General features: G+C 68.9%; 45 protein-coding genes (1 of these 45 only partly in view). 22 read left to right on the top strand and 23 right to left on the bottom strand.

Annotation, left to right across the window (positions count from 1 at the left end; translation table 11 throughout):
* Window positions 1–233: 233 nt before the first annotated feature.
* Together AC3ANK_RS17355 and AC3ANK_RS17350 are read right to left on the bottom strand one after the other, a co-directional pair.
* A complete protein-coding gene (locus tag AC3ANK_RS17355) occupies window positions 234–2,015 on the bottom strand; it encodes an alpha/beta hydrolase-fold protein (RefSeq protein ID WP_484171569.1) in 1,782 nt (593 codons plus the stop codon).
* Between the two features lie 31 nt (window positions 2,016–2,046).
* Entirely contained in the window at window positions 2,047–3,684 is a 1,638-nt protein-coding gene (locus AC3ANK_RS17350) for an alpha-glucosidase family protein (RefSeq protein ID WP_206862370.1), read from the bottom strand.
* A 226-nt stretch (window positions 3,685–3,910) separates the two neighbouring features.
* Here AC3ANK_RS17350 and AC3ANK_RS17345 point away from each other — a divergent pair, with 226 nt between their 5' ends.
* From AC3ANK_RS17345 to AC3ANK_RS17335, 3 genes are all read left to right on the top strand, one after another.
* On the top strand, window positions 3,911–6,181 hold the full coding sequence (locus AC3ANK_RS17345; RefSeq protein ID WP_242525310.1) for a glucosidase family protein: 2,271 nt from the start codon (window positions 3,911–3,913) through the stop codon (window positions 6,179–6,181).
* The gene (locus AC3ANK_RS17340) at window positions 6,178–7,668 is read left to right on the top strand and encodes an MFS transporter (RefSeq protein ID WP_484171568.1); all 1,491 of its coding nucleotides are present in this window, start codon (window positions 6,178–6,180) and stop codon (window positions 7,666–7,668) included. Before AC3ANK_RS17345 ends, AC3ANK_RS17340 begins: the two co-directional genes overlap by 4 nt.
* Before the next feature lie 65 nt (window positions 7,669–7,733).
* Window positions 7,734–9,365: an alpha-amylase family glycosyl hydrolase gene (locus AC3ANK_RS17335; RefSeq protein ID WP_242525335.1), complete on the top strand. Its 1,632-nt coding sequence runs from the start codon at window positions 7,734–7,736 to the stop codon at window positions 9,363–9,365.
* 63 nt (window positions 9,366–9,428) lie between these two features.
* On the opposite strand, the gene AC3ANK_RS17330 is transcribed toward AC3ANK_RS17335, so the two are convergent.
* The gene (locus tag AC3ANK_RS17330; RefSeq protein WP_206862367.1) at window positions 9,429–10,481 is read right to left on the bottom strand and encodes a LacI family DNA-binding transcriptional regulator; all 1,053 of its coding nucleotides are present in this window, start codon (window positions 10,479–10,481) and stop codon (window positions 9,429–9,431) included.
* Between the two features lie 223 nt (window positions 10,482–10,704).
* Between AC3ANK_RS17330 and AC3ANK_RS17325 the strand changes: the two genes are divergently transcribed.
* Entirely contained in the window at window positions 10,705–12,069 is a 1,365-nt protein-coding gene (locus tag AC3ANK_RS17325) for a glutamate--cysteine ligase (protein ID WP_206862366.1), read from the top strand.
* Between the two features lie 143 nt (window positions 12,070–12,212).
* Here AC3ANK_RS17325 and AC3ANK_RS17320 read toward each other — a convergent pair whose 3' ends face one another.
* Window positions 12,213–13,871 (bottom strand): tetratricopeptide repeat protein, encoded by a 1,659-nt coding sequence (locus tag AC3ANK_RS17320; protein WP_206862365.1) that lies wholly within the window; start codon window positions 13,869–13,871, stop codon window positions 12,213–12,215.
* 145 nt (window positions 13,872–14,016) lie between these two features.
* On the opposite strand from AC3ANK_RS17320, the gene ppc reads away from it, so the two are divergent.
* The 5 genes from ppc to fghA all read left to right on the top strand — a co-directional run bounded on the left by ppc (window position 14,017) and on the right by fghA (window position 20,086).
* Window positions 14,017–16,758: a phosphoenolpyruvate carboxylase gene (gene ppc / locus AC3ANK_RS17315; protein ID WP_484171567.1), complete on the top strand. Its 2,742-nt coding sequence runs from the start codon at window positions 14,017–14,019 to the stop codon at window positions 16,756–16,758.
* Between the two features lie 252 nt (window positions 16,759–17,010).
* Window positions 17,011–17,577 (top strand): DUF4136 domain-containing protein, encoded by a 567-nt coding sequence (locus tag AC3ANK_RS17310; RefSeq protein WP_206862363.1) that lies wholly within the window; start codon window positions 17,011–17,013, stop codon window positions 17,575–17,577.
* 120 nt (window positions 17,578–17,697) lie between these two features.
* On the top strand, window positions 17,698–17,973 hold the full coding sequence (locus tag AC3ANK_RS17305; protein ID WP_206862362.1) for a metal-sensing transcriptional repressor: 276 nt from the start codon (window positions 17,698–17,700) through the stop codon (window positions 17,971–17,973).
* Between the two features lie 52 nt (window positions 17,974–18,025).
* Window positions 18,026–19,135, top strand: coding sequence for an S-(hydroxymethyl)glutathione dehydrogenase/class III alcohol dehydrogenase (locus AC3ANK_RS17300; protein ID WP_206862361.1), 1,110 nt, complete (start codon window positions 18,026–18,028; stop codon window positions 19,133–19,135).
* A gap of 120 nt (window positions 19,136–19,255) precedes the next feature.
* Window positions 19,256–20,086, top strand: coding sequence for an S-formylglutathione hydrolase (fghA, locus tag AC3ANK_RS17295; RefSeq protein WP_206862360.1), 831 nt, complete (start codon window positions 19,256–19,258; stop codon window positions 20,084–20,086).
* A 3-nt stretch (window positions 20,087–20,089) separates the two neighbouring features.
* Here fghA and AC3ANK_RS17290 read toward each other — a convergent pair whose 3' ends face one another.
* The 7 genes from AC3ANK_RS17290 to AC3ANK_RS17260 form a co-directional block, all read right to left on the bottom strand.
* Window positions 20,090–20,758, bottom strand: a complete 669-nt coding sequence (locus AC3ANK_RS17290) for an adenine nucleotide alpha hydrolase (RefSeq protein WP_206862359.1) — start codon at window positions 20,756–20,758, stop codon at window positions 20,090–20,092.
* Window positions 20,755–21,099, bottom strand: a complete 345-nt coding sequence (locus AC3ANK_RS17285) for a hypothetical protein (RefSeq protein ID WP_206862358.1) — start codon at window positions 21,097–21,099, stop codon at window positions 20,755–20,757. Before AC3ANK_RS17285 ends, AC3ANK_RS17290 begins: the two co-directional genes overlap by 4 nt.
* Window positions 21,100–21,242: 143 nt before the next feature.
* Window positions 21,243–22,190 carry a DegV family protein gene (locus AC3ANK_RS17280; RefSeq protein WP_206862357.1) on the bottom strand — a complete coding sequence of 316 codons (948 nt, stop codon included), beginning with the start codon at window positions 22,188–22,190 and terminating at the stop codon, window positions 21,243–21,245.
* A 99-nt stretch (window positions 22,191–22,289) separates the two neighbouring features.
* Window positions 22,290–22,934, bottom strand: coding sequence for a 2-hydroxychromene-2-carboxylate isomerase (locus AC3ANK_RS17275; protein WP_206862356.1), 645 nt, complete (start codon window positions 22,932–22,934; stop codon window positions 22,290–22,292).
* Between the two features lie 11 nt (window positions 22,935–22,945).
* A complete protein-coding gene (locus AC3ANK_RS17270) occupies window positions 22,946–23,353 on the bottom strand; it encodes a DUF1761 domain-containing protein (RefSeq protein WP_206862355.1) in 408 nt (135 codons plus the stop codon).
* 408 nt (window positions 23,354–23,761) lie between these two features.
* The gene (locus AC3ANK_RS17265) at window positions 23,762–25,042 is read right to left on the bottom strand and encodes an amidohydrolase family protein (protein WP_206862443.1); all 1,281 of its coding nucleotides are present in this window, start codon (window positions 25,040–25,042) and stop codon (window positions 23,762–23,764) included.
* A 116-nt stretch (window positions 25,043–25,158) separates the two neighbouring features.
* A complete protein-coding gene (locus AC3ANK_RS17260) occupies window positions 25,159–26,634 on the bottom strand; it encodes an amidohydrolase (RefSeq protein WP_206862354.1) in 1,476 nt (491 codons plus the stop codon).
* Window positions 26,635–26,797: 163 nt separating this feature from the next.
* Here AC3ANK_RS17260 and AC3ANK_RS17255 point away from each other — a divergent pair, with 163 nt between their 5' ends.
* On the top strand, window positions 26,798–27,574 hold the full coding sequence (locus AC3ANK_RS17255) for an AMP nucleosidase (RefSeq protein WP_206862353.1): 777 nt from the start codon (window positions 26,798–26,800) through the stop codon (window positions 27,572–27,574).
* 65 nt (window positions 27,575–27,639) lie between these two features.
* Here AC3ANK_RS17255 and AC3ANK_RS17250 read toward each other — a convergent pair whose 3' ends face one another.
* Window positions 27,640–27,939: a hypothetical protein gene (locus AC3ANK_RS17250; RefSeq protein ID WP_206862352.1), complete on the bottom strand. Its 300-nt coding sequence runs from the start codon at window positions 27,937–27,939 to the stop codon at window positions 27,640–27,642.
* Window positions 27,940–28,243: 304 nt separating this feature from the next.
* On the opposite strand from AC3ANK_RS17250, the gene AC3ANK_RS17245 reads away from it, so the two are divergent.
* Both AC3ANK_RS17245 and AC3ANK_RS17240 read left to right on the top strand, forming a co-directional pair.
* Window positions 28,244–28,810 (top strand): lysozyme inhibitor LprI family protein, encoded by a 567-nt coding sequence (locus tag AC3ANK_RS17245; protein WP_484171566.1) that lies wholly within the window; start codon window positions 28,244–28,246, stop codon window positions 28,808–28,810.
* A 300-nt stretch (window positions 28,811–29,110) separates the two neighbouring features.
* A complete protein-coding gene (locus AC3ANK_RS17240) occupies window positions 29,111–29,659 on the top strand; it encodes a DUF924 family protein (RefSeq protein WP_206862350.1) in 549 nt (182 codons plus the stop codon).
* A 217-nt stretch (window positions 29,660–29,876) separates the two neighbouring features.
* Here the strand turns inward: AC3ANK_RS17240 and grxD are convergent, their stop codons facing one another.
* A complete protein-coding gene (grxD, locus tag AC3ANK_RS17235) occupies window positions 29,877–30,803 on the bottom strand; it encodes a Grx4 family monothiol glutaredoxin (RefSeq protein WP_206862349.1) in 927 nt (308 codons plus the stop codon).
* Window positions 30,804–30,953: 150 nt separating this feature from the next.
* Here grxD and AC3ANK_RS17230 point away from each other — a divergent pair, with 150 nt between their 5' ends.
* Complete coding sequence (locus AC3ANK_RS17230; protein WP_206862348.1) at window positions 30,954–31,775, top strand: polysaccharide deacetylase family protein; 822 nt, start codon at window positions 30,954–30,956, stop codon at window positions 31,773–31,775.
* Window positions 31,776–31,835: 60 nt separating this feature from the next.
* Here the strand turns inward: AC3ANK_RS17230 and AC3ANK_RS17225 are convergent, their stop codons facing one another.
* Genes AC3ANK_RS17225 through AC3ANK_RS17215 form a run of 3 tightly spaced genes read right to left on the bottom strand, consistent with a single transcriptional unit; the run spans window position 31,836 to window position 34,420 of the window.
* Window positions 31,836–32,534 (bottom strand): methyltransferase domain-containing protein, encoded by a 699-nt coding sequence (locus tag AC3ANK_RS17225; RefSeq protein ID WP_206862347.1) that lies wholly within the window; start codon window positions 32,532–32,534, stop codon window positions 31,836–31,838.
* Between the two features lie 12 nt (window positions 32,535–32,546).
* Window positions 32,547–33,176, bottom strand: a complete 630-nt coding sequence (locus AC3ANK_RS17220) for an SGNH/GDSL hydrolase family protein (RefSeq protein WP_206862346.1) — start codon at window positions 33,174–33,176, stop codon at window positions 32,547–32,549.
* Window positions 33,176–34,420: an aminotransferase class I/II-fold pyridoxal phosphate-dependent enzyme gene (locus tag AC3ANK_RS17215; protein WP_206862345.1), complete on the bottom strand. Its 1,245-nt coding sequence runs from the start codon at window positions 34,418–34,420 to the stop codon at window positions 33,176–33,178. The genes AC3ANK_RS17220 and AC3ANK_RS17215 overlap by 1 nt, the downstream gene beginning before the upstream one ends.
* 204 nt (window positions 34,421–34,624) lie before the next feature.
* Here AC3ANK_RS17215 and rsgA point away from each other — a divergent pair, with 204 nt between their 5' ends.
* The 3 genes from rsgA (at window position 34,625) to AC3ANK_RS17200 (ending at window position 39,666) form a co-directional block, all read left to right on the top strand.
* Window positions 34,625–35,764, top strand: a complete 1,140-nt coding sequence (rsgA, locus tag AC3ANK_RS17210; RefSeq protein WP_206862344.1) for a ribosome small subunit-dependent GTPase A — start codon at window positions 34,625–34,627, stop codon at window positions 35,762–35,764.
* Between the two features lie 232 nt (window positions 35,765–35,996).
* Complete coding sequence (locus AC3ANK_RS17205) at window positions 35,997–37,259, top strand: flavohemoglobin expression-modulating QEGLA motif protein (protein ID WP_206862343.1); 1,263 nt, start codon at window positions 35,997–35,999, stop codon at window positions 37,257–37,259.
* Window positions 37,260–37,362: 103 nt separating this feature from the next.
* Window positions 37,363–39,666: an NADP-dependent malic enzyme gene (locus AC3ANK_RS17200; protein ID WP_206862342.1), complete on the top strand. Its 2,304-nt coding sequence runs from the start codon at window positions 37,363–37,365 to the stop codon at window positions 39,664–39,666.
* A 167-nt stretch (window positions 39,667–39,833) separates the two neighbouring features.
* Here AC3ANK_RS17200 and AC3ANK_RS17195 read toward each other — a convergent pair whose 3' ends face one another.
* From AC3ANK_RS17195 to AC3ANK_RS17185, 3 genes are all read right to left on the bottom strand, one after another.
* Window positions 39,834–40,121 carry a hypothetical protein gene (locus AC3ANK_RS17195; RefSeq protein ID WP_206862341.1) on the bottom strand — a complete coding sequence of 96 codons (288 nt, stop codon included), beginning with the start codon at window positions 40,119–40,121 and terminating at the stop codon, window positions 39,834–39,836.
* A gap of 144 nt (window positions 40,122–40,265) precedes the next feature.
* Window positions 40,266–42,092 (bottom strand): SLC13 family permease, encoded by a 1,827-nt coding sequence (locus AC3ANK_RS17190; protein ID WP_206862340.1) that lies wholly within the window; start codon window positions 42,090–42,092, stop codon window positions 40,266–40,268.
* A gap of 85 nt (window positions 42,093–42,177) precedes the next feature.
* Entirely contained in the window at window positions 42,178–44,301 is a 2,124-nt protein-coding gene (locus AC3ANK_RS17185) for a TonB-dependent receptor family protein (protein ID WP_484171565.1), read from the bottom strand.
* A gap of 49 nt (window positions 44,302–44,350) precedes the next feature.
* Between AC3ANK_RS17185 and AC3ANK_RS17180 the strand changes: the two genes are divergently transcribed.
* The gene (locus AC3ANK_RS17180) at window positions 44,351–44,695 is read left to right on the top strand and encodes an EF-hand domain-containing protein (protein WP_206862338.1); all 345 of its coding nucleotides are present in this window, start codon (window positions 44,351–44,353) and stop codon (window positions 44,693–44,695) included.
* Between the two features lie 528 nt (window positions 44,696–45,223).
* Window positions 45,224–47,923: a pyruvate dehydrogenase (acetyl-transferring), homodimeric type gene (aceE, locus tag AC3ANK_RS17175; protein ID WP_206862337.1), complete on the top strand. Its 2,700-nt coding sequence runs from the start codon at window positions 45,224–45,226 to the stop codon at window positions 47,921–47,923.
* Window positions 47,924–48,248: 325 nt separating this feature from the next.
* Here the strand turns inward: aceE and AC3ANK_RS17170 are convergent, their stop codons facing one another.
* A complete protein-coding gene (locus AC3ANK_RS17170; protein ID WP_206862336.1) occupies window positions 48,249–50,024 on the bottom strand; it encodes an EF-hand domain-containing protein in 1,776 nt (591 codons plus the stop codon).
* A gap of 355 nt (window positions 50,025–50,379) precedes the next feature.
* Between AC3ANK_RS17170 and AC3ANK_RS17165 the strand changes: the two genes are divergently transcribed.
* Window positions 50,380–51,402 carry a hypothetical protein gene (locus tag AC3ANK_RS17165; protein WP_206862335.1) on the top strand — a complete coding sequence of 341 codons (1,023 nt, stop codon included), beginning with the start codon at window positions 50,380–50,382 and terminating at the stop codon, window positions 51,400–51,402.
* Between the two features lie 108 nt (window positions 51,403–51,510).
* Here the strand turns inward: AC3ANK_RS17165 and AC3ANK_RS17160 are convergent, their stop codons facing one another.
* Both AC3ANK_RS17160 and AC3ANK_RS17155 read right to left on the bottom strand, forming a co-directional pair.
* Window positions 51,511–52,404 (bottom strand): DUF1570 domain-containing protein, encoded by an 894-nt coding sequence (locus tag AC3ANK_RS17160; protein ID WP_484171564.1) that lies wholly within the window; start codon window positions 52,402–52,404, stop codon window positions 51,511–51,513.
* A gap of 10 nt (window positions 52,405–52,414) precedes the next feature.
* Complete coding sequence (locus AC3ANK_RS17155) at window positions 52,415–53,965, bottom strand: hypothetical protein (protein ID WP_484171563.1); 1,551 nt, start codon at window positions 53,963–53,965, stop codon at window positions 52,415–52,417.
* 228 nt (window positions 53,966–54,193) lie between these two features.
* Between AC3ANK_RS17155 and AC3ANK_RS17150 the strand changes: the two genes are divergently transcribed.
* Window positions 54,194–55,582, top strand: coding sequence for a vanadium-dependent haloperoxidase (locus AC3ANK_RS17150; RefSeq protein WP_206862331.1), 1,389 nt, complete (start codon window positions 54,194–54,196; stop codon window positions 55,580–55,582).
* Between the two features lie 147 nt (window positions 55,583–55,729).
* Here AC3ANK_RS17150 and AC3ANK_RS17145 read toward each other — a convergent pair whose 3' ends face one another.
* On the bottom strand, window positions 55,730–56,125 hold the full coding sequence (locus tag AC3ANK_RS17145) for a DUF2784 domain-containing protein (RefSeq protein WP_206862330.1): 396 nt from the start codon (window positions 56,123–56,125) through the stop codon (window positions 55,730–55,732).
* A gap of 131 nt (window positions 56,126–56,256) precedes the next feature.
* Here AC3ANK_RS17145 and AC3ANK_RS17140 point away from each other — a divergent pair, with 131 nt between their 5' ends.
* On the top strand, window positions 56,257–56,883 hold the full coding sequence (locus AC3ANK_RS17140) for an HAD-IA family hydrolase (RefSeq protein ID WP_206862329.1): 627 nt from the start codon (window positions 56,257–56,259) through the stop codon (window positions 56,881–56,883).
* A 167-nt stretch (window positions 56,884–57,050) separates the two neighbouring features.
* Window positions 57,051–57,671, top strand: partial view of an MFS transporter gene (locus tag AC3ANK_RS17135; protein ID WP_206862328.1) — the 5' portion only. The gene runs 594 nt beyond the window's last position; the window shows 621 of its 1,215 coding nt (coding positions 1–621); the start codon lies at window positions 57,051–57,053; its stop codon lies off the right edge, out of view.

Here is a 57,671-nt window from a genome sequence, read left to right as displayed (position 1 = left end):
TGTCGGCCCGCGTACGTCGCGACCACGTCGCGCTCGCCGGAACCCGCGCCCGAATCGGCAAAAGAAAACCGCTCAGGACGTAGCGGCGATGGTAGTTCGGCGCATCGCCGCACAAATTCCTTTGCATACGTATTCATCGCCCGCGGCAGCGGCGAAAGGCGCGTGCAAGCGTTTTCCCGGCGCACGGGGCAACCGCCCGCGCATGCGCGGGAGCGGTGGTTCGCGCCGGTCCTTCAGCGCCCGAGGAGGAACTGCAGCGGTACGTCGAGGCGATCGCGCCAGGCGCGTTCGTTGTGTTCGGCGCCGGCGAATTCGCGGCTCATGAACTGGCGCCCCTCGCGCCAGCCGGCCTCGCGCAGCACGGCGTCCATGCGCTGCTGGTACGGCGCGTAGGTCGCGTCGAGCGTCGCCGTGCCGTGGTCGAAGTAGAAGCGATGCGTGCGCCGCGCGGGCAGGTGCGCGGCCAGGTAGTCGATGACCGAGCCGTCGTTCGCGGGCCAGTGGGTGGAGAGCCCGCCTGCCGCGCCGAACACGTCGGGATACTCGCTCATCGCGTACGCCGAGATCAGGCCGCCCATGCTCGAGCCCATCGTCAGCGTGTCCTCGCGTGCGGGCTTCGTGCGGTACGTCGCGTCGATCGCGGGTTTCAGTTCCTCGACGATGAAGCGCAGGTAGCCGTCCGAGAGCAGTTGCGCGCGCTGTTCAGGCGGCACGGCCTCCGCCGGCATGTACTCGCTGCCACGCAGCGGCGTGTTGGAAATGCCGACCACGATCGCCTCGCGCACGCGGCCGGCGGCGATCAGTTTCGCCATCGTGCCGTCGACGTCCCAGTCGATACCCGTATACGCCAGCGCCGGATCGAACAGGTTCTGGCCATCGTGCATGTACAGCACGGGGTACCGCCGCTGCGGATGCGATGCGTACGACGGCGGCAGCCACACGTCGACATTGCGCGCGGGCACGAAGGCGGACGGCACGTCCTGGTAGCTGTCGACGCGACCGGTCGCCTGCACGGCGGGCGCATTCACCGCGTACGCCCAGCGCAGGAACACCGGCAGCATCCGCGCCCATGCGGCCTGTTCATGCCGGCCGTCCTGCAGCAGGTAGAGCGATGCGTCGGCGCGCGTCGGCTTCGTGGCGTAGTCGGGATTGATGCTGTAGCCGAGCTGCTTCAGGCCCTTCGTGCCGCCGGCATCGGCGTTCCAGCCTTCGAGCATGTCGCGCGTGTCGTCCACGGCGTCGTCGATGCCGTCGCCGTCGCGATCGCTCGCTTCCTCCGCCGTGCCCACCGCGAAGAACCAGCGCGCGCCATTGCGCGGCTCGCTCACGTCGACCATGTGCTGGGCCATGCGCGTGCGCTGCATGCTGGCGTCGTCGGTCGTGTCCGACGCGGGCCAGAACGACGGCGAGAACGCACCCACGCGCCCGAAGATCTCCGGGTACTGCCAGCCCAGGTTGAACGCATTCAGCGCGCCCAGCGACCAGCCCAGGATCGCGCGCGCGTCGGGCGTGGTGCGCGTGCGGTAGCGCGCGTCGATCGCCGGCACCAGCGTGCGCACGAGCCATTCGGAATACGCGTGCGCGTTCGTGCCGATGCCGCCGTGGCGCGTCTTCGCGACGAGGTTCGCGCCGACCTTGCGATCGGACAACCCGTAGGCGCCCATCCGGTCGGGCGGCATGTCGATGGCGACGACGATCGGCGCACGGATCGCGCCGCTTCCAATCAGTTGCTGCAGCGTTTCGCGCAGGCGGACCGCTTCGCGATCCTGCCCGTCGTTGACGTACAGCACGGGATAGCGCCGCTTCCCGTCCGCGTAATCCGGCGGCAGATAGACCGTGGTCTTCATGCCATCGGGCGCGAAGGAGGCGGCGGCGGGCGCGAACGTTTCGACGACCAAATCGCCGCGCACCGGTTCGGGCGACAACGGCTCCACCGCCATGGCGGCCTGCGCGAACGACAGCGCGCACGCGACGCAGACGGCGAGGAGGCGATTGCGATTCCGGAGGCTGGTCATCCTGCGTTCTCCCGTCGCGTCGCGTTCGTGGTCAGCCCACTCGCGCGTAGAACACGCCGCGCGGCGGCAGGCGCAGCGTGCGCCCGTGCAGTTCGCCGGCGCGCAGGCCATGGTCGGCGAGCGGCGTCGCCGTTCCGAATGCCGTGGGTATGTCCCACTTCTGCGGAGTCGCCGAGAGGTTGAACACGACCAGCAGCGACTCGCCGCCGCTGCGTCGGGTGAACGCGAGCACCGGTTCGTCCGCGTCGAGGAAGGCGATGTCGCCCGTCACCAGCGCCGGATGCGCCTTGCGCCAGCGCAGCAGGTGGCGCACGCCGTTGAGCACCGAATCGGCGCGTGCATCCTGCGCGGCGACGCTGAGTTCGCCGTGTTCGGCCGGCACCGGCAGCCACGGGCGCGCGCCGCTGAAGCCGCCGTTCGCCTCGCCGTTCCACGGCATCGGCGTGCGGCATCCGTCGCGGCCCTTGAAGGTCGGCCAGAACGTGATGCCGTAGGGATCCTGCAGCGCTTCGAACGGCACGTCCGCTTCGGTCAGGCCGAGTTCCTCGCCCTGGTACAGGCACACCGAACCGCGCAGCGAGCACACCAGCGCGACGAGCTGCTGCGCGAGCGCGGCGTCGTACGCACCGCCGGCGTTCCAGCGCGTCACCGCGCGCTGCACGTCGTGGTTGGAGATCGCCCAGCACGGCCAGCCGTCGCGCATCTTCGCTTCGAGGTTCTCGACCGTGCCGCGGATGTAGGCCGCGCTGGAATCGTCGGTCAGCAGCTCGAAGCTGTAGCCCATGTGCAGGCGGCGTTCGTTGACGTACTCGGCCATCGTCGCCAGCGAGTCTTCCGAGGAAATCTCGCCGAGCGTGGTCGCGCCGGGATAACGATCGAGCAACGCGCGCAGTTCTTCCAGGAACGGGATGTTCTCCGGCTGCGTGTTGTTGTACCAGTGATACTGGAACGCGTACGGGTTGTCCGGGCTGAAGCCGCGACCGGTGCGCAGTTCCAGCGGTTTTGCCGGGTTGTCGCGCAGCTGCGTGTCGTGGAAGCAGAAGTTGATCGCGTCCAGGCGCAGGCCGTCCACGCCGCGGTCGAGCCAGAACTTCACGTTGTCCAGCGTCGCCTGCTGCACGGCGGGATTGTGGAAGTTCAGATCGGGCTGCGAGGCGAGGAAGTTGTGCAGGAAGTACTGTCCGCGCCGCGGTTCCCACTGCCACGCGACGCCGCCGAACAGCGACATCCAGTTGTTCGGCGGCGTGCCATCGGGCTTCGCGTCGGCCCACACGTACCAGTCGGCTTTCGGATTGTCGCGGCTCTCGCGGCTTTCCCTGAACCACGCGTGCTCGATCGAGGTGTGGCTGAGCACCTGGTCGATCATCACGCGGATGCCGAGCGAATGCGCCTTCGCGAGCAGACGGTCGAAGTCGTCGAGCGTGCCGAACAGCGGGTCGACGTCGCGGTAATCGGCGATGTCGTAGCCGAAATCGGCCATCGGCGACTTGAAGAAGGGCGAGATCCAGATCGCGTCCACGCCGAGGCTGGCGACGTAGTCCAGCCGCGCCTCGATGCCCGGCAGGTCGCCCACGCCGTCGCCGTTGGTGTCCAGGAAGCTGCGCGGGTAGATCTGGTAGATCACCGCGCCGCGCCACCATTCCGTTCGTGCGTTGCTGCCTTCCGCCATCTGCCTTTCCATCCCGACGCCGTCTGCGCGTGTGCCCGCCGTCTCGTCCATGTCGAACATGCATGCCGAGCCGGATGCGCGCCCGGGGCGCGCGGTGGCGTGCACTATTCCACGGTGCGTCCCCGCCGCGCATTGCCCTGGACCGCCGCCGGCCATGAATACGTATGCAGCGCGAGCCCCTGTCGCCCCCGCCGACTACCATGGGCCACCGAGTTGGGGATGCTGCATGAACCAGGCCCGCCCGGCGCCGTCGATGCGCCGCTCGCCACGCCTCGCGCTGGCCATCGCGCTCACCCTGGCCGCGGGTTCGCCGCAGGCCGGCGACACCCCGTGGCGCGATTCGATCCAATGGCAGGGCGCCACCGCGCGCATGCAGGCGGATGGCGATGGATGGTCGTTGCAGCCGAAGACAGGCGCCGCGACCCGCATCGCCGCGCAGCCGATGCGCAGCGACACCGCCAGCCCACTGTTCGACGGCCTGTTCGCGCTGGCGCAGCAGGAGCTGACGCGGGCGCAGGTCGAATCCATCTCCGACAGCGCGTACGACAACGGACGACCGATTCCCTGTTCGTGCTTCGAAACCGGCGAGAAGTGGCGTTACGTGTGGACGCGCGACCTGTCGTTCGCGGCGGACCTCGCGCTCGCGCAACTGCGCCCGGAGCGCACGCGCAACGCGCTGCGTTTCAAGCTGTCCGACCTGCGCGCTGGCACGCCGCGGGGAACGTACGTCGTGCAGGACACCGGTTCCGGCGGCAGCTGGCCGATCAGCAGCGACCGGGTGGTGTGGTTCCTCGCCGCGCGCGGCCTGCTCGATGCGCCGGCGGGCGACGTCGATGCCGCGCGCTTCAAGGAGGAAGTCTGGCAGGCGCTGACCGATACGCTCGCGCAGGATCGGCAGTTCGTCTTCGACGCGGACATGGGGTTGTATCGCGGCGAAACCTCGTTCCTGGACTGGCGCGAGCAGTCGTACCCGCGCTGGACCGCGAACGACGTCGCGTTCCTCGCGCAGTCCTTCGCGCTGTCGACCAACGTGCTGCATCACCAGGCGTTGCGGTTGGCCGAACGCATGGCGCGCGAGCGCGGCGACGCGCGCGCGGACGGGTACGCGCGCCAGGCGCAGGCGCTCGCGACGCAGATCGGGCACCGCTTCTGGCGCGAGGAGCGCGGCCTGTACATGAGCTACATCGGGACGGCAGCGCATCCGGTTCCGTTCGAGGCGTACGATCTGCTCGGTCTGTCGCTGCTGGTCGACAGCGGCATCGCGCCGGAATCGCGCGCACGCCGCGCGCTCGCGACCTATCCGATGCTCGACTCCGGCAGCCCGGTGATCTGGCCGCAGCAGCCGGACATCGCGATCTATCACAACCGCGCGATCTGGCCGTTCGTCTCCGCGTACTCGCTGCGTGCCGCGCGCAAGCTGGACGACGCCGGACGCATCGCGCACGAGATCCGCTCGCTGATGCGCGGCGCCGCGCTCGCGGGTTCGAACATGGAGAACTACGAACTCGTCACCCAGGCCGTGCACGTGGACGACGGCGCGCTGAGCGGGCCGGTGGTCAATTCGCCGCGGCAGCTGTGGTCCGTCGCGGGCCATCTGCAGATGGTGATGGAAGGCGTGTTCGGGCTGGGTGCGGACGGACGCGTCGAGCCGAAGATTCCGGCGGACGTCGTGCCGATGCTGTTCGGTCGGCGCGATCGCATTTCGCTGCGGATGCCGGGGCGGGAGATCGTGCTCGTGCGGCCCGCTGTCATCGAGGGCGACCTTCTCGTCGCCGGCGACATCGAGCGCGAAGGTGCGCGGGACACGGTTCGATTGGTATCGAAGCGCGGCGTCGTGCGGCAAAAGTCGACGCCCCTGGACGCGGCGGCCTTCGCGCCGGCGACGCCGGATGCGCCCGCATTGATACAACATGAGACAAGCTGGCGCATCGGGATTCCCGCGAACCAGCGCCTTTACGTCGACGGCACGTTGCGTTCGGATGCGTCTTCATCAATTCGCAGCATCGACCTGCCGATGCGCGACGCGCAGCAGTGCATGAGCCTCACGCGCGTGGAGCGCGGCATCGAATCGCTGCATTCGCCCACCCGCTGCGTCGGTGCCGACCTCGCGATCGACGGCGAATGGCCGCGCCAATGGCGCGCACCGACGGCGGGCCGCTACGCCTTCAGTGTCGACTTCACCAACACCCACGGTCCGATCAACACCGGCATCACCGCCGCGGTGAAGACGCTGGTCGCGCAATGCGAGGGCATGGATGAACAGCGCGGCACGCTGGTGATGCCGCACGGCGCGGCGCAGCAGCGCTCCAACGCGGTCGTGATCGGCGTGCCCGCCAACGCGTCCTGCCGATTCGCCTTGCGCGACGGCGTCAACATGTCGTACCTGAGCCACAACGCCCGTTACACCGGCGGCGCGGGCGGTGCCGAAGGCCCGCTCAACGAGGCCGCGATCGGCGCGCTGCATGCCGTTCCACTGAAGGAGTCGCCCGCACGATGAGCACGAAACCGCAGCTGTCGTTCTGGCAGATCTGGAACATGTGCTTCGGCTTCCTCGGCATCCAGTTCGGATTCGCCCTGCAGAACGCCAACGTCAGCCGCATTTTCCAGACGCTCGGCGCGAGCATGGACGACATTCCCGTGCTGTGGATCGCCGCGCCGCTGACGGGGCTGATCGTGCAGCCGATCGTCGGCTACATGTCCGACCGCACGTGGACGCGCCTGGGCCGTCGTCGTCCGTACTTCCTCGTCGGTGCCGTGCTCGCGACGCTGGCGCTGTTCTTCATGCCGAACTCGCCGACGCTGTGGATCGCCGCCGGCCTGCTGTGGGTGCTGGACGCGTCGATCAACATCTCGATGGAGCCGTTCCGCGCGTTCGTCGGCGACCAGCTGCCGACCTCGCAGCGCGCGAGCGGCTACGCGATGCAGAGCTTCTTCATCGGCGTGGGCTCGGTGATCGCCAGCCTGTTGCCGTGGATCCTCGCGAAGATGGGCGTGGGCAATACCGCGGGTCCGGGCGAAGTGCCGGACACCGTGCGTTACGCGTTCTATTTCGGCGGCGCGGTGCTGCTGGTCGCGGTCGGCTGGACCGTGTTGCGCACGCGCGAATATCCGCCGGACGTGCTGCGCGCGCAGGACACCGCACCGCGCGCCGCGCGCAGCGAACCCGACGGCGCACGCGCGCGACTCAACGGCGCCGCATGGCTGATCGCGGGTATCGTCGGTGCGCTCGGTGTGTGGCGATTCGCGCTGGACAAGCAGCTGTACATCCTCGCCGGCCTGCTCGCGGGCTACGGCCTTGCGCTGATCGTCGCCAGCGGCCTGCGGCGCGACCGCGCGCTGGCGCAGATCGTCGGCGACCTCCACGACATGCCGTCGGAAATGCGCAAGCTCGCGGTCGTGCAGTTCTTCTCGTGGTTCGCCCTGTTCGCGATGTGGATCTACACCACCGGCGCGGTCACGCAGGTGCATTTCGGCAGTACCGATCCCTCGTCGGCCGCGTACAACGAAGGCGCGAACTGGGTCGGCGTGCTGTTCGCGGCGTACAACGGTTTCGCCGCGCTGGCGGCGATCGCGATTCCGTGGATGGTGCGGCGCCTCGGCCTGCGCGTGAGCCATCTGGTGAACGTCACGCTGGGTGGCATGGGATTGCTGTCGTTCCTCGTGATCCGTGATCCGCAATGGCTGTTGCTGTCGATGGTCGGCGTCGGCTTCGCATGGGCGTCGATCCTTTCGCTGCCGTACGCGCTGCTGTCCGACAGCGTGCCCGCCGAGAAGATGGGCGTGTTCATGGGCATCTTCAATTTCTTCATCGTCATCCCGCAGCTGGTGGCCGCGAGCCTGCTCGGCTTCCTGCTCAGGCACTTCTTCGGCGGCGCGCCGATCCAGGCGCTGACCATCGGCGGCATCAGCCTGGTCGTCGCCGGCCTGTGCGTGCTGCGCGTGCAGGAACCGCGCGTCGTCGCCGCCGCGACCACCGTCCATTGAGGAGCCCAGCAAGCATGCGTCCGAACGTGTCCCTCCTTGCGAGCGCGCTCGCGCTCGCCGCTTCGATGCCGAACGCGCACGCCGCGCAGTCGCCGGAGTATTACGGAACGCTCGAGCCGTTCGCGAAGGAAGCGGTGTACTTCGTCGTCACCGATCGCTTCGTCAATGGCGATGCGTCCAACGATCATCGCGATCAGGGCGGACCGAACGACGCGACGCGCACGTTCGATCGTCCCACGCCCGGCAGCGACGCCGGCGACAACATCGGTTACCTCGGCGGCGACTTCAAGGGCATCGTCGATCACCTCGACTACATCCGCGGCATGGGTTTCACCGCGCTGTGGATCACGCCGATCGTCGACAACCCGGACGAGGCGTTCACCGGCGGAAAGCCGGCGCGGAAGGGCGGTTTCCTGACCGACGGTGGCAAGACCGGCTACCACGGCTACTGGGGCGTGAATTTCTACCAGCTCGACGAACACCTGCCGAGCAAGGGCCTGGATTTCAAGGCGCTCGCCGATGCCGTGCACGGGCAGGACATGAAGCTGGTGCTCGACATCGTCGGCAACCACGGCTCGCCCGCGTACTCGATGCCGACGCCGCAGCCGAAGTACGGGCAGGTGTTCGATCGCGACGGCAAGCTCGTCGCCGATCACCAGAATCTCCCGCCGGGCAAGCTCGACCCGAAGAACAATCCGCTGCACCGGTTCTACAACACGTCCGGCGGCCTGGCGGAGCTGTCGGATTTCAACGAGAACAACCCCGAAGTGATGGAGTATCTCGCCGGCGCCTACGCGCAGTGGATCGGGCAGGGCGCGGATGCGTTCCGCATCGACACGATCGGCTGGCTGCCGCATCCGTTCTGGCATGAGTTCGTCGCGCGCATGCGCAGGCAGAAGCCGGGGATGTTCATGTTCGGCGAGGCGTTCGAATACGACGCGAAGAAGATCGCCGAGCACACCTGGGCACGGAACGCGAACGTGAGCGTGCTGGATTTCCCGCTGAAGCAGGGGCTGGAGAAGGTGTTCGGCCGCGAGCGCGCGGGTTTCGAGGAACTGGCCGGGCGGCTGTATCTCGACGGCGGGCCGTACGCGAATCCGTACGAACTGGCGACGTTCTACGACAACCACGACATGGCGCGTCTCGATGCGAGCGACGAAGGCTTCATCGACGCGCACAACTGGCTGTTCACCGCGCGCGGCATTCCGGTCGTGTACTACGGCTCGGAAATCGGCTTCATGCGCGGCAAGCCCGAGCATGACGGCAACCGCAACTACTTCGGCGCGGAGCGCATCGCCGCCGCGCCGTCGCACGCGATCCATCGCAACCTCTCGCGCATCGCGCATGTCCGTGCGCGGACGCCTGCGCTGCAGCGCGGGTTGCAGCTGAACGTCGAACTGAAGGGCGACCGCGCGGCGTTCTATCGCGTGATCCAGCACGGGGGCGTTTCGCAGATCGCGCTGGTGCTGCTCAACAAGGGCGATGCGGCGGCGACGTTCGAGGTGGAGCGGTGGCTGCAGCCGGGCACGTGGCGCGCGGCGATCGCGGGTGGCGAAACGAAGGTGCGTCGCGGCGGTTCGATCGAGGCCACGGTGCCGGCGCATGGCGTGGAGGTGTTCGTGCTCGACGCTGCCGTGACGCAGCCGGAACTGAAGGCTGGGCTGGACCGGTTGATGGCCGCGAGGCGGCCGGAATAAGCGAGGAACGAGTGGAGAGGAACGAGTACTCGTTTCTCGTGCCTCTCCGCCGGTTTCAGGGGCTCAGGCTCCGCTCGACCGGCGCACCACCAGCGACGTCGGCAGCGTGATCGAACGCGTCTGCTCCCCCGCGACCTGCCGCAGCAGCGTTTCCACCAGCAGTTCGCCCGCGCGCTTGGTGTCCTGGAACACGGTGGTCAGCGGCGGGCTGGTGAAGCGGGCCATCGGGATGTCGTCGAAGCCGACGACGGCGATGTCCTCGGGCACGCGCAGCCCGGCTTCGGTCAGCGCGCGCATCGCGCCGATGGCGATGAGGTCGCTCGCCGCGAACACCGCATCGAACGCGCCACCGCGCGCCAGCAGTTCGCGCGCCGCGGCGTAGCCGTCTTCCTCGGAGCTTTCCGCATCGACCTGGAGGATCGCCTCCATCGCGCCGCCGGCATCGCGCAGGGCGGCGTCGCAGCCGCGAAAGCGGTCGAAGAATTCCGGGCAATGACTCGATGCGCCGCCGAGGAAGGCGATGCGGCGTCGGCCGAGGCCGACCAGGTGCTCGCCGGCGAGGCGTCCGCCGTTGACGTTGTCGCAGCCGATCGACAGCCCCGGCTGGTCCGGCAGCACCGCGCCCCAGCGCACGAACCGCGTGCCCTGCGCGACCAGTTTCTCCAGCTTGCCCTGGTAGGCCAGGTAGTCGCCGTAGCCCAGCAGGATCAGGCCGTCGGCCTTCATGCTGTCCTCGTAGTCGGCGTGCCAGTCGTCGGAGAGCTGCTGGAACGAGACCAGCAGGTCCTGTCCCTCGCGCGCGCAGGCGCGGGTGATCGAACCGACCATCGACAGGAAGAACGGGTTGATGTGCGACTCGTCCGGGGTCGGATCCTCGAACAGCAGCAGGGCCAGCGTGCCCGAGCGCTGCGTGCGCAGGCTCGACGCGTGGCGGTCGACCTTGTAGTTGAGTTCGCGGACGGCGTCCTCGACGCGGCGGCGCGTCTCGGCGTTGACCAGCGGACTGCCACGCAGCACGCGCGACACGGTCGCCTGCGACACGCCCGCGCGATGGGCGATGTCCAGCGAGGTGATCTTGGTCTTCTTGCTGCGACCGAGGTAATGCACTTGCGACATTCCGGCAGTATGTAAGCCCTTGTACGCAAAGGCTTGCCGCAGTGCGGCATCGGGCGCTTCGACGCTCGCCCGGCGGAGCCGGAGGGCACGAAGCGGATTACTGCGTTGCACCGTCGGCGATAGGTCCATTCACGCCCTGTCGATACACTGGCGTGATCACCTGCACAGTCCGGGCGTCCAGATGGACCGGTCCAGCGGGGTTTTCTTTCTTCCAGAGGTGCGTGTGTCCGGTCCCAGCCAGGTCAAGGATGTTCCGATCGAGGATCGGGCCCAGCTCGTCGAGTTCCTCAGCTCCGGCATCCGGCCGCGGGAGGACTGGCGCATCGGCACCGAGCACGAGAAGTTCGGCTTCCAGATCTCCGACCTGCGTCCGCCGGCCTTCGACGGCGAGCGCGGGATCGAGGCGCTGCTCAAGGGGCTGACCCGCTTCGGCTGGACGCCGGTGACCGAGCACGACCGTGTCATCGCGCTTACGCGCGATTCGGCCTCGGTGTCGCTGGAGCCGGCCGGCCAGCTGGAACTGTCCGGCGCGCCGCTGGAGAACCTGCACCAGACCTGTTCGGAAACCAACAGCCACCTGCGCGAGGTGCGCACCGTCGCCGAACCGATGGGGCTGGGCTTCCTCGGGGTCGGTTTCCAGCCCAAGTGGCGGCGCGAGGACATGCCCTGGATGCCCAAGGGCCGCTACAAGATCATGCGCGAATACATGCCGAAGGTCGGCTCGCTCGGCCTGGACATGATGACCCGCACCTGCACGGTGCAGGTCAACCTCGACGTCGGCTCCGAGGCCGACATGGTGAAGAAGTTCCGGGTCTCGCTCGCGCTGCAGCCGATCGCGACCGCGCTGTTCGCCGATTCGCCGTTCCTGGAAGGCAAGCCGAACGGATACCTCAGCTACCGCTCGCACATCTGGACCGACACCGACGCCGATCGCACCGGCCTGCTCGACTTCGTGTTCGAGGACGGCTTCGGGTTCGAACGCTACGTCGATTACCTGCTCGACGTGCCGATGTACTTCGTCTACCGCGACGGGCGGTACATCGACGCATCCGGGCAGTCGTTCCGCGATTTCCTCGACGGCAGGCTGCCGGCGTATCCGGGCCATCGTCCCGTGCTGCGCGACTGGGCCGACCACAGCACCACCGCCTTCCCCGAAGTCCGCCTGAAGAAGTATCTGGAGATGCGCGGCGCCGACTCCGGCCCATGGAACCGCATCTGCGCGCTGCCGGCGTTCTGGGTCGGGTTGCTGTACGACGAGACGGCGCTGGATGCGGCGTGGGATCTGGTGAAGGACTTCACCCTCGCCGAACGCCACGCGTTGCGCGACGGCGTTCCGGCGCATGCGTTGAAGCTGCCGTTCCGCAACGGCACCGTGCTCGACCTCGCACGCCGCGCGCTGGAAATTTCCGCGCACGGTTTGCGTCGTCGCGCGCGCCTGAATCCGAATGGCGCGGACGAGACGGTGTTCCTCGATCCGATGATGGAGTTCGCCGAAGCCGGCATCACCCCGGCGGAACGCAAGCTCGACCTGTATCGCGGGCCGTGGCAAGGCGATATCGACCGGGTGTTCCGCGAGTTCGCGTACTGAGGTTCGGCGTCGGCGAAAGCCCCCGGGTGCGGCTTCGCCTCACCCGGGCTACAACAGCTGCGATCGCCCGTGAGGCCCGGGCGTTTGTAGCCCGAGTAGGCGCAGCGCACCCGGGTCGACGGCCGAGGTGACGTCGACGCCCCTCAGAACCGCGACGCCACCAGCTTCGTATCCGCCCACTGCCACGCCGCCGCGTGCCGGCGCTCGGTGTCCGCGGCGGCGTCCTTGAGCTTTAGCTTGCGCTGCGCCTGCGCCAGGCCGTACAGCGACCAGCCGTTCTCCGGGAAGCGCTTGAGGTCCGCCTCGTACACCGCGACGGCTTCCTTCGCCTGCCCCGCATCGAGCAGCGCCGCGCCGAGGAACGGGCGCACCGGCAGCGGCCAGTCCGGCGGCTCGTTGTAGTTGAGCAGATCCTCGGCGGCGACCGCCTTCCGCAACGATGCCAGTCCCGATTTCGTCTGCTTCGTCGCCAGCGCGATCTCGCCCGCGAGCATGTGCTGCGCCACGTCCAGCACGCGGTCGGCGCGATTGATATCCCACAGCACCACCTTCTCCATCGCCGGATCCTGCGCGATCGCCTGCAGCGCCTTGAGCTCCTTCTTCGCGTCGCCGGGCTTGCCGGTGCGCACCAGCGCCATGCCGCGCGCGAAGTGCCAGATCGCCTTCGGATACGGCACGTCCGACGGCGGCGCCTCCGCGTCGAGGATCTGCTGCCACTCGCCGAACCGCACGCGCGCGAACAGCGGCGCGACGATGAACTGCTGCATGAAGTTCATCGCTTCCAGTTGCTGGGCGTCCACGCGCTGCGCGGTCTGGTCGGCGGCTTCGAGCGCGAGTGTGCGCGAGCCGTGCAGCGCCGCGGTCATCGCCGCGAAATGCCAGTTGTGCGGTACGTAACCCAGCGGATACGCGCCATTGCTGCCGCGACACACCGCCAGGAACGCCTTGTCGGCGGTGCTCGCGGCGAGGTTGCTCAAGGTCGCGTCGTGATAGCGGCCCACGCGGATGTAGACGTGCGCCGGCATGTGCACCAGGTGGCCCGAGCCGGGCGCGAGCGCGGCCAGGCGGTCGGCGTAGGGCTCGGCGCGCTGCGGCTCGTTGGAGGCTTCCACCGCGTGGATGTAGTAGTGCACCGCGCCGATGTGGCGCGGGTTGCGTTCGAGCACGCCTTCCAGCGTCGCCAGCAGCGTGTCGGTGTACTGCGTCGGCTGGCCCTGCGCGTTCCAGTACGCCCACGGCGTCAGGTCCATCAGCGATTCGGCGTAGAGCGTGGCGATGTCGTCGTCGCCGGGGAACCGGCGGTGCGCGTCGGCCATCGCCTTCGCGTAGGCTTCGTCGAGCGGCTTGCGGTCCTCCGGCGCGGGCGTGACGTAACGTTCGACCAGCGCGGCGATCAGCGCCTGATCGGCGGGCGTCGCGTTCTTCGACAACTGCTGCGCGCGCAGGGCGAGCGTGGTCGCGTCGGCCGCGAGATCGGGCGACATCGGCAGGTTGATGTTCGGCCCCAGCACCAGCGCCTGGCCCCACACGCACATCGCGCAGGTGGGATCCAGGCGTTCGGCCTCGGCGAAGGCGCGCGCGGCGGCCTCATGGTTGAAGCCGTAGGCCAGCCGCAGGCCCTGGTCGAAATAGCGCTGCGCCCCGGGCACCTTCGTGGCGATGTCGCGATGCAGCTCGCCGAAGGTGTCGAACAGCGGCGGCGCGTTGCCCTGCTGCGCCGCGTCCTCCTTCGGCACCGTGGGACACGCGGCGAGGGCGAGGCAGGCGAGGGCGAGGCTGGACAGGCGGATCAGCGGCGTCATGGCGCACTCCGGCGCGGGGGATATCAGGAAGAACAACGTGCCGCGCCAGCAGGGACGGTCACGCTTCCGCTCCTTCCCCGCCCCACGAACCGTTGCACCCGCAACCGTCGCGCCACCCCATGTTGCAGTGCGGTAGGCTCGCCGGATGACCCGACAACCGCCGCCCGCCGAGTCCGCCAACGACCCCCTCCGCGTCGTCGAGTTCGCCCCGCACGACGCCCTGCTGCGCGAGGACGTGAAAACCGTCGGCGCGCTCGTCGGCGACATCCTCGCCGAGCAGCGCGGCCCGCAGTTCCTCGCCGAAGTGGAGAACCTGCGCCGCGCGGCGATCCGCCGCCGCGAATCGAACGCACCAGTGTCCGAACTCGCGCAGGCGCTGGGCGGGGTCGATCTCGAACACGCCGGCGATCTGGTGCGCGCGTTCGCCACCTACTTCCAGGCGGTGAACGTCGCCGAGCGCGTGCACCGCATCCGTCGTCGGCGCGATTACGAACGCCAGGGCGCGAACCGCCAGCCCGGCGGCCTGCGCGACGTGCTGGCGACGCTCGCCGCCCAGGGCGTCAGCCTGGAGGAAATGGTCGAACTGCTGCAGCGGTTGCGCATCGAGCCGGTGTTCACCGCGCATCCGACCGAAGCCGTGCGTCGCGCGCTGCTGGAGAAGGAGCGCCAGATCGTCACCTGCCTGATCGACGACATCGACCGCACGCGCACGCCGTACGAACATCGCGCGGACCTGGAACGCATGCGATTGGCGCTCACCACGAGCTGGCAGACGGCCGAGACGCCGCCGGTGAAGCCCAGCGTCGCCGACGAGTTCGAGCACGTCGGCTTCTACCTGTCCGACGTGCTCTATCGCGTGCTGCCGGTGTTCTACGAACTGTTCGAGGACGCGCTGCGCGAAACGTACGGCGAACACGTCGCGATGCCGACCGTGATCGGCTTCGGCACCTGGGTCGGTGGCGACATGGACGGCAATCCGAATGTCGGTGCCGACACCATCGCCGCGACGCTCGCCGGCCAGCGCTCGCTGGTGCTTCGTGCGTACCGGCAGGAAGTCGCGGCGCTGGGCGAACTGCTGAGCCAGTCGCTGGAACGCATCGGCGTGGCCGGCGCGGTGCTCGCGCGCATCGAGGAATACCGCTATCTGTTGCCCAAGGCGGCCGCCGCGCTGAAGCCGCGCCATGCGGACATGCCGTACCGCAACCTGCTCGCGCTGGTGGCGGCGCGATTGCGCGCGACCGCGGAGGACCACGTCAACGGTTATCCGGACGCAGCCGCGTTCCTCGCCGACATCCGCATGATCGAAGACAGCCTGCGCGAGCACCATGGCGAACACGCCGGCGGCCATGCGGTGCGGCGTTTGCGGCGTCGCGTGGAATGCTTCGGCTTCCACCTGGCGAGCCTGGACCTTCGCCAGGATTCGGCGACGCACGACGCGGCGCTCGCCGAAGTGCTCGGCGATGCGGAATGGGAAACGCGTTCGCGCGAGGAACGCGCGCAACGCCTGCATCGCCTGCTCGACGGCAGCGAACCGGTGCGCGGCGTAGGCAACGGCAGCGCGCGCCCGACGCTGGACGTGTTCCGCGCGGTCGCGCGACTGCGGCCGCGCTACGGCGCGCAGGCGTTCGGGCCGTACATCGTCAGCATGAGCCGCAGTGCGGCCGACGCTCTCGCCGTGCTGGCGCTCGCGCGCGTGGCCGGTTGCGTCGACGGCGATGGCCGCGTGCCGCTCGACGTCGCACCGCTGTTCGAAACCGTGGACGACCTCGATGCGGCAAGCGAAACGCTGCGCGCGTTGTTCGCCGATCCGGTGTACCGCGCGCACCTGGCCGCGCGCGGGAACCGCCAGGTGGTGATGCTCGGCTATTCCGACAGCGCGAAGGACGGCGGCATGCTCGCCTCGCGCTGGGCGTTGCAGCGCACCCAGATCGCGCTGGCCGAGCTCGCGCGCGAAAGCGGCGTGCGCATCGCGTTCTTCCACGGCCGCGGCGGTTCGATCAGCCGCGGCGGCGGCAAGACCGAGCGCGCGGTGATCGCCGCGCCGCGCGGTTCGGTCGACGGCTACCTGCGTCTGACCGAGCAGGGCGAGGTGATCCATCGCAAGTACGGCATCCGCGCGATCGCGTTGCGCAACCTCGAACAGGCGACCGGCGCCGTGCTGCGCGCGACGTTGCGCCCGCGTCCGCCGGAGCCGCGCGAAGCTCGCTGGCGCGAGATCGCCGGCGAACTCTCGCGCGACGCGCGCGCGCACTACCGCGCGCTGGTGCACGAGAACTCTGACTTTCCCGCGTATTTCCGTGCCGCCACGCCGATCGACGTGATCGAACGGTTGCGCATCGGCTCGCGTCCGAGCAAGCGCGCGGGCTCCGGCGACGTCGGTTCGCTGCGTGCGATCCCGTGGGTGTTCGCGTGGTCGCAGAATCGCGCCGGGCTGACCGCGTGGTACGGCGTCGGCACCGCGCTGCAGCGCGCGCTGGACACGCACGGCCGCGACACGCTGGCCGAGATGGCGCAGGACTGGCCGTTCTTCGGCACCTTGATCGACGACCTGGAAATGATGCTCGCCAAATCCGATCCGGGCATTTTCGAGCGTTACTCGCTGCTGGCCGGCGAGCTGCACGCGCGGTTCCATCCGGGCATCGCGGAGGAGTTCGAACGCACCCGCGACGCGGTGCTGGCGATCAAGGGCAGCGGCGAGCTGCTGGCGGGCGATTACCGGCTGCGGCAGTCGATCCGGTTGCGCAATCCGTACGTGGATCCGATCAGCCTGCTGCAGGTGGACCTGCTGGCGCGGTGGCGCGAGGCGGGGCGACCGGACGACGCGCTGTACCAGGCGCTGGTGGCGACGGTGAACGGGATTTCGGCGGGGATACAGAACACCGGATGAGTCGCGCTGCGCGACTCATCCGATGTCGATGGGCGATGTCCCCTGGAAGACGACTCTTTTGTAGCCCGGGGGTAAGCGAAGCGCACCCGGGGACGTGGTCGCCTTTCCAACCCGGGTGCGCTTCGCTTGCCCGGGCTACAACAGCGCAGGCGTCGCGCACGACCTGAACCATTCAGGTACACCCGCGCCGTTTCACGCGTCCCGCTCCCGCGCCGGCGTATTCTCGAATCGCCGTCACCGCGGGAGCCGGCCATGAAACGTTCCGTTCCCATTCTTCTCGCCGTCTCGCTAATCGCGGGATGCGCCACCACGCCGGCCGTGTTCACCGACTACGACCCGGCCGTGAACTTCGGGCAGTACCAGACGTACCGGTGGACGCAGCGGCCGGAAGGGTTCTCGCCGCTGCAGACGCAACGCCTGGTCGCCGCCATCGACGCGAAGCTGCGCGAGCGCGGATGGACGCAGTCGACCAACGCGCAGGTCACGCTCGCCGGCACGATCGTCACCGAGCGCCGCATGCGCATCGACACCTGGGACACCGGTCCGATGTGGGGCGGCTGGGGTTGGGGGCGCTGCTGCTGGGGCCCGGGCTGGGGCGCGTGGGGAAGCTTCAACACCACCACCACCGTACGCGATTACACCTACGGCACGATCGTGCTCGACATGTTCGACGCGCAGACGCAGCGGCCTCTGTGGCGCGGGATCGCCATGGGCACCGTGCCCGAATCGCCCGTCGCCCAGACCAACGCCATGCAGTTGAGCGTGGACCGCATGTTCGCGCAGTTCCCGCCGACGTCGGCGGCGGCGCGGATGCCCTGAGGAACAGGAAACGAGGGGTGAGGGACGAGAACCTGGAGAGCGAACACCGGTTTCTCGTTCCTCCTCGCCTCTTCCTGCCATGCCGTATACTCCACCCCAGTACCCAGCTGGGCTGCCGACGTGCCGCATTCCCCTGAAGAAAAGAAGCGCGTCCAGGCCCGCATCCGCCGCATCAAGGGCCAGGCCGAGGCGCTCGAACGCGCGCTCGACGCCGGCGCCGACTGCGGTGCGGTGCTGCAACAGATCGCGGCCATCCGCGGCGCGGTGAACGGGCTCATGTCCGAAGTGCTGGAAGCGCACATCCGCGAGGAATTCGGCCACGCCGCGACCTCCGCGCAGCAGCGCGAGGCGCGCGTGGCCGAACTCGCCGGACTGGTCCGCTCGTATCTGAAGTAGCCGCATCGCACGAACCTCGTTCCCCCGTTCCCACGCCATTCCAGGAGTCGCCATGAAATCCCGTGCCGCCGTCGCCTTCGCCGCAGGGCAGCCCTTGCAGATCGTCGAAATCGACGTCGCGCCGCCCAAGGCCGGCGAGGTGCTGGTGAAGATCACCCACACCGGCGTGTGCCACACCGACGCGTTCACGCTCAGCGGCGACGATCCGGAAGGCCTGTTTCCGTGCGTGCTCGGCCATGAAGGCGCGGGTGTCGTGGTCGAAGTGGGCGAGGGCGTCACCAGCGTGAAGCCGGGCGACCACGTGATTCCGCTGTACACCGCCGAATGCGGCGAATGCCTGTTCTGCAAGTCCGGCAAGACCAACCTGTGCGTCGCCGTGCGCGCGACGCAGGGCAAGGGCGTGATGCCCGACGGCACCACGCGCTTCTCGTACAACGGCCAGCCGCTGTACCACTACATGGGCTGCTCGACCTTCAGCGAATACACCGTCGTCGCCGAGGTCTCGCTGGCGAAGATCAATCCCGAGGCGAACCACGAGCACGTCTGCCTGCTGGGCTGCGGCGTGACGACCGGCATCGGCGCGGTGCACAACACGGCGAAGGTGCAGGAAGGCGACAGCGTCGCGGTGTTCGGCCTGGGCGGCATCGGTCTGGCGGTGATCCAGGGCGCGCGCCAGGCGAAGGCCGGCCGCATCATCGCCATCGACACCAATCCGTCGAAGTTCGAACTCGCGCGCAGCATGGGCGCGACCGACTGCGTGAATCCGAAGGATCACGACAATCCCATCCAGCAGGTGATCGTCGAGATGACCGGCTGGGGCGTGGACCATTCCTTCGAATGCATCGGGAACGTCAACGTGATGCGCGCCGCGCTGGAATGCGCGCATCGCGGCTGGGGCCAGTCGGTGATCATCGGCGTCGCCGGCGCAGGGCAGGAGATCAGCACGCGTCCGTTCCAGCTGGTCACCGGGCGCAAGTGGATGGGCACGGCGTTCGGCGGCGTGAAGGGCCGCACGCAGCTGCCGGGCATGGTCGAGGACGCGATGCGCGGCGACATCGAACTCGCGCCGTTCGTGACCCACACGATGCCGCTGGACGAGATCAACGAGGCGTTCGACCTGATGCATGAGGGCAAGTCGATCCGCAGCGTGATCCACTACTGAAAGCCGTGATTCGTGAAGCGTGATTCGTGATTGGAAAGAGCACGGATCCCGCTTCACGGCGCGAAGATCATCACGATCACGAATCACGAATCACGAATCACGAATCACGAATCACGAATCATGGACCGCATCGAACACCGCGCCTGCTTCGGCGGCTGGCAACACGTCTACCGCCATCACTCGACTTCGCTCGACTGCGAGACGACCTTCGGCGTCTACCTGCCACCGCAGGCCGAGCAGCGGTCGTGTCCGGTGCTGTACTGGCTGAGCGGGCTCACCTGCACCGAGCAGAACTTCATCACCAAGGCCGGCGCGCAGCGGTATGCGGCGGAGCACGGCGTGATCCTGGTCGCGCCCGACACCAGCCCGCGCGGGCCGGGTGTCGCCGATGCGGACGGCTACGACCTCGGCGTCGGCGCGGGCTTCTACGTCGACGCGACGCAGGCGCCGTGGTCCGCGCATTACCGCATGTTCGACTACGTCTCGCGCGAGCTGCCGGCGTTGATCGAGGCGCAGTTCCCCGCGACCCAGGCGCGTTCGATCAGCGGGCATTCGATGGGCGGCCATGGCGCGCTGGTCGTCGCGCTGAAGAATCCGGGGCGCTATCGCAGTGTGTCGGCGTTCTCGCCGATCGTCGCGCCGACGCAGGTGCCGTGGGGGCAGAAGGCGTTCGCGGCGTACCTGGGCGAGGACCGCGAGGCGTGGAAGGCGTGGGATACGACGGCGCTGATCGCGTCGGCGACCGAACGCCTGCCGCTGCTGGTCGACCAGGGCGAGGCCGACGAATTCCTCGCCACGCAGCTGCAGCCGCAGCGCCTGCGCGAAGCCTGCGAGGCGGCCGGGCATCCGCTCGAACTGCGCATCCAGCCGGGCTACGACCACAGCTACTACTTCATCGCCAGCTTCATCGGCGATCACATCGCGCATCACGCCGCGGCGCTGAAGGCGTAGTCGTCAGGCCAGCGTGAAGTCGGTATAGGCGAAGCGGCCGTCGCGCAGCACCGTTTCGCCCTCGCACACCCGCAACGGGGCGCGGAACATCGGCCCTTCGTATACGAGCGTGTGGAACTCGCCGTTCTCGCCGCACGGGTCGCAGCCGTCGGGCAGGTCGGCGAACAGCGTCGCATCGAACGCGCGACCGGCGAAACGCGCGTCGAGTTGCTGCGTGTCGATGCAGCACAGGCGGGCGCGCAGGCCACCGTCGATCATCGCGCGGCCGAGTTGCGCGGTGTCGTGTCCGAACAGCGGCGTGTCGATGCGCCAGCCGTGCGCGCCGCACGTCGCCTCGCGCCATGCACGGATGTCGGCGAGGAACAGATCGCCGAACGCGATGGTGTCCAGGCCGGGCCACTGTTCCCGCGCCCGCGACAGGGCATCGGCGAAGGCCGCTTCATACGTGGCGTTGTCGCACTGCGGCGGAATGCGCGCCTCGATCAGCGGCAATCCGGTGGCCTGCGCCTGCGCATGCAGCACCTCGCGGCGGATGCCCTGCATCGACACGCGCTCGTAACCTTCGGTCACGGTGGTCAGCAGGCCGACGACGTCGTCGCCGCGCTCGCGCATGAAATGCAGCGTCCACGCGGCATCCTTCCCGCCGCTCCAGGACAACAGGCGTGCGCTCATGCGGCCGTGACGTCGCGCAGCTCCCACGCGCTGCCCGCGAGCCAGCGCAGCCGCTGGCGCAGGATCTCGCCGCCGATGCGCGTGGTCGCGACCAGGTCGACGTGCAGGTCGTCCTGCGCGCCCTGCACGACGGCGCCGGGATCGGTTTCGCCGAGCGCGGGATCGATCGCGTCGGGATCGTCCTGCTTCGACTTCCAGCGTTCGAACAGCGACGGCTCGCGCAATGCGGACTGCAACTGTTCGGCGAAGCCTTCCGGACTGACCGCGGTGAAAGACAGCGACGGATCGCCGCCGCGCGCGCGTTGCGCGTCGGGCAGGCGGATGTAGTAGCGCGTGGCCATCGTGGGTCTCCTTCTCGGAAACCCTTAGTTTAGGGTTGGGCCGGTCCGGCGGGCGTGATGGTTGAGGAACGAGCGGAGAGGAACGAGAGACGGAAAGGCGCGAGCGGTGTTCCTGCTCGTTTCCCGTTCCGCGCCGCTTCGCCTCAACCCGCGAACTTCTGCCCTTCCGCCGCGAAGCCGACGACGACCGCGCCCTTGCCGACGTTCACCATGCCCGTCAGGCTCATCACGCTTTCGAACAGCTCCACGTTGTTCGACGCGCACGCATCGCGCAGGCGTTCGTAGCCGGGCAGCGCGCGCAGGCCGTCGAGTTCGCCGCCGTAGCTCAGGCACATCGTGGGCGTGAGCAGTTCGTTGCGCTCCACGCGCTGGGCGACATGTTCGAACAGCTTCTGCACCGCCGGTTCGAATCCCTTGATCTTCGCCACCGGGCCGGTCTCGCCGCGATTGGCGTGCAGGATCGGCTTGATGTCCAGCGCGCTGCCGAGCGCCGCGCTGAGCAGGCCGACGCTGCGATCGCCCTTGGCGCGCGCGCGATTGCGCAGGTAGTAGAGATCGGGCGGCACCATGTAGCCCTGCGTGTGCAGCGCGAGGTGTTCCAGGCGTGCGCGGATCTTCGGCGCGCCTTCGCCCGCGGCGCGCAGGCGGATGGCTTCCACCGCCGTGACGCCCTGCGCGGCGAACAGGTTCTGCGTATCGACCACGCGCAAGGCGAACGGCGTCGCGTTGCCGGCGGCGGCACGCACGGCCTTGTAGTCGTTGAGGATGGCGAAGCTCGCCTGCTGCGCGTTGTCGAAGATCGGGCTGCGCGTCTTCGTGATGGTCATGCAGAAGACGTAGTCGTAATCGATCACCAGCCGCTGCAGGAACAGGTCCTGGATCTGCTGGACCGTGTACGGCATGGTCTGCGCTTCATGGCCGCGCTCGGCGACGTGCGCGTGCAGGAACTCCAGGGTGGCCTGTTCGTCGCGATGGTCGGCGAGCACCGCCTCGCCGATGCGTACGGTGATCGGCAGCACGGTGACCTCGTGCTGTTCCAGGTAATGCAAAGGCAGGTCGCAGGCGGAGTCGACAACGAGTCCGATGCGCATGGTTCCCCTCCCGGAATGAGCGCTGGCGTCGAAGTGTGACGGCCAGCATACCCTTTCCGCGATGGAAGTCCGTGTGGCGCCGCCGCATGACGCTGCGCGTCAGCGTCGGCGCTGCAACCCCACCGGGAGTTCGCTGACGCGGCGCATTTCCTCGTCCTGCAGCAGGGCCGGGTCGGAGATCGTGGCCAGGGCGAAGTCGAACGAGTCGTTGCCCCAGAACAGCTCGCTGCCCACCGCCAGCGTCGGCACGCCGTAGACGCCGGCGGCGATCGCGATGTCGGTGTTGGCGCGCAGTGCGGCCTTGGTGGCGTCGGATTCGAGCGCTTCGGCCGGGACGTCCAGCGCGGCCATCACCGGCACCAGCGCCTCGACGCTGTCGCCGGCGCGGCCCTGGTTCCAGATCCAGTCGAACACCGAATCCACCGCCTCGGGCCTGTTGCCGGCGGCGATGCTCAGCCGCAGCGAGGCCAGCGGGTTGAACGGATGCGCCGGCGGGAAGCGCAGCGGCACGCCGGCCTGGCGCGCGAGCCACAACACGTGGCGATAGGTGAACTCACGTTTGCCGGGGATTTCGGCGGGGCCCTTCTGCCCGCGCGCATCGAGCACCGCGGCGAACACGATCGGCACCAGCCGCACCGGCGCGCCCGCGGCCTCGCGTTCGCGCAGCAGCGGTTTCAGCCGTTGCCACTGCAGGTAGGAGAACGGCGAGATGAAGTCGAAATACCAGGTCAGCGGCGCGTCCATGCGGTGCTCCCTCAGTGCCAGGCGCCCAGGATCAGCCCGTACAGGCTGAACTGCGCGATGTGGTAGCCGGCGTCGATCATCCACAGCTTCAGGCTGCGCTGGGCGAAGGCGTAGTTGATGCCGAAGCTCATCGCCACGAAGAACAGGCCGACCACGAAGCCGGCACCGAACCCGTCCGCGGCGGTCGCGGTGGGCGGCAGGAAGTTGGCGAACATCACCGCCGACAGCAGGCTGCACACGAAGGCGGTGGCGAAGATGCGCTTCGGATGGCCGGGCTTGCGGTCCGGATCGATGCCGGCCTCGCGGCACCAGGCGCGCTGGAACAGCGGGCCGTACCAGATGCCGCCGAGGACGAAGGCGGAGACGGCGGCGGAGATCGCGGCGAGCCAGTTGAAGTCGACGTGGGGCAGGGGCGGCATGGTGATGTCCTGTGCGTGGCGCGCCGGTGGGCGGTCCGAGGCGGTCAGGATAAGCCGGCGTCGGTGCGCCGGCGAAACCGGAGCCTCATCGATCGAAAGCGAAGCAAACGACCGGCGTCATCCCGGCGAACGCCGGGCCCAGGCCCGCCCTCTCGAGCCATGCCGACGTTCTTGTAGCCCGGGTAAGCGAAGCGCACCCGGGGTGAGCGAAGTGGTCGCGCCCCCGGGTGCGCTTCGCTTACCCGGGCTACAAAGGCTGTTTGTTCGGCGACGCAGGGCAAGTCAAACCGAAAGTGCAGCGATGCATCGGGTCTTCGGAGTTGACGCTCCGTCACCCCTCACCCCAACCCCTCTCCCGATGAGAGAGGGGCTAGCAGCGGGCTGGTATCAGGAGCAGGGCTCAAGCACTCACCGACCCGACGCCGGATACGCCCGCGGCAACCCACCCTCCGCCGCCGGCGATGCCGTGCGCAGGTAACGGTCGCGCAGTTCCGTCTGGCGGCTGCGCATCTCGATCGCGCGGCCGTCCATCCACACCTGCAACGCCACTGCGTTCACTTCGAGCGGATCGCCGCTCCACATCACCAGGTCGGCGCGCTTGCCCGGGGCGATGCTGCCGAGACGATCGGCGACGCCGAAGGTTTCCGCCGGCACGCGGGTCAGGCCCGCGAGGCCGTCGTCCCACGGCAGCCCGTTGGCGACCGCGTTGCCCGCCAGTTGGCGGATCTTGCGCGCGTTGTGCGAGGCATCGCCGGCCTGGGTGAAGCCGACCTGCACGCCCGCCGCGCGCAGGCGCGCCGCGTTCTCCATCGTGGAGCCGAGCTTGTCGAAATCCGAAGGCAGGTTGCCCAGCGGATTGACGAACACCGGCACCTTCGCCGACGCGAGCATCGGCGCCACGCGCCACGCCTCCGCGCCGCCGGCGATGGCCACGCGCACGCCGTGGCGCTGCGACCAGCGCAGCAGCTGGCGGATGTCGGCGGCGCGATCGACCGACACGACCACGCGACCGCCGCCGTTGAGGTACTTCGCCAGCGCGGCGCGGCCGGCCGGCGTCAGCAGCGCGGCGTTCGCGTCGGGCGGGATGCGCCCGCGCACTTCGTCGATCAGCTGGTCGAGGATCATCCATTGCGCCGCGCGCGAATTGCCCGACAGCCCGGCCGCATCGCCGCCGATGCGCAGGAACAGCTCGCGCGGGCCGATCGGATCGGCACTGCCGTCAAGGCGCACGATGCCGCCCTGGCCGGCGACGATCGAACCGCCCGCCGCGGTACCGGCGCCGAGCAGGGTCCAGCCGATGCCTTCGATGCGCGTGACCGGGACCAGGATCGAATCCGGGTTGTACGCCAGCGTCACGTCGAACTCCGGCCGCACCGTCATCTGCTTGGTGTCGGCGCCGAGCGCGAGCGTGTCGTCGACGGTGTCCTTCTCGCCGGAGACTTCCTCCAGGCCGATCTCCGTGATGCCGCCGAACAGCGTCGGCGTCACCGGCCGGCCCTGCGCGTCGATCACCTGAGCGCCGGCCGGTGCCGACAGACCGGTGCCGACCGCGCGGACGGTGCCGCCGGACACCAGCACGTCCGCGTTCTTCAACGTGCCCTGTGCCGTTGCGGTATGCACGGTGGCGTTGCGGATCAGCAGCTCCTGCGCGCCGGCGCCCACCGACGCCAGCAGCAGGCCGATCAGCAGGAAGCTGCGCGTCGGCGAAACCCACCGCGACCAGCCGCCGTCGTGCTCGCAGCAGGCCAGTTCGAAGGTGTCGGCCGGGCGGTTGTGCCGCGAACGGCGGAACTCGATGAAACGCCTCACTGCACACCTCCCGTGCTGCTGCCGGCCGCGGCGCCCTGGCCCAGCATGAAGTCCGACACCGGCTGGCGCGAACGGTCGTTGCGGTCGAACACGCGCGCGCCGTCGATGTACACCTGCTCGGCGTGCGCGTAGACGCTGAAGGGATTGCCGTTCCACACGACCACGTCGGCCATCTTGCCCGGCTCCAGCGTGCCGGTTTCGGCCTCGATGCCCAGCGACTTCGCCGCGTTCTGCGTCATCCAGCGGATCGCGCGCTCGGGCGGGATGTCCATGCCGGCGAGCTTCGCGTGCGCCATCACCTTCGCCGCTTCCTGGTTGAGGCGCTGGATGCCTTCCTCCGAATCCGAATGCACGATCGCGCAGCTGTTGGGCGGGCGATCGACCAGGGCGATGTTTTCCTGGATGCCGTCGAAGGCTTCCATCTTGAAGCCCCACCAGTCGGCCCACAGCGCGCCGCAGACGTTCTCGGCGGCGAGGCGGTCGGCCAGCTTGTAGGCCTCCACGCCGTGGTGGAACGCGGCGACCTTGAAGCCGAATTCCTTCGCCAGGTCGAGCATCACCGCCATCTCGTCGGCGCGGTAGCAGTGGATGTGCACGCGGATGTCGCCGTTGATCGCGCCCGCCAGCGTGTCGAGCTTGAGGTCGCGCTTGCCGCCGGTGTCCTTGTCGCTCTCGCCGGCGTCGTTGGCCGACTGCCACCAGCGGCGCTTCTTCTCCGGCTCGTCCTTCTTCTTGCCGCCGTTTTTGGTGAGGTATTCGCTGGCGTCGATGAACGCCGCGCGGTAGCCGGCGACGTTGCCCATGCGCGTGGCCGGGCCGCTCTTGCCGCCGTAGACGCGCTTGGGGTTCTCGCCGCAGGCCATCTTCAGGCCCCACGGCGCGCCCGGGAATTTCATGCCCTGGTAGGTCGTGGCGGCGACGTTCTTCAGCGTCACGCCGCGGCCGCCGATCAGGTTCGCGCTGCCGGGCAGCACCTGCAGCGACGTGATTCCGCCGGCGAGCGCCGCGGCGAAGCCCGGGTCCTGCGGCCACACCGAATGCTCGGCCCACACGTTCGGGGTCACCGGCGCGGTCATCTCGTTGCCGTCGCTGTGCGCGCTGACGCCGGGGCTGGGATAGACGCCCAGGTGCGAGTGCACGTCGATCAGGCCCGGCGTCACCCACTTGCCGGTGCCGTCCACGCGCGTCGCGCCGGCCGGCGCCTGCAGCCCAGTGCCGACCGCGACGACCTTGCCGTCCTGCAGCAGGACGTCGGCGCCATCCAGCCGCTGGCCGGTGCCGGTCAGCACGGTCGCGCCGGAAATCAGCACCGGCGCGGCGGCGATGCGCTGGTAGGTGCTCGGATACGGGTCTTCGGTGAAGCGGGAGGCCGGCGACTTGGCCGACGTGTTGGCCTGCGAATCGGGCGGCGCGGCGTGCGCGGCGCCGATCGCCAGCGCCGCGATCAGCGCGGCGGCGAGTGGTCGAAGCATGGAGGTCCCCGGGAAAGTGCGGCTCACAACCTTCGCACCGTAGCCGTGCCGGCGACACCCTGCCAACCCTGACGATGGTCATGGGCGGCGTGACACAATGCCCGATTAGGCGCCATACGTCGGCGTCTTGCGACACACACAACTACAAGAGGAGCAAACCCCGATGAAAGACAAGGAACAGATCGTCGACAACTGGCTGCCGCGCTACACCGGCGTGCCGCTCGACCAGTTCGGCGAGCACGTCCTGCTGACCAATTTCGGCGGCTACGTGAACATCTTCTCGCGCATGACCGGCGCGCCCGTGGTCGGCCTGGACCGCCCGATGCCCAGCTGCACGCACGATGGCATCACCATGATCAACTTCGGCATGGGCAGCCCGAATGCCGCGACGATCATGGACCTGCTCAGCGCCGTCTCGCCCAAGGCGGTGCTGTTCCTGGGCAAGTGCGGCGGGTTGAAGAAGAAGAACCAGCTGGGCGACCTGATCCTGCCGATCGCCGCGATCCGCGGCGAAGGCACCAGCGACGACTACCTGCCCCCGCAGGTGCCCGCGCTGCCGGCCTTCGCGCTGCAGCGCGCGGTGTCGACGATGATCCGCGACCTCGCGCTGGACTACTGGACCGGCACCGTCTACACCACCAACCGCCGCGTGTGGGAACACGACGACGCCTTCAAGGAGCGCCTGCGCGCGATGCGCTGCATGGCCATCGACATGGAAACGGCGACGATCTTCGCCGCCGGCTTCGCCAACCGCATTCCCTGCGGCGCGCTGCTGCTGGTGTCGGACCAGCCGATGATCCCCGAAGGCGTGAAGACCGAAGCGTCGGATGCGCGCGTCAGCGCCGACTACGTCGCCAACCACATCAACGTCGGCATCGAGGCGCTGAAGCTGATCCGCCGTAACGGCAAGTCGGTGCGCCACCTGCGTTTCGACGAATAGGGTCGGGAAAGACGAAGGCCGGCGCATGCCGGCCTTCGCTGTCGCGCCCCAACGTCGGGGTGGTGTCAGTCGCACACCATCTGCCAGTCGTACGTCTGCGTGTCCTCGTCGAACACCTGTTGCGCGACGCACGCGGGCGCGGTCGCCTGCGATTCGTCGAACGTGGACAGCGAGGTGGTTAGCGAATCCGGCGCGATCGCCTTGCGGACGCCGCAGATCTTCGCGATGGGGGGCATCGGCACGCCCGACGGCTGGCAGTAGACGCGGGCCGGGGTGCAGACGAGGAAGCAATCGTAGCTGTAGGCGATGGCATGGCCGGGAACGAACAGGCCTACCAGCGACAGGGCGAGGAGCAGCTGTTTCATGGGATTTCCCTCAGGGGATGGGAAGCGGAGCAGGGTCCGGGTGCGGCGTGTGCGAGCGTAGCGAAGGCCCTGTGGGCCGGGAACGAAGGTCGCCGGTTCAGTCTTGTGGAGACCGCGTCAACGCGCCGTCGAGGCTCCCGGCCGTAATCGCGCCGCTCCTGTATTCAGACGGCCAGCGCGGCCCCGGAACGGCCAACCCCACCTGAATCGTCATCTTTCCGACTCCGGCACGAGGTCGCAGTGCATGCGACCTCCCGCGGGCACACTGTGTCCTCGAAATCAGGGAGAACGGGGGAGGGCGATCATGGACAACCTGCTTTACCTGGCGCTTGGCGCCGCATTGACCTGGGCGTTCTACTTCGTCCAGCGCCGCGTCGAGAAACGCAGCGCGGTGGAGGCGATCGAGCGCAACCAGAAACTGCTCGACCTCAAGCAGGGGCTCGACGAATCCAACACCAACCTCGACGACCTGCGCCGCTTCGAGCAGCGACTGATCGGCAAGGCCGAAACGGCGGCGCGCATCGCCGACAACTACTTCACCAAGGCCGAGGAAGTGGCGCGACAAAGCGACGATGCCGCCGTCACCCAGCGCGACATGAACCAGCAGGCGCTGGAGGAATTCCATCGTGCCGATGCGCGGCTGGCGACGGTGGTGACGCACCTGCGGCGACAGCTCGACGACGAAACGCTCGCGGTGTTCGACGACGCGCACCGCAGCTGGCTGCAGTTCCGCGACCGTTACGCGCGTTTCGTCTCGCAGTCCTACGCCGGCGGCGCGGTCCGCCCGCTGATCCACGCCGTGACGCTGGAGAGCATCACCGAGTTGTGGAGCAACGAGTTGGAGACGCAGCTGGGGGATGAGTCGTTGTGAGTGGTTGAGCCCCTCTCCCTCCGGCGACCGGAGGGAGTGCAGAGCGGAGAGAGGTTGGGGTGAGGGTCGGGACGAGCGATGCAGCTCGCACTCGCGATGCCGAAGCTCTTTCCCGGCGGCAGCGAGGCAGGGACGGGCGAAGGCCGAAACACGCCGCGCATGAAGTCATCCCCCAGGCCGAAGGTAAGACATCGGGAACCCCCCGCAAGCCCAATCCCCGACCCCAACACACGCAATCCCCCGACACCCACCCTCCCCCCGACTTCGTTACGCTCCCCACACCCCCAATCCAACACGACGATGCCGACGACCCCGCAGGACCTCCTCGCCTTCTGGCACGACGCCGGGTACGACCGCTGGTTCGGGCGCGACGACGCGTTCGACGCGCGCTGCCGAAGCGATTTCCTCGACGCGCATTTCGCCGCCGCGCGGCGCGAACTCGACCACTGGATGGACACCGCCGAAGGTGCGCTCGCGCTGACGATCCTGCTCGACCAGATCCCGCGCAACGTCTTCCGCAACACCGGGCATGCGTTCGCGACCGATTCCCTCGCAAGGCATTACGCCGGTCGCGCGATCGACCGCGGCGACGACCTCGCCGTCCAGCCGCTGCTGCGTCCGTTCTTCTACATGCCTTTCGAACATTCCGAAGCGATGGCCGACCAGGAGCGCTCCGTCGCGCTCGCATCGACGCTGGAAGGCGAATCCGGACGCGCCTATCTCGATTACGCGCGCCGGCATCGCGACGTCATCGCGCGCTTCGGCCGGTTCCCCCATCGCAACACGATCCTGGGGCGCGAATCGACGCGCGAGGAACAGGCCTACCTCGACGCGGGAGGCGGATTCTGACGCCAAAAAGAAAACGCCGTAGCCGTGGACGCGGGGTCCGGGGAGCGGCTACGGCGTTCGGGAAAGCGATGCGGCGAACGCCGACGCTTTCAGCCTAGGCGGTGCGGTGCGCCGTTTGCGGCGTGGTGCGGCGAACGGTGACGCGGATGCGGCGAAGCGAGCGCTTCGCCGCACTCCGGGGCGGGTGGGTGGATCGGGATCGAGCCCGTGCCGCGGATCAGTACTTCGGAATCGCGGCGTCGAAGTCGGCCCAGGCGTCGATGCCACCGACGACGTTGTAGACCTCACGGAAGCCCAGGCCGCGGAAGTGCTCGGCCGCCTGCTGGCTGCGTCCGCCGTGATGGCACAGGAACGCGATCGGGGTGTCCTTCGATAGGGACTGCAGCGCCTCGATGCCGTGGTCGAGCGTATCGAAAGCCACCGGCGCGGCGGCGAGGGCGCGTTCATCGGCCGGGCGCACGTCCACCAGTCGCAACGCGCCGGCGCGCACGCGCGCGTCGACTTCGTGCGGGCTGATCGAACGCACCGCCGGCGCGGCCAGCGGGTGATGCACGGACAGGCCGCGACCGCGTTCGTCGTCGACCCAGTCGATGCTGATGCCGTCGGCGCGGCGCACCTGCAGCGCATCGGTCTGGAGGCGCACGCCTTCGATCTCGATGGCCACCGCGTTGGCGTCGATCGGCGCCAGCTGCAGGCGCACGTTGTAGCGCGCGTCGATGTCGATCTGCACGGCGTACCCGCCGCCGGCGTTGTCGATCGCGCTGCGCAGCATGTCCAGCGCCTCGGGCGTGATGGTGAACTCCGGCGGGCGGCGATCCGGCGGCGGCAAACCGAGCGCGCTGTGCAGCTCGCCACTGCCGGCCATCTGCTCGACGATGTCGCTGCCGCCGACGAGCTCGCCGTCGATGTACAGCTGCGGGATCGTCGGCCAGTTGCCGTACTGCTTGATGCCCTCGCGGATCTCCGCGTCGGCCAGCACGTTCACGTGCGCGTAGCCCTGCGGGAGCAGCGCGTTGAGCACGCCCACGGCCTTGGCCGAGAACCCGCACTGCGGCGCTTCGGGCGCGCCCTTCATGAACAGGACGACGCGGTTGGACTGCAGCAGGGTTTCGATGCGCGAACGCAGCGCGGGGTCGAGCGACATGGCGGGTTACCGGATGGGAATGGGGTGCATGTGGGGGCGGCGGCGGGGTTTGGCAAGGCGGGCGGGCGCCTCACCGGCGAAAGCTGGGACCGATCACCGCCATCCCGGCGGAGGCGGGGTTCCAGGTCCGTGAGCATTACCATTTCGGTCATGAGCGCCTCTTCCCTCCACCAGCCTCCCCGCCATCCGCACGCCTGGTCCTGGCTGTTCGCCGCTTCCCAACTCGCGGTCGTCGCGATCTGGTGGCTCTGGGGCTGGAAGGCCGGCTTGCCGGCGCTTCTGATCACCCACGCCACGCTGGTCTGGGCGACGTTGCATCCGCGCTCGCGCCTGCTGAGTCCGGTGCTGAGCCGATTGCCCACCGATCAACACCTCGTCTGGCTCACCATCGACGACGGCCCATCCGACGACACGCGGCCGATGCTCGACCTGCTCGACGCACACGACGCGAAGGCGACGTTCTTCCTCGTCGGCGAACGTGCCCAGGCGCGGCCGGACCTGGTGACCGAGATCGTCCGCCGCGGTCACGGCATCGGCCAGCACAGCCACACGCATCCGCAGGCGTGGTTCTGGGCGTTGCCGCCGCGGGCGATGCGCGCGCAGATCGACCAGGCGCAGTCCGCGCTCACGTTTCTCAGCGGGACGCGCCCGCACTGGTTCCGCGCGGTGGTGGGGATGGCGAACCCGTTCGTCGCCGCATCGCTCAAGCGTCACAGTCTGGCGCGCGTCGCGTGGTCGGCGCGCGGGTACGATGCGGTGCTACGCGATCCGGCCAGCGTCGTCGCGCGTATCGAACGCGATCTCGCGCCAGGCGCGATCGTCCTGCTGCACGAAGGCGCCGCGCACGGACGCAATGTCGAAACACTGGCGACGTTGCTGGTGCGGTTGAAGGCGCTCGGGTTCGGGACGGTGTTGCCGGAGGAGCTCGATGCCGCGTTGGTAGCCCGGGTGCGCGAAGCGCACTCGGGGTAAGTCGCGCCGATCGTTGCCCGCCGCGGGTGCGCTCCGCTTACCCGGGCTACAAGAGCAGACTCAAACGTCGCGCGTCGCCACGATCCGGAAATTGTTGAACGGCGTATTCCCGCGCAGCGACACGAATTCCGAACGCAGCCCCGCCGCATCGAAACGCGCGCGCAGCATCTCCGCATCGGGATAGTGGATCGGCGCGGCGTTCATCCAGCCCACGACCTTGGCGAACACATCCACGGCCCGCGTGACCTGCGCGCGATGGCTGCCGTCGGCGAGCCCCGTGCGGATCACCAGCTTCGCGCCCGGTTCCAGCATCGCGATACATGCGTCGATGGCGCGCACCTGCGCGTCTTCGGGCACGAACTGCATCACGTCCAGCAGCGCGACGCTGCCGCGATGCGACGGCAGCTGCGCGCCGAGGTCCGCCGTGCCGAATTCCACGCCCTCGAGCCCGCAGCGCCGCGCCGCGCCGCGTGCGCGTTCGATCTTCCCCGCATCGTTGTCGTAGCCGCGATACGCCATCGTCTGCCCGTCGCCGCGCAGGGCGTGCGCGAGCAGGCCCAGGCCGCAGCCGATGTCCAGCAGCGGTGCGCGCGTACCGCGCAGCACGTCGCACACGCCCGGATACAGCGGATCGGTGCCGAGCTTGGTGCGCGCGTAGTAGTAGTCGTAGCGCCGGTACCAGCGCGGCAGGAACGCGCGCGCGATGTCGTTCGCGCGCTGCGGCGGAAGCGGGCGGACTGCGAGGCCGTCGGCGTTCACGTCGTCGGCTCCTCAGCGTTGCAGCAGCGAACGCGCGACCGGCAACGCCTGCGCGGTCCACAGCGTGTACATCGACGCGGACGGATGCAGGCCGTCGTCGGCGAGCATCTCCGGCTCCGCGCCGCGCTCGCGCGACACCGGCGTGATGTCGACGAACGCGACCCCGTGCGCCTCGCACACGACCTGCGTGGCGGCGTTGTAGGCGTCGAGTTCGGTGGCGATCTGCTCCGGCGTCGACTTCGTCGTCTTCACGAACGGCGTCACGCCCCAGTCGGGAATCGACAGCACCAGCACGCGATCGGCGCGCCCGCGCGCGTAGCGGATCGCACGCTGCAGCAGGGTTTCGAACTCGCCGCGATAGTCGATGGCGCTGCGACCGCGGTACTGGTTGTTCACGCCGATCAGCAGCGTGACGAAATCCCATTCGCCCAGCGGCTCGGCGCCGTCGATGCCCCAGGCCAGCTCGTCGGTCGTCCAGCCGGTGGTGGCGATGATGCGTGGATCGGCCAGCGCGATGCCTTCCTCGCGCAGCTTCGCGGCCAGCTGCACCGGCCAGCGACCGCTTTCGGGCACGCCTTCGCCGATGGTGTAGCTGTCGCCCAGGGCGAGGAACGACAGCGCGGGGGCGGGCGCGCTCGCCATCAGGCCACCGCGGCCCGCGCGTCGGACTGCGCGTAGCGGTCGAGCAGGCGTTCGATGCGCCGGAACACTTCGCGCAGATCGTCCGGCTGCGGCAGCAGCGTCACGCGGAAGTGGTTGCGATAGGGCACGTTGAAACTGGAACCCGGCACGACGAGGACATCCTCGGTCTCCAGCAGTTCCAGCGCGAAACGATGATCGTCGAAGCCTTCCGCCGCCGCGCCGGTCACCGCCGGGAACGCATACAGCGCGCCGGCCGGCGCGACGAGTTCGAGGTGGCGGCTCTGCTCGATGCTTTCGATCACGGCGCGGCGCGCTTCGAACAGTCGGCCGCCCGGTGCGCACAGCGGCGCGATCGTGTCCTCGCCGTGCAGCGCGGCTTCGATCGCGAACTGGCCCGGTACGTTCGCGCACAGGCGCAGCGCACCGAGCAGGTCCATCGCGTGGTGCAGGTTGCCGCTGGCGACCGGATCGCCCGACAGCACCGCCCAACCCACGCGCCAGCCGCAGGCGCGATGCACCTTGCTCAGGCCGCTGAAGCTCAGGCACGGCAGGTCGCCGGCGATCGGCGCGATCGGCGTGAACGCGGCTTCGTCGTAGAGGATCGAGTCGTAGATCTCGTCGCACATCAGCAGCAGCTTGTGGCGCTGCGCGACGGCGACGATGCGCTCCAGCAGCTCGCGCGGATACGCGGCGCCGGTCGGGTTGTTCGGGTTGATCAGCACGATCGCCCGCGTGCGGTTCGACACCAGCGACGCGATTTCCTCCGGATCGGGCAGGAAGCCGTTTTCCGGCAGGCAGCGGTAATACACCGGACGGCCGTCGTTGAGGATCGTCGCCGCCGACCACAGCGGGTAGTCGGGCGAGGGCAGCAGCACTTCATCGCCCGGATTCAGCAGCGCGCGCAGCGACAGGTCGATCAGCTCGCTCACGCCGTTGCCGACGAACACGCGTTCCGGGCTCGCGTTCGGCGTGCCGCGCTGCTTGTGGAACGCGGCGATCGCCTCGCGCGCCTGCGGCAGGCCCTGCTGGTGGGTGTACGGATCGGTGTCGGCGATGCGGTCGGCGATCGCGCGCTGCAGGTGCTCCGGCGCGCGGAAGCCGAACGCGCCCGGGTTGCCGATGTTGAGCTTGATCAGCTTGCGCCCCTGGCCCTCCAGCTCGCGGGCTCGCCGTGCCAGTTCGCCGCGGATCTCGTAACGGACTTCGGACAGGCGTTCGCGGGTCTTCACGGGGGGCAGGGACATTGCGGCGGGGATTGGGGGTTCGGACGGCCAGACTAGCCGAAACCGGCGCCATCCACAGGGGAATCCGCTCGAAAACCGCGATCGGCGCGGCGATCTCCTTCGAAGCTTCCAACGCGGTCGCGCCGCCGATGCGTCCGCCGGCACCCACCGCGCGCGCGGCGCACTAGAATCCGGGCCCATGAGCCCCCGCGACCGCCGCCCTTGATGCCCACCTTCGACGACCTCCGCGCGATCGGCTGGCCGCTCCCCGCGGACGCGCCGGCGCCGGAGAGCGCGTCCGCCGCCGACCTGGAATGGCGCACCGTGATGGCGGCGCATCCGCAGGCCCGGCCGGCGCGGGTGATCGAACAGCACCGCAGCGGCTACGTCGTCGCGGACGGCCCGGACACCGGTTTCCCGGTCGAATCGCTGCCGCAATGGCAGCGCCCGCCGGGCTATCGCAAGGGCACGGTCACCATCGAGCAGCGTCCCGGCGTCGGCGACTGGCTGCTCATCGAAGGCAAGAAGGCGGTCGCGCTGCTGCCGCGCCGGAGCGCGATCAAGCGCGGCGCGGCCGGCGAGCACTACCAGCAGCAGCTGATCGCCGCGAACGTCGACACCGTCTTCGTCGTCTGCGGGCTGGACGCCGATTTCAACCCGCGCCGCATCGAACGCTACCTGCTGCTCGTGCGCGGCGGCGGCGTGGAGCCGGTGGTCGTGCTGACCAAGGCCGACCAGGCCGCTATGGCCGACACCGGCGCGGTGGACGATGCGATGGCGGCGCTGGTCGAACTCGCGGCGCAGGGCGTGGCCGTGCGCGCGGTGAATGCGAAGGAGGCGGACAGCGTCGCCGCGCTTGGCGAATGGCTCGGGCCGGGGCGCACGGCGGTGCTGATCGGCAGCTCCGGCGCGGGCAAGTCCACGCTGACCAACACGCTGCTGGGCATCGAGAAGATGAAGACCGGCGAGGTGCGCGAACACGATTCGCGCGGCCGCCACACCACCACGCACCGCGCGCTGATCCCGCTGCCCTCGGGCGCGTGCCTGATCGACACGCCCGGCATGCGCGAGCTCAAGCCCACCGGCGAGGAAGACGTCGCGGAGAATTTCAGCGACATCGAGGCGCTGGCCGAACAGTGCCGCTTCCGCGACTGCAAGCACGCGAAGGAGCCCGGCTGCGCGGTGCGCGCGGCGATCGAGGCCGGCAAGCTCGATCCGCAGCGCTTCGCCAACTACCTCAAGCTGAGCGAGGAAGTCGCCGGCGCGGCGAACCGTCTCGCCACGCGCCGCGCGCAGAAGGCCGAGGAGAAGGTGCAGGGCAAGGCGCTGAACAAGCGGCTGGATGAGAAGTATGGGCGGCACTGACCGCTCTCTTCCAGGCGCTTTTGCTCCCTCCCCTGCTTGCAGGGGCGAGGAGCGACGGTTGCGCGTCATGGCGCGCGTCGCGACGAACGCCACCGGGCCATGCCCGATGGCTGTGGGGGTGGAGATGGGTGAAGTCCACGGCGCCGGCGAGCCTGGCTGCTTGTTACCGGCGCTGCGCGCCGCGCCCCCCCACCCGACCTCCCCCTGCAAGAAGGGGTAGGAGTAAACGGCGATGGACAGCATCTCCCCCGACATCGCCCACCACGCCGCCCTCGACGCCCGCATGGTCGAGGCCGTGAAGGACATCCGGCTGCTCGCGCTGGTGAGCTGGCCGGCGGGGCAGGAGGCGCATTTCCTCGCCGATTACGCCCGCGGCGTGGTGAATCTGCCGCATCCGGAATACCCGAAGCTCGACTTCAGCCTGGCGCGCGCCGAGCTGGACGCGATCACCCGCCAGGCCGATCCCGCGCATCCGCTGGGCGCATATCTGGTCGAATCGGCCCGCAGCTGGTCCATCGCCGCATCGCTGTGCGAGAACCTGGGCACCGCGACGGTCGGCGACCGCTCGATCCAGCTGTTCGGCCGCCCCGACGAATGCCTGCCCGGCGAGGGCCCGACCACCCGCGACGCCGCGCGGCACTTCATTTCCATCGCGGACGAACTCGACCACGAGCTGATGGCGCCGGCCGAGAAGGTCACCATCTCGGCCACCGCGCTGCAGTTGCAGCTGCAGCGCGAACTGGACGACTACTTCGACGGCCGCATGATCGACGTCGTGCTCGATCCGGACCTGATCGCCAAGGCCGCCGCCGGCGCCACGCGCATCCGCCTGCGCTTCGGCGCGGCCTTCAGCGATTACGACCGCCACCAGCTCGTCCAGCACGAGGCCTTCGTGCATTCGCTCACCGCGCTCAACGGCCGCCAGCAGCCGGTGTTGCCGAGCCTGGCGCTGTCCTCGCCGCGCATCACCGCGACCCAGGAAGGGCTGGCGACCTTCGCCGAGCAGATCACCGGCAGCATCGACATCGGCCGCATGAAGCGCATCAGCCTGCGCATCGAAGCGGTGGCGATGGCGCTGGACGGCGCGGATTTCATCGAGGTGTTCCGCTATTTCCTCGACGCCGGCCAGACGCCGGAGGACGGCTTCGCCTCGGCGCAGCGCGTGTTCCGCGGGGTGCCGACCACCGGCGGCAGCGCCTTCACCAAGGACATCGTCTACCTGCGCGGCCTGTTGGGCGTGCACACCTTCTTCCGCTGGGCCCTGCGCGAACGCAAGCTGCAACTGTGCCGGTGGCTGTTCGCCGGCAAGATGACCCTGGCCGACGTGCAGCGCTTCGAGCCCCTGTTCGCCGCCGGCGTCCTGAAGCCCGCGCGCTGGCTCCCGCAGTGGGTCGCGCGCGCGAACGGCCTGGCCGGGATGCTCGCGTTCTCGCTGTTCGCCAACCGCATCCGCCTCGACAGGATCGTCGCCGACGGCCACGTGCCGGACCTGTAGAACGGCGATTCCGGGCGTCCGTCGCGCTTCCGCCATACCGTGCCGTCCTCGGCCAAGGTGTTAAACGGCTAGAATCACCGGCCCGCCCGTGGTTTCCGCCCTGATGTCCGAACAATCGCCGTCCGCCAACGAGCTCAAGCAAGCCGCGCTCGATTACCACCGCCTCAGCCCCCACGGGAAGATCAAGGTCGCCGCGACCAAGCCGATGGTGACCCAGCGCGACCTCGCCCTGGCGTACTCGCCCGGCGTGGCCTTCGCCTGCGAGGCGATCGTGGAGGACCCCAACCGCGCCAGCGAACTCACCGCGCGCGGCAACCTGGTGGCGGTGATCAGCAACGGCACGGCCGTGCTGGGCCTGGGCGACATCGGCCCGCTCGCCGGCAAGCCGGTGATGGAAGGCAAGGGCGTCCTGTTCCAGAAGTTCGCCGGCATCGACGTGTTCGACATCGAGATCGACGAGCGCGACCCCGACAAGCTGGTCGACATCATCGCGTCGCTGGAACCGACCTTCGGCGGCATCAACCTGGAAGACATCAAGGCACCGGAGTGCTTCATCGTCGAGCGCAAGCTGCGCGAGCGGATGAAGATCCCGGTGTTCCACGACGACCAGCACGGCACGGCGATCATCGTCGGCGCCGCGGTGCTCAACGCGCTGGAAGTGGTCGGCAAGAAGATCGAGGACGTGAAGCTCGCCACCACCGGCGCCGGCGCGGCGGGCATCGCCTGCCTGGACATGCTGGTGGCGCTGGGCCTGAAGAAGGAAAACATCATCGCGTTCGACCGCGATGGCGTGATCTACGCGGGCCGCGAACACCTTGATCCCGACAAGGCGCGCTACGCCAGCAACACGAGCGCGCGCACGCTGGCGGAAATCGTCAACGGTGCGGACGTGTTCCTGGGCCTGTCGGCCGGCGGCATCCTGAAGCCGGAAATGGTCGCGACGATGGCCGACCGTCCGGTGATCCTCGCGCTGGCCAATCCGTATCCGGAAATCCTCCCCGAGGACGCGAAGGCCGTGCGTCCGGACTGCATCATCGCGACCGGCCGTTCGGACTACCCGAACCAGGTCAACAACGCGCTGTGCTTCCCGTACATCTTCCGCGGCGCGCTGGACGTGGGCGCCACCGGCATCAACGAGGCGATGAAGCTCGCCTGCGTGCGCGCGATCGCGCAGCTGGCGCGCGAGGAGTCGGCGGACCTCGGCGCGGCCTACGGCGGTGAAGCGCCTGAATTCGGCCCGGAATACCTGATCCCGCGCCCGTTCGATCCGCGCCTGCTGGTGGAACTCGCACCGGCCGTCGCGCGTGCGGCGATGGAATCCGGCGTCGCCACGCGTCCCATCGAGGACATGCGCGCGTACGAGGAAAAGCTCGGCACCTTCATCTACCGCACGGGCCTGGTGATGAAGCCCGTGTACGACCGCGCGCGCAGCGACCTCAAGCGCGTGGTCTACGCCGAGGGCGAAGAGGAAACCGTGCTGCGCGCCGTGCAGACGGTGATCGACGAGCGGCTCGCCTTCCCGATCCTGATCGGCCGTCCGGACGTCATCGACACGCGCATCAGGCGCCTCGGCCTGCGCATGCGCGCGGGCGTGGATTTCGAGCTGACCAACATCAACGACGACCCGCGCTTCAACGACTACTGGCAGCAGTACCACGCGCTGACCGAACGTCGCGGCGTGTCGCCGGCGGCGGCGAAGAACCTGCTGCGTTCGCGCCCGACGCTGATCGCCGCGCTGATGGTCGAACGCGGCGAAGCCGACGCGATGATCTGCGGCCTGGTCGGTCGCTTCCACAAGAAGCTCGGTTACCTCCGCAGCGTGTTCGATTTCGACCGCGGCGTGACCGGCACCGCCGCGATGACCGGCGTCATCAACGACCAGGGCGTGTGGTTCTTCCTCGACACGCACGTGCAGTGCGATCCGACCGCCGAGCAGATCGCCGAGGCCACGCTGCAGGCGTCGTTCCGGCTGAAGCTGTTCGGCATCGAGCCGAAGGTCGCGCTGCTCTCGCACAGCAACTTCGGCAGCCACGACAACGCGTCGGCGGCGAAGATGCGCAAGGTGTTCCAGCTGATCAAGCAGCGCGTGCCGAAGCTCGAAGTCGACGGCGAAATGCAGGCCGACACCGCGTGGGACGAGGAACTGCGCCACCGTATCTTCCCGAACACGCTGCTCAAGGGCCGCGCGAACCTGTTCGTGATGCCGAACCTGGACGCGGCGAACATCACCTACAACATGGTGCGCGTGATGACCGAAGGCGTGGCGATCGGTCCGATCCTGATGGGTCTGGACAAGCCGGCGCACATCCTCACCGCCGCCTCGACGCCGCGTCGCGTGGTGAACATGACGGCGATCGCGGCAGTGGACGCGCAGATCCGCGCGTCGCTTTCGTCGTCGGGGATCTGACGCCGGGTCGCCGGCCGAGCGCCGGCGGCCGAAGGTAGTGCGGCACTTGTAGCCCGGGCAAGCGAAGCGCACCCGGGGTCGGGCCGCCTCAGCGCAGGCTCCCCGGGTGCGCTTCGCTTGCCCGGGCTACACCAGCATCGTGCGGGTCCGGAGTACGGACCGGCAAATCACGCCCCCATCAACCCGCCGCCCATCTTCCCCGGCAGCGAATTGTCGCCGCCATCGTCCTGATCGTCCTGAGCCGCCGGATCGCGTTCCGCATCCGCGTCGGCATCGAGTTCGCCGACCTCCGGATTCATCCCGCCGCTCGGCACGCTTTCCACGCGCGTCAGCCCTTCTTCCTGCGAAGACGCTTCCTCCAGTTCGGTCGGACGACGCCCGAGTTCGTCGCGCTCGGGCTGACGGCCCACGCCGCTGCGCGTATCGCCCTTGTGCTTGTCGGTGAGCTGCTTCATGCCGCGTTCCTCGATGGAGACACACTCAGGCTAGGCCGCGAAGCGTGAGGCGGCAGTCGATGTGGACGCAGGCCAGTGACGGCATATCGCAGACCACCTCGTTCATCGTGGTGAACACGCCGCGTCCGCCATGGCGTCAGGAACTCAGAACCCGAAGAACAGCGGCACCAGCGCCACCGTCACCAGCAGGACGAGCAGCGCCAGCGGCGTGCCGACGCGGACGAAATCGACGAAGCGGTAGCCGCCCGGACCGACCACGAGCGCGTTGACCGGCGAGGACACCGGCGTCATGAACGCCGTGGAGGCGGCCAGCGCGACGGTCATCGCGAACGCCTGCGGCGAGGCGTCGAGGTGTTCGGCCAATGCGAGCGCGACGGGCGCCATCAACACCGCGACGGCGGTGTTGGAGATGAACATCCCCAGCACCGCGGTAACCGCGAACAGCGCCGCCAGCACCACGCGGGGACGCGCCTCGCCCACCACGTCGAGCAGCGCCGCGGAGGCCAGGTCGATGCCGCCGGTGCGCTGCAATGCGATGGAGAAGGGCAGCACGCCCACGATCAGCACCAGGCTCGGCCAGTGGATGGCGCGATAGGCGCTGCGCAGGTCGATGCAGCCGAACGCGCCCATCAGCAGGCATCCGAGCAGCGCCGCGTGCACGTTGGCGATCACGCCGGAGACCATCAGCGCGATGGTCAGCAGCAGCGTGGCGAGCGCCAGCGGCGCGCGCGATGCGGCGGGGGCCACGTCGTCGAACTCCGCCGGCATCCCCAGCAGGATGAGGCGGCTCGGCCCCGAACCGAGCGCGCGGATCGTCGCCCACGGCCCCGCGACCAGCAGCGTGTCGCCGACCTCGAACGGCTGGTCGCCCACGTCGCGCACCTCGGCGGTGCGGCCATGCTTGAGGCCGATCACCGCCAGCTCATGACGGGTGCGCAGCCGCGCCTGCCGCGCGGTCGCGCCGACCAGCGGCGAGTTCGCCGGGATCATCAACTCGGCCATGCCGATGTCGTTCGCGTAGCCGGAGAAATAGCTGCCCGCCAGCGGCAGCGGCTCCAGCCGCAGCCGATGGAACAGCGCGATCGCATCGATGCCCGCATCGTGCACGTCCAGCAGCAGCGCGTTGCCCGCGTCCACGCGCGCGCCCATCGGCGAGGCGAGCGACGTGCGCCCGAAGTGCCCGGCCTGTTCGACGGCGAGCACCAGCAGGCCCTGCAATTCGTCGCTTTCCAGTTCCGACGCCGCGCGCCCGGCCAGCGGCGAATCGTCCAGCACGCGTACGCGGTATGCGCGGCCGGCGAGGCGGTAATCGTGGATCCAGTTGGCGATGCGTGGCTGCCCGGGAACGTCCTGCGTCGCCGTCGCGCCCGCGAGCCAACGCCGTGCGATCAGCATGTAGCCGATCGCGACGACCAGCACCGGCACGCCGAAGGGCGTGAAGTCGAAGAACGCGAAGCCTTCGTAGCCTTCGCGGATCAACTCGCCGTGCACGACCAGGTTGGGCGCGGTGGCGACCAGCGACATCATGCCGCTGACCAGCGCGGCGGCGCTGAGCGGCATCATCAGGCGCGCGGGCGCGATGCCGCTGCCGCGCGCGATGCGCAGCACCACGGGAATGAAGATGGCCACCACGCCGGTCGAACTCATCACCGATCCGACCAGCGCCACCACCGTCATCAACGCGACGATCAACCGCGTTTCGCTGGCGCCGGCATGGCGCACGATCATCTCGCCCAGCCGCTGCGCCACGCCGGTGCGCACCAGTCCCTCGCCGATCACGAACAGCAGCGCGATCAGCACGATGTTGGGATCGGCGAAGCCGGCGATCGCCTCGGTGATGTCGATGGCGCCGGTGAACGGCAACGCCGCCATCATCAGCAGCGCCACCACGTCGGTGCGCGGACGCCCCAGCGAGAACATCGCGATGGCGCCCGCCAGCAACAACAGGACCAGCTGTAGTTCCGTGGACATCGGTCGTGACCGGACGCCTTCGCGGCGGCCACTATAGGTGCCGGCCCGTCAGCGTCGCCTTCACGCCGCACCCACGGAGAATGTTTCAGCCGCCGGCGCCGTGCCACCCCAGGCCGATGGTGAAACCGCGGCCAGCGCCCGGTTCGAAGAACCGCGCGTTGCCTTCGTTGACGATCACCGAACCGACGTAATCGCGATCGAACACGTTGTCCACGCGCGCGAAGCCGTGCCAGCCCGACGCGCCCGCCCGCCACTGCAGGCGCAGCGCGAACGTCGCGTAGCCCGGCGAGGCATCGGTGTTGCGATCGTCGGTGGGGACGCCGTCGCTCGCGCGCATCTCGACCGCGGCGCTGGTGCGGCCGTCGCGCGTGTTCCAGGCCAGTTCCGCGTAACCGTCCGCGCGCGGGATCGCCGGAATGCGATTGCCCGCTTCCACGAATTGCACCCGCTCCTCGCCGCCGCTCAGCACGGTGTACGAAAAGCCTTCCGTGAATCGCGCGCGCAGGAAGTTCGCCGTCAGCGCGTACGACCACTGCGGATGGAAGCGGCCGTCGAAGCCCGCCTCGATGCCCTCGCGGCGCGTGCGGCCGGCGTTGGCGAAGCTCGCGCGGCCACCGCGATTGTCGGCCGGCACGATCTCGTCCTCGCCCTCGATGCGATACACCGACACGCTCGCGCTGGCCGATGCGAAGCGCCAGCGCGCACCGATTTCGGCGGTGTCGAACTGCGCCGGTTCCAGCGCCGTGTTGAAGCCCGCGCTGCCGTCGGGGCGATACGCGAGTTCCGTCACCGTCGGCGTTTCGAAGCCGTGGCCCAGGCTGGCGAACACTTCGCCCTCGCCGAACGCGCGCGACACGCCCAGCGCCGCCGCGGTTTCGCCGTAATCGAGCGAACCACTGTCGTCGCCGTTGCCGGGCGCGATGTAGTGATCGTCCGATTCGAACCGCAGTTTCGATCGCCGCACCGCGCCGAGCACGGTCCAGTCCTGCGCCGGCCGCCATTCGCCGAGCGCGAACGCCTCGGTGCTGCGGATGCGGTTGTCCTCGTCGCGACGCAGACGGCCGCGCACGCCGAGTTCGTCGCCGACGAAGTTCTCGTAGCCGCGCCGCTGCTCGTGCAGCCAGCCGGCTTCCATGCCGAGCGTCAGCGCGCCGCGCCCGAAATCCCAGCGATGCCCCGCATCGACGCCGCTCGATCGGCGCCCCAGGTCGATCACGCCGCCCGCGCTGCTCGGCGCCAGCTGCGCCACGATCGGAATGGACAGGAACTGCACCACGTCGCGCGCGACGCCGTAGCCGCCGATCCAGTATTCGCGGCCCTGCGCGTACTCGTCTTCCCAGCGCGCACCGACCTGCGCGTTGTCGATCTTCTTGCGCGTGTCGAAGGTTTCGGCGACGGCGGCGGTGCCGTGCGGATCGCGCTCCCACTGTTCGCGCGTGAGGCCCAGCGGATCGTCGGTGTACGGCTGGCCCAGCGCGCCGGCGACGAGGCGCAGGCGTGCGTGGTCGTTCGGCGTGTACTGCGCGACGGCGTCCAGCTGCGAGCGCTCGGCCGAGCTGTGCGGGCGGTCGCCGTCGGTGGTGAACCAGCTGCCGAGCGCACGCCAGCGCCAGGCCTCATCGTTGCTTGCGCCTTCGAAACCCGCCGCCAACCGCGCGCTGGAATTCGACCCGATCCAGCCGTCCACCTGCGTCGAACGCCCATCGAAGGCCGTTTCGCCGATGATCGCCCCGCCCGCCGCGTTGCCGTATTGCAGCGCGAGCGGGCCGCGCAGCACCTGGATGCGGTCGAGCGCGCTCAGCGGAAAGCTCGCCGCCTGCCCCTGGCCGTCGAGCGCGGAGGAGGGAATGCCGTCGACGATCAGCTTCATCCCGCGGATACCGAAGGTCGATCGCGCACCGAAGCCGCGGCTCTGCACCTGCAGGTCCTGCGCGTAGTTCTGGCGATCGAGCACGGTGATGCCGGGCGCGCGCACCAGCGATTCGGCCAGCGACACCTGCCGCTGCCCCGCGCGCAGCGTGTCGCCGTCGATGACGCTGATGGAACCGGGGAAATCCGACAGCGAATGCCGCGTGCCGAGCACTTCGACCGTATCTAGCGTGGTGGCCGTCTGCGCGGCGGCGGGAAGATGAACGAGCACGGCCGTCAGCGCGAGGGCGAGCGTGGTCGCGGCCGGTTCGCGCCGCTTGCGCCGTGAAATGACGCACACGGCCGCCTCGCTAGGGTGTCGGCCGGAATCGTTCGGGTGGGGTGGGGTCATGAAGGTCGCAGTCCGCGCATTGCTCGTTTCCGCCATTGTGGCCGTGCCGATCGTCATCTCCGCGCAAACGAGCGCGCCTCCGCAGCCCGTGCCGGCGGTGCCGCCCGATCCGGCAACGTCGTCCGTGGTGCCGGTCGCACCGCCGCCTGCCGCGCCACCGGTGGACGATCCCCTGCCGATGGACCTGGACGGCGACGGCGTGGTCACCGCCGCCGAACACGCCGCCGGTGCACGCGCGCTGTTCGAGCACATGGATGCCGACCACGACGGCCGGGTGACGCGCGAGGAGATGGCCAACTTCCAGCGACAGGTGCTGGGAGCGGCGATTCCGCCGGTGAGGTAGCGGCAAGGCGGCGGGGTTCAGGCCCGTACCCCAGATGCGCGCGACGCCCGTGTAGCCCGGGTAAGCGAAGCGCACCCGGGGAGCCCGTATCGCATCAGGTGGTCGTAACCGCATCGGCAGGGTTCCGGTGCTCCAACCTGGGAGCGGCGATTCCGCCGGTGAGGTAGCGGCAAGGCGGCGGGATCCAGGCCCGTACCCCAGATGCGCGCGACGCCCTTGACGCCCTTGTAGCCCGGGTAAGCGAAGCGCACCCGGGGAGCCCGTATCGCATCAGCGGTCGTAACCGCATCGGCAGGGTTCCGGTGCTCCAAGCCGGGTGCGCTGCGCTTACCCGGGCTACAACGGCTACAAAGCCCGTTCCATCCTCGCCCCCGACATCCGCCCCCGTACGCAACCCCGCGCCGCCATTCGCCTTTCGTCGCAACGCAGCGGGCCAGAAGCGGGGTCCGGTGAGCCGGGTCCGGCTGTTAGAATCGATGCTCTAACCCGTCCCCACACGAGGCGCGGCCAATAGGGGCCGCGATACGCATGACGTCTCTCCACGCTGTCATCAACGACCTGATCCAGAACGACCCGGACCCGACCGAAACCCGCGAGTGGATCGAGTCCGTCCAGGCCGTCATCGAGCGCGACGGCGCCGAACGCGCCCACCAGCTGCTCGAAGGCATGGTCGAGGTCACGCGCCGCGCCGGCGCGCACCTGCCGTTCTCGCCGACCACCGAATACATCAACACCATTCCCGCGCACCTGGAGGCCAAGAGCCCCGGCGACCACGCGATGGAATGGCGCATCCGCTCGATCATCCGCTGGAACGCGCTCGCCATGGTCGTGCGCGCAAACCGCAAGCCGGGCGAACTCGGCGGCCACATCGCCTCGTTCGCCTCGGCCGCCACCCTCTATGACGTGGGCTTCAACCACTTCTGGCGCGGTCCGGAAGGCGACCACCCGGGCGACATCATCGGCGTCCAGGGCCACAGCTCGCCGGGCATCTACGCCCGTTCGTTCCTGGAAGGCCGCATCAGCGAATCCCAGCTCGACAACTTCCGCATGGAAGTCGACGGCCGCGGCATCTCGTCGTACCCGCACCCGTGGCTGATGCCCGACTACTGGCAGGTGCCGACCGTCTCGATGGGCTTGGGCCCGCTGGCCGCCATCTACCAGGCGCGCAACTGGAAGTACCTGGAAGGCCGCGGCCTGCTGCCCAAGAGCGACCGCAAGGTGTGGGCGTTCCTCGGCGACGGCGAGACGGACGAACCCGAATCGCTCGGCGCCATCTCGGTGGCCGGCCGCGAAGGCCTGGACAACCTGGTCTTCGTCATCAACTGCAACCTGCAGCGCCTGGATGGCCCGGTGCGCGGCAACGGCAAGATCATCCAGGAACTGGAAGGCCAGTTCCGCGGCGCCGGCTGGAACGTCATCAAGACCATCTGGGGCAGCTACTGGGATCCGCTCCTGGCGCGCGACACCAGCGGCAAGCTGCGCCAGCTGATGATGGAAACCGTCGACGGCGAATACCAGAACTGCAAGGCCTTCGGCGGCAAGTACACGCGCGAGAACTTCTTCGGCAAGTACCCCGAAACCGCGCAGCTGGTGGCGAACCTGTCCGACGACGACATCTGGCGCCTCAACCGCGGCGGCCACGACCCGCACAAGGTCTACGCCGCGTACCACGAAGCGGTGAACACCAAGGGCATGCCGACCGTGATCCTCGCCAAGACGGTGAAGGGCTACGGCATGGGCGCGGCCGGCGAGTCGCTCAACCCCACGCACCAGACCAAGAAGCTCGACGACGAAGCCGTCCGCATCTTCCGCGACCGCTTCAACATCCCGGTGACCGACGCGCAGCTGGCCGACGGCAAGGTGCCGTTCTTCCACCCGGGCGAGAAGTCGCCTGAAATCGAGTACATGCACGAGCGCCGCAAGCAGCTCGGCGGCTACCTCCCGCAGCGCCGCCGCAAGAGCAGCCAGACTCTGGAAGTGCCCAAGCTCGAAGCCTTCGATCGCCTGCTCAAGAGCACCGGCGATCGCGAGATCAGCACCACGATGTCGTTCGTGCAGTCGCTCAACATCATCCTGCGCGACAAGCAGGTCGGCCCGCGCTGCGTGCCGATCGTCGCCGACGAAGCGCGCACCTTCGGCATGGAAGGCCTGTTCCGCCAGATCGGCATCTACGCGCCGCACGGCCAGAAGTACAAGCCGGTCGATCGCGACCAGCTGATGTACTACCGCGAAGACGCGGCCGGCCAGGTGCTGGAAGAAGGCATCACCGAAGCCGGTGCGTTCACCAGCTGGATGGCCGCGGCCACCAGCTACAGCACCAACGACCTGCCGATGCTGCCGTTCTACATCTACTACTCGATGTTCGGCTTCCAGCGCATCGGCGACAGCGCGTGGCAGGCGGCCGACATGCGCGCGCGCGGCTTCCTGCTGGGCGCCACCGCCGGCCGCACCACGCTCAACGGCGAAGGCCTGCAGCACGAAGACGGCCACAGCCACCTGCTGGCCAGCGCCATCCCGAACTGCCGCAGCTACGACCCGACCTTCGGCTTCGAAGTCGCGGTGATCCTGCAGCACGGCATGCAGCGCATGCTCACCGAGCAGCAGGACGAGTACTACTACCTCACCCTGATGAACGAGAACTACAGCCACCCGGACATGCCCGAGGGCGCGGCCGAAGGCATCATCAAGGGCATGTACCTGCTCAAGGACGCCGGCAAGGCGAAGAAGGGCGAACTGCGCGTGCAGCTCATGGGCAGCGGCACCATCCTGCGCGAAGCCATCGCCGCGGCCGAACTGCTGGACAAGGACTTCGGCGTCACCGCGGACATCTGGTCCTGCCCGAGCTTCACGGAACTCGCGCGCGACGGCGAAGACGCCGTGCGCTGGAACCGTCTCAACCCGGAAGGCGAACAGCGCAAGCCGTACGTCACCCAGTTGCTGGAAGGCCGCAACGGGCCGGCGATCGCCGCCACCGACTACGTGCGCACCTTCGCCAACCAGATCCGCGAGTTCGTCCCCACGCGCTACACCGTGCTGGGCACCGACGGCTTCGGCCGCAGCGACACCCGCGAAAACCTGCGCCGCCACTTCGAGGTGGACCGCTTCCATATCGCGCACGCGGCGATTGCGGCGCTGGCGGCGGAAGGGAAGATGACGGGGAAGGATGTGGCTCGGGCTATCAAGCAGTACAAGATTGATTCGGAGAAGCCGAATCCGTTGGGTGTGTAAGGCGTTTTCGATAAATCGGCGAAGCAATGACAAGGGGCGACCGGAAGGTCGCCCTTTTTTTGTCCGCACTCAGTCCGTAGCCCAACTCAAATGCGACGCAGTGACGCGATTCGTTAAAAAGTCAGACCGATCGCGCAATGCGGTCAGATGGAATCCGACGACTGAGATCAACCTTTCTTCATGCAACGCTCTTGGCGAGCCATGTGGTTATGAAACTCACAGTGAGGCGAGAGACGTGCCCTTACCCGATTGGCTTGGCCCGCACACCCTTACGATCCTGTGCACATATCAGTGCACGGCTGCGTGCAAGCAATGTTGTTTCGAATCAAGCCCCGCGATTAAAGGGCGCCTTAGTAAAGAAACAATCATCGCGCGGATTGCCGAGGCGAAGGCCTCCTTTACCAGCCTGAAGGTCGTTGTCTTCAGTGGTGGCGAAGCGCCGCACCTCCGCGTTCACGGTCTCCACGGAGATGGGGCCCAGTTGTGAGACGATGCGCCGCACGGTGTTGGTGTGGTTTTGCATGTTCGCGACCGTCCACTCGGTTTCGTGGCGCACGATCAGGCGGGAAACGCGATCGGCCAGGTAACGGTTGCGCAGGGCGCGGTCGAGTTCCTCCTCGCTGAGCTGGCCGTCGCCGTTGCGGTCGATCAGCGCGTGCAGCGCCTGGAAGAACGGGCTGTCCGGCGGACGCGGTTCCTCGCCGCGCAGGTGACGGGCGTAGGCGTCCGCGTCCCGGTGGCGGAAGCCGTCGAACGTGGAGGCTTCGCCGTGCGTTTCGAAGCCCGGCCACTCCCAGGGCGATACGAGACGACCGTCCTCCTCGATCCAGCCGGTCGCGCTGCCGTTGATCGTGTCCAGCGTGACCTTGCGCCAACGCTTGCCGTCGACGGTGCGCGATTCCAGCCCCGCGACGCGCAGGATCTGCCGCTGCTTCACCGTCACGGTGCCGCCCGTGTCGCGCTCCATCGTGTCGCCTTCGAGCAGGAGGAGCAGGGTGCGTTCGTTCTCCGGCACGTGCTCCTTCGCCCAGCTACGGCTGGCGGTGAGATAGGCGGGAACGTCGTCGCCGCTGAACACTTCCAGGTGCAGCAGGCGGCGCGTGACCGGCGTTCCGGCGATGGGGTACGCGTAGGCGGGCACGTCCTCGCCGATGTGGGCGATGACGTAGCCCTGCCGCAGGGGCACGGGCTGCGGCAGTACGACGATGCGGTCGGTCGCGTCGGGTTTCCGTTCGCCGTCGCGTTCGGGCCACCATGCGGGGCGCTTCCAGTCCGCGTGCCGGCGGTAATCGCCTTCGGACGCAACGTGCATGTAGAGGCTGTAGAGCGTCAGTACCGGCGCGGACGGTACGGGAGGGCGCTGGCGCTCGGCCTGGTTCTCCGCGTACGCGGCCGTTCGTTCCGGATCGATGCTGTCGCCGCGATACACGCGGGTGCTGATGATCTCCTTGAACCCGAACCAGCCGCGCAGCCCGGTGCCGGCCGCGCGGTCGATCGCCAGCCATGTACGGCTCACCCATGCTTCGCGCGGCAGCTTCGGGTCGAGGGTGTCGACCACGCGCACGGACGTGTTCTCGCCGGGCGAGTACGGGCCGATTTCCACGATCAGCGGCGTGCCGTGGCGCAGCCAGGCGATGCGCTCGCGACCCTGCGGATCGCCGAAGAGCCATGTGCCCCAGTCGTCGGCCTCCGCACCCGGGCGCGTCATCGGCGGAGGTTTGGGCGGCTGCGCGGGCGTGGGCGCCTGGAGCCGGTGCCGCACCAGCACGAAGCCGACGGAGTACGGACGCAGCGTGGCGCCATCGCCAACCGCGCCGGGCGTGGCGTCGTGGTAGTCGCCGTCGATGCGGTACGCGACAACTTCGCCGTCGGCGAGGCAGCGGATGCCCTTGTCGAGGGTCAGGTGCGCCTTGCACGCGGAGGTCAGGTGCACGCCGCCGTGGAAGAACCCGGAGGCGCCGAGCAGGTAATGCCCGCCCTGCGCCGGCACGAGCGCTCCGAGGAAGGCGTGCGGGTCGGTGATCTCCCGGTCCTGTTTGTCCTTGAACGGATAGCCGAAGCGCGACGTGGCGATCGGCCTGGGTGACATGGGCGCGTTCATCAGCTTCGGATCCGTGAAGTCGAAGGTGACTCGAACGCTCGCGATCCTGCTGCGTCGCGTCCATCAGAAAGGTCCGAAAGCGAGGAGTGGCCTGTGGGGTGGGCCGACGCGGAAGTTGCGATGTCGCGCGCCAACCCGCCAACATCCATGCGCACACCGGGCGCTGACGCGCGCGCATCGCACGCCTCCCTTACGAACGGAACATGCCAGAATCACCCCGCCCCTCGCGGGGCCGCCGTTCGCGGCGGAATGCGAGGGGTGATGCACGACAGGGGGTTCGTCTTCGATGCGGTGGCGCGACATGCGCCGGCATCGCCGTGCCCGAAGGAACGTTTCATCCACAAGGGGAGGATGCATGAGGGGTGTCGTGAAGTTCATGGGGATGCCGTCGCTGGTGTTCGCCATCGCCTCGGCCGGCGGGCCGGCACACGCCGCACCGCCACGCGTGCCGGAGGTCGTATCGGCCAGCACGCTGGAGGTCACGCAGTTCCACGGCGCGGTGGATCCCACGCGCATGTTCGTGGACCGGTATTCGATGCTCGGCGCCGCGGTGGGGCGCGAATGCGGTGTCACGGAGTTTCCCGCGCCGCCGGGATCCAGCACCGACCAGAAAGGCGTCGTCAACGCATTGGCGGCACCCGCAGCGGTGGCCGGCGGCGTGCTCGTCGACTGGCTTGCGGGTCTGGCCATCAAGTACCTGAGCAAGCGTGCGGCCGAGCAGGTCAAGGAGCACACCGCCGGTTACAGCAACAAGCCCGAGTTCGGCGACGTGTTCGCCGCATCGAAATGGAGCGGCGACGGAACGCGGAGCTGCGTCATCGCGCAGCGCTGGTACTGCACGCAACAGGTCGACGCGCTGGCGCGGTGTCCTGCGGGCAGCGTCGAACTGGCTTCGACGATGGTCTTCGTGCTGCGTCGTGAAGACGGCGCCTTGAAGGCGCTGCCATTGGGCTACGACTTCGACCGTTTCGTGCCGCGCCATTCGAAGGGCGCGCTCGCCTTCTCCGCAGGATTATCCGTCCAGGCCATCGGTTCGCAGAACGGCGCCGGCTATTACTGGACCAGCAAGCGGGACGGCAAGGAAGCCGTGCTGATCGACGACGACTGCGAAGTCGATTCCAAGCGCAAGCCGGTCGGATCCTGCGCGCACGTGGAAACGCTTGACTGGTCGAAGGCCGCGGCCCTGCCGATGCCACCATATCTGCCCGAGGGCAGTGGCGGTTCGATGGCCGCACTGGAGGTAACCGTCGGCGAAGCAGGGCGCGCCGACATGCTGACCAAGGCGTGGGCGTCCTTCACCGCCGCCAGCGAGGAGAGCCTGTCCGAAGCGATGAGCAGCGCGCTGAAGAAGCAGTGGAAGCTGGGCGAGGAAGAATGATCGCGTTCGCGTAGGAGTGGAAATCCAGAACCCGGGCCGGGCGTGCCTGGCACGCCCGGTTTCGCCGGGGGCTGCGCGCCGGCGCGGCCGATGCCGCGCGCGCCAGCCTCAGCGCAACGCCGAAACCTGCGCCCGCAGGTGCGCGTACCACTCCACCTGCACCCGTTCCACCGGCCCGACCAAGGCCTCGAACTCCGCCAGCGAACCGTCGCCTTCGAGCAGCGTGCGGTACGCCTTCGCGTATCGCCCCTGGTCGTGGTGCAACAGGAAATGGGTGAGGCTCCAGAACTCGATGTGATAGAGATTGACCTGCTGCGCGATGGGCGGGCCGGTACCTTCGATCAGGGCACGTAGCGGAATGATGCGACGCTGCGCGATGTCCTGGTCGAGGTCGCCGCTGAGCGCCAGGGACGGCAACCACCAGATCGGATAGGCGCCGGCATCCACCGTGCCAGGCATCAGCGTGCCGGCCGCGATGCGGCTTGCTCCGAAATAGGACGCGAGTCCTTCGCCCAGCCACTGCGCGCGCGAGAACCCGGCGAGCTCGTGATGCAGCTGGTGCGTCGCTTCGTGCAGCATCCAGTGGTAGGGGTTGCGCTCGCCAACGGCGTAGTAGGCGAAGCACGTGGGTGGCCGGTAATACGCCTCGGCCCACGGTTTGCTGCGGTTGTTCGCCTTGAAGTGCGCCTGGTCGCGGTAGAGCACGAGTTGGAGCTTCCGCCCATCCGGCCGCTGCGACGGAACGCCCGGGAAGAACTCGAGGAATGCGCCATGCAACGCCTCGACCGCATCGGCGATCTGCGTCGTCTGTTTCGCCGTGGCGAAGGACGCGATGTCGTAATGCGCGGTGGTGCGACGGGAGGCCACGCCTTCCTGCGTTCCAGTACGGCCGACGGAGGGCGATGCAGGGGGCGCGACATGCGATGCGTGCGTGACGATCAGCCACGCGACGGCAACCGTGACCATCGCGGCCGACAGGCTCCACCACACGGTGCGTCGCATTGTCGCGCCCTCAATCCATCGATTCTTCAAGGTACAGCGTGTACTCCCCGATCCGCCCGACCGCGTCGATCGCTTCGCGCACATCCGTGCGCGCCAGCAATGTCTCGCGCGCGGCGCGGGTGGCGACATCGCCGGGCAAGGGAGCGGGACGCACGTATTGCTGCATCCATCGAAGGGTGCGGCCCCGGTGTTCGGAGGAAGAGAGCAACGCCTTGACGCGCTCGGCGGCGGTGTCCAGATCGCCCTCGCGCAACAAGGCTTCGACGTAGGACAACTCGCCGTCGCCGCGGTGTTCGCGAAGGTAGGCAAGCGCCTTGCGCGCGGCGCCCCGATCGCCCGTCTGCAGGGCGGCGCAATGGCGTACGCCGTTCTCGACCATGCGGCCGTAGCCGCTCATGGCACCGACCACGTCGATGGCGCGCAGGGCGTCGTCCGGGCGGCCGAGGCTGCAATGGAAGGCGCCGAGGTTCAGCGCCTGGCTCACGTTCTGCTCGCCGGCCTCGGCGAGTTGCGCGGCGCGGTGCAGCTCGGCGAGCGCTTCGTCGGTTCGTCCCAGCCGTCGTAGCGCGATGGCCCGGCCGTTGAGGATCCAGACGTGGTCGTCGAGGTTCGCGAACGCCGGTTCGTCCGGCGGCGCCTGCGCGATCTCGTCGAGCGTGCGCGTGGTGAACTCCAGGACCTGTTCGTTCATGCCGTTCAGCAGCATGGCACTGGCGAGATGGGAGCGGACCTCCAGGTCGTCCGGCGCCAGTGCGACCTGCTCGCCGAGCGCCTCCACCGCGCGCTGCGCCGCGCGTTCCGGGCGGGTCGACCAGCCCTCGCCGGGCATCACCGCGTCGAAGCGTTTCTCGCTGCGAAGGCGCACCATCGGTTCGGGAGACGCGATGCGCGCGATCGCCGCGCGCGCGGTGTCCGCGTCGCCGCGATCCAGCGCCTCGACGGCAAGCTCGTACCAGGCGTCGGACGCGCTGCCCAGTCGTGCATCCCAGTTCGCATCGAACAGCGCCCGCAGCAGCGCCACGCGTTCGGGCGAACCGGGTCGGCTGCGATACACCAGTTGCATGACGTAGCGCTCGTGCACGTTCGGCAGCAGCTCCGGCCAACGCTCGACGACTTCGGTAAAGGCCACCGCGCCCGCCTCGGGACGACCTTCCTCCAACTCGATCATCGCGATGCGGTACCAGTCGTCGGCGTCCGAATCCTCCGCGGCGACGGCGCGGCGAAACAGCGACAGGGCACGCGCGCCCTGGTCCTGGCGGATGGCCATCCAGCCGGCCGTGGACAACGCGGCGCGCTGCTCGCCCGCCGGCAGCGTCGCGAGAAGCGGGTCGTCCACCAGCCGCCCGAAGGCGCGATCGGCCTGCTCGATCTGCTCGCCCCGCGCCAACGCGTGTGCCGACGCCAGCTGCTGGCGGAACCAGCGCGCCTGCGGGTTCATCGCGCCGGACGCCGACGCCGATGCGGGCGCCTGTGTCGTATCCGTCGCTTGCGTGGCGACGGCGGGCATCAGCGCGGCGCAAAGCGCCACCACGAGCACCCGACTTCGGAAAACGGCATCCATCGGTTCACCTCCCCAGGCGATCCACGCGAGTGTCGCAGGAGCCCGGCCGACGCGCCAATCCGCCAACATCCATGCCACCACACCGCCGCTCATCGCCCGTCGCTAGCCGCGCGACCTCCGGGCGGCCGGTGCGTGCGCGGATCGCGTTGGGTCCCAATGCACCAGTCCGCTGCGCGCCATGCGGGCGCTTCGGACCGGCGCGTCCTCTTTCCCCCACAGGACATCGCCATGAACTCCTCCCTCACGCTTTCACGGCGCGGCCGCGCGCGGCTGGCCGCTGCGCTCGCGCTCTGCATCGCGTTGCCGTCGCAGGCCGATTCGGTGACCGACTGGAACGCACTCGCCAGCGGGCCCACGGTGGTGCCGCGCTTCGGCGGGCCGCAGCAGCAGACACGCGCCATGGCCATCGTGTCGCTGTCGGTGCACGACGCGCTCAACTCGATCCAGTCGCGCTACAACACCTATCGCCCCGTCGCGAGCGCGCCGGGCAACGCATCGCCCGATGCGGCCGTGGCCGCGGCCAACCGCACCGCGCTGCTGGCGATGATCGATGCGTTGCCCACCGCGCCCACGCCGGCCGAAGCGGCCGCGCGCGCCAACGCGATCATCGCGATCAATGCGATGTACGACGCGGCGATCGGCCCCGGCGCGCCGGATGCATTGGAAGCGGCGGGCATCGCCGCGGGCGAATCGGCGGCGGAGACGATCCTCGCGCTGCGTTATGCCGACAACGGCGCGGGCGGTCTCGCGCCCACCGACGGTTCCGGCACGCCGAACCTTCCCGTATACGCGTTGCCGGCCTCGGTGGGCGTGCACCAGGCAACGCCGGCGCCGGAATTTCCGACGTCGACCACGCCGCAGTTCATGGGCTGGGCGTTCGTCACGCCGTTCGCGGTGAACAGCGCGGCGCAGTTCCATCAGCCGCCGGCGGCGATCCTGAAGGTGAAGGGCGCGAAGTACGCGTCCGAGTACAACCTGGTGAAATCGATCGGCGACGCGCGCGTGCGCGGTGCGCAGCCGAACTCGCCGCAGACGGACATCGCGCGCTTCTGGCCCGGCGGTGGGCTGGACTGGAACGGCAACGCGCGCATCATCGCGTCCACGCGCGGGCTCGACCGCTGGCAGCACGCGCGCCTGTTCGCGCTGGTGAACATGGCGACGGCCGACGCGCTCATCACCAACATGGCCGACAAGTACCAGTACAACTTCTGGCGTCCGGTCACCGCGATCCGCTGGCCCGACGACGGCAATCCGTTCACCAGGAGCGACGCGACGTGGCGGCCGTTCCTGCAGACACCGCCGTATCCGGACTATCCGTGCGCCTCGACGTCGATGACCGGGGCGGCGGCGCAGATGCTGCGGCGTTACTTCCGGAGCGATGCGCTGGCGTTCTCGCGCACGGTCAGCGCGCCGGTCGCGCCGTTGCCGCCGCCGCTGGTGGACCTGCCAGTGAAGACGATCACGCGCGGTTATCCGTCGCTGTCCACCGCCGAGCATGAGCAGGCGATGGGGCGCGTGTATTCGGGCATTCATTTCACCGAGGCGTGCCTGGCCGGGTTGAAGGCGGGGAACAAGGTGGCCGATTGGGTGTTTGCGCGGCAGTTGCAGGCGAAGTGATTGTTGTCGCTCTTGTAGCTCCTGTAGCCCGGGTAAGCGGAGCGCACCCGGGTTGGAGACGTGGTCGCGCTCCCGGGTGCGCTTCGCTTACCCGGGCTACAAAGGAACGAGCGTTGCGTTGGTGTGCGATCGCTGGGGGAGAGGGGCTCAACCCATCCCCCTTCGCGGCGGCACCACGAACCACGCCGCGATCACCAGCCCCGCGAACGCGCTGTACGCGGCGACGAAGCTCCACCATGGCGCATCGAAGAAGATCACGCGCGAGAGCCAGTGCTCGATGAACGACTCGCCGTAGCTCGCCTGTCCCGCGCGACGTCGCAGCGCCTGTTCCCACACCGTGAGCGGGCACAGCGCACCGAGCCACGCCTGCAACGCGATGAACACCATCAGCAGCACGTGCGTGAGCCGCCACCGGAAGCCGCGCACCCAGGGCCAACGCGTGCGGCCGACGAAGACGGCGAGCGCGCCGAGGATCACGAACGCGACGATCCCCACGTGCAGGACGAGGATCGCGTCGGCAAGGACGGCGGCCGGGTTGCTCATGCGGGCACTGTATCGGGCTGGCGGGAAACGAGTGAGAAGGAACCAGAAACCAGTGAACACCGCGCAGTGAACCCATCGGCTATCGTGTCCACTCGTTCCTCTTCCACTCGTTGCTCCCACTCGTCCCAGCCATGCGCTATCCCCTCGTCATCTTCGACTTCGACGGCACGCTGGCCGACTCCTTCCCGTTCTTCGTGAAGGCGCAGCACGCGCTGGCCGACAGGCATGGATTCACCGCCATCGCCGAGGACCGCGTCGATGCGCTGCGCCGCCTCGGCACGCGCGAGCTGATGCGCGAAGTGAACCTGCCCGCGTGGAAGGCGCCGATCGTCGCGGCGGATTTCATCCGCATGATGCGCGGCGCGCCGCCGGTGCCACTGTTTCCCGGCGTCGCCGAGGTGCTGCGCCAGCTGCGCGACGGCGGCGCGCGGCTGGCGATCCTCACGTCCAATTCGGTGGAGAACGTGCGGCGCGTGATCGACGCGGAGCTGCTGGGCGCGATCGAACTGATCGACGGCGGCGCGCACATGCTCGGCAAGCACCGGCGCATCGCGCGGATGCTGAAGGAGGCGAGGGCGGCGGCGTCGGAGGCGATCTACGTCGGCGACCAGGTCAGCGACGGCGAGGCCGCACGCCGCGTGGGCGTGGCGTTCGGCGCGGTGGGCTGGGGCTACGCGCATGCCGACACGCTGCGGACGATGGGGGCGGAGGAGTTCTTCGAGTCGGTGCCGGAGCTGGGGCGGCTTCTCGCGCCGTAGCCCGCTTTGGTAGCCCGGGTAAGCGAAGCGCGCCCGGGACCCCATCGCGCCTGACTCCCGGGTGCGCTTCGCTTACCCGGGCTACAAAGGCGCGTCGCTTCCGGAATGGTTGAGGCCGTTCACGCAAGCGGGTCGCGCCGCCTGCTGCAATGCAACATAATGCCCGCATGTCCCCCGCATCCTCCTCCTCCGGGCCGGTGCTGACGCCGCGCCAGGTCGTCCTGATCCTGTTCGCCCTCGCGATGGGCGGCTTCGCCATCGGCACCAGCGAGTTCGTCGTGATGGGGCTGATCAGCGACATCGCGCGCAGCCTCGGCGTCACCGAGCCGCAGGTCGGCCACGTCATCAGCGCTTACGCGCTGGGCGTGGTGGTCGGCGCGCCGCTGCTCGCGATCCTCGGCAACCGGCTCTCGCGGCGCAGCCTGCTGCTGTGCCTGATGGGCTTCTACGCGGTCGGCAACCTCGCCAGCGCGCTCGCGCCGGGTTACGTCCCGCTGATGCTCGCGCGTTTCGTCGCGGGCCTGCCGCACGGCGCGTACTTCGGCATCGCCGCGCTGGTGGCCGCGCGCATCAGTCCGCCGGAACAGCGCGGGCTCGCGGTGGGGCGCGTGATGCTGGGGTTGTCGATCGCGCTGCTGGTCGGCAATCCGCTGGCGACGTGGCTGGGCCAGGCGTTCGGCTGGCGATGGGCGTTCGGCCTGGTGACGCTGCTCGCGCTGGCGACGGTGACGATGACCATGCGCGTGCTTCCGCGCGGCATGAACGCCCCGCGCCCGGACGCGCTGCGC

This window comes from Lysobacter sp. SCRH-1R, assembly GCF_057747855.1.
Note: the sequence above shows the minus strand (reverse complement) of the source record. Positions and strands in the feature narration are given on the sequence as shown.

Bases quoted from the DNA above. Each gene is read 5' to 3' on its own strand.
- AC3ANK_RS17355 (WP_484171569.1), bottom strand. From the start codon at position 2,015: ATGACCAGCCTCCGGAATCGCAATCGCCTCCTCGCCGTCTGCGTCGCG.
- AC3ANK_RS17350 (WP_206862370.1), bottom strand. From the start codon at position 3,684: ATGGCGGAAGGCAGCAACGCACGAACGGAATGGTGGCGCGGCGCGGTG.
- AC3ANK_RS17345 (WP_242525310.1), top strand. From the start codon at position 3,911: ATGAACCAGGCCCGCCCGGCGCCGTCGATGCGCCGCTCGCCACGCCTC.
- AC3ANK_RS17340 (WP_484171568.1), top strand. From the start codon at position 6,178: ATGAGCACGAAACCGCAGCTGTCGTTCTGGCAGATCTGGAACATGTGC.
- AC3ANK_RS17335 (WP_242525335.1), top strand. From the start codon at position 7,734: ATGCCGAACGCGCACGCCGCGCAGTCGCCGGAGTATTACGGAACGCTC.
- AC3ANK_RS17330 (WP_206862367.1), bottom strand. From the start codon at position 10,481: ATGTCGCAAGTGCATTACCTCGGTCGCAGCAAGAAGACCAAGATCACC.
- AC3ANK_RS17320 (WP_206862365.1), bottom strand. From the start codon at position 13,871: ATGACGCCGCTGATCCGCCTGTCCAGCCTCGCCCTCGCCTGCCTCGCC.
- ppc (WP_484171567.1), top strand. From the start codon at position 14,017: ATGACCCGACAACCGCCGCCCGCCGAGTCCGCCAACGACCCCCTCCGC.
- AC3ANK_RS17310 (WP_206862363.1), top strand. From the start codon at position 17,011: ATGAAACGTTCCGTTCCCATTCTTCTCGCCGTCTCGCTAATCGCGGGA.
- AC3ANK_RS17300 (WP_206862361.1), top strand. From the start codon at position 18,026: ATGAAATCCCGTGCCGCCGTCGCCTTCGCCGCAGGGCAGCCCTTGCAG.
- fghA (WP_206862360.1), top strand. From the start codon at position 19,256: ATGGACCGCATCGAACACCGCGCCTGCTTCGGCGGCTGGCAACACGTC.
- AC3ANK_RS17290 (WP_206862359.1), bottom strand. From the start codon at position 20,758: ATGAGCGCACGCCTGTTGTCCTGGAGCGGCGGGAAGGATGCCGCGTGG.
- AC3ANK_RS17285 (WP_206862358.1), bottom strand. From the start codon at position 21,099: ATGGCCACGCGCTACTACATCCGCCTGCCCGACGCGCAACGCGCGCGC.
- AC3ANK_RS17280 (WP_206862357.1), bottom strand. From the start codon at position 22,190: ATGCGCATCGGACTCGTTGTCGACTCCGCCTGCGACCTGCCTTTGCAT.
- AC3ANK_RS17275 (WP_206862356.1), bottom strand. From the start codon at position 22,934: ATGGACGCGCCGCTGACCTGGTATTTCGACTTCATCTCGCCGTTCTCC.
- AC3ANK_RS17270 (WP_206862355.1), bottom strand. From the start codon at position 23,353: ATGCCGCCCCTGCCCCACGTCGACTTCAACTGGCTCGCCGCGATCTCC.
- AC3ANK_RS17260 (WP_206862354.1), bottom strand. From the start codon at position 26,634: ATGCTTCGACCACTCGCCGCCGCGCTGATCGCGGCGCTGGCGATCGGC.
- AC3ANK_RS17255 (WP_206862353.1), top strand. From the start codon at position 26,798: ATGAAAGACAAGGAACAGATCGTCGACAACTGGCTGCCGCGCTACACC.
- AC3ANK_RS17250 (WP_206862352.1), bottom strand. From the start codon at position 27,939: ATGAAACAGCTGCTCCTCGCCCTGTCGCTGGTAGGCCTGTTCGTTCCC.
- AC3ANK_RS17245 (WP_484171566.1), top strand. From the start codon at position 28,244: ATGGACAACCTGCTTTACCTGGCGCTTGGCGCCGCATTGACCTGGGCG.
- AC3ANK_RS17240 (WP_206862350.1), top strand. From the start codon at position 29,111: ATGCCGACGACCCCGCAGGACCTCCTCGCCTTCTGGCACGACGCCGGG.
- grxD (WP_206862349.1), bottom strand. From the start codon at position 30,803: ATGTCGCTCGACCCCGCGCTGCGTTCGCGCATCGAAACCCTGCTGCAG.
- AC3ANK_RS17230 (WP_206862348.1), top strand. From the start codon at position 30,954: ATGAGCGCCTCTTCCCTCCACCAGCCTCCCCGCCATCCGCACGCCTGG.
- AC3ANK_RS17220 (WP_206862346.1), bottom strand. From the start codon at position 33,176: ATGGCGAGCGCGCCCGCCCCCGCGCTGTCGTTCCTCGCCCTGGGCGAC.
- AC3ANK_RS17215 (WP_206862345.1), bottom strand. From the start codon at position 34,420: ATGTCCCTGCCCCCCGTGAAGACCCGCGAACGCCTGTCCGAAGTCCGT.
- rsgA (WP_206862344.1), top strand. From the start codon at position 34,625: ATGCCCACCTTCGACGACCTCCGCGCGATCGGCTGGCCGCTCCCCGCG.
- AC3ANK_RS17205 (WP_206862343.1), top strand. From the start codon at position 35,997: ATGGACAGCATCTCCCCCGACATCGCCCACCACGCCGCCCTCGACGCC.
- AC3ANK_RS17200 (WP_206862342.1), top strand. From the start codon at position 37,363: ATGTCCGAACAATCGCCGTCCGCCAACGAGCTCAAGCAAGCCGCGCTC.
- AC3ANK_RS17195 (WP_206862341.1), bottom strand. From the start codon at position 40,121: ATGAAGCAGCTCACCGACAAGCACAAGGGCGATACGCGCAGCGGCGTG.
- AC3ANK_RS17190 (WP_206862340.1), bottom strand. From the start codon at position 42,092: ATGTCCACGGAACTACAGCTGGTCCTGTTGTTGCTGGCGGGCGCCATC.
- AC3ANK_RS17180 (WP_206862338.1), top strand. From the start codon at position 44,351: ATGAAGGTCGCAGTCCGCGCATTGCTCGTTTCCGCCATTGTGGCCGTG.
- aceE (WP_206862337.1), top strand. From the start codon at position 45,224: ATGACGTCTCTCCACGCTGTCATCAACGACCTGATCCAGAACGACCCG.
- AC3ANK_RS17170 (WP_206862336.1), bottom strand. From the start codon at position 50,024: ATGAACGCGCCCATGTCACCCAGGCCGATCGCCACGTCGCGCTTCGGC.
- AC3ANK_RS17165 (WP_206862335.1), top strand. From the start codon at position 50,380: ATGAGGGGTGTCGTGAAGTTCATGGGGATGCCGTCGCTGGTGTTCGCC.
- AC3ANK_RS17160 (WP_484171564.1), bottom strand. From the start codon at position 52,404: ATGCGACGCACCGTGTGGTGGAGCCTGTCGGCCGCGATGGTCACGGTT.
- AC3ANK_RS17155 (WP_484171563.1), bottom strand. From the start codon at position 53,965: ATGGATGCCGTTTTCCGAAGTCGGGTGCTCGTGGTGGCGCTTTGCGCC.
- AC3ANK_RS17150 (WP_206862331.1), top strand. From the start codon at position 54,194: ATGAACTCCTCCCTCACGCTTTCACGGCGCGGCCGCGCGCGGCTGGCC.
- AC3ANK_RS17145 (WP_206862330.1), bottom strand. From the start codon at position 56,125: ATGAGCAACCCGGCCGCCGTCCTTGCCGACGCGATCCTCGTCCTGCAC.
- AC3ANK_RS17140 (WP_206862329.1), top strand. From the start codon at position 56,257: ATGCGCTATCCCCTCGTCATCTTCGACTTCGACGGCACGCTGGCCGAC.